The 57534-nt window shown below is 37.3% G+C and carries 63 protein-coding genes, 1 tRNA gene, 4 pseudogenes and 1 riboswitch (1 of these 69 only partly in view); of the genes and pseudogenes, 19 read left to right on the top strand and 49 right to left on the bottom strand.

Going from position 1 to position 57534, the window contains the following annotated elements; genetic code table 11:
* The 3 genes in view from queE to queC are tightly spaced (each overlapping or abutting the next) and all read right to left on the bottom strand, a layout consistent with a single transcriptional unit that may run on beyond the window.
* A protein-coding gene (queE, locus tag JCM9140_RS01720; RefSeq protein ID WP_034741490.1) for a 7-carboxy-7-deazaguanine synthase QueE crosses the window boundary here: on the bottom strand, positions 1-74 show its 5' portion. It extends 634 nt beyond the left edge of the window; the window shows 74 of its 708 coding nt (coding positions 1-74); its start codon is at positions 72-74; its stop codon lies off the left edge, out of view.
* Positions 71-496 (bottom strand): 6-carboxytetrahydropterin synthase QueD, encoded by a 426-nt coding sequence (gene queD / locus JCM9140_RS01715; protein ID WP_034741487.1) that lies wholly within the window; start codon positions 494-496, stop codon positions 71-73. Before queD ends, queE begins: the two co-directional genes overlap by 4 nt.
* On the bottom strand, positions 493-1161 hold the full coding sequence (gene queC / locus JCM9140_RS01710; protein WP_034741484.1) for a 7-cyano-7-deazaguanine synthase QueC: 669 nt from the start codon (positions 1159-1161) through the stop codon (positions 493-495). Before queC ends, queD begins: the two co-directional genes overlap by 4 nt.
* Before the next feature lie 212 nt (positions 1162-1373).
* Positions 1374-1417: riboswitch (PreQ1 riboswitch) on the bottom strand.
* Between the two features lie 119 nt (positions 1418-1536).
* Between queC and JCM9140_RS01705 the strand changes: the two are divergent.
* Positions 1537-2768 (top strand): annotated as a pseudogene (locus JCM9140_RS01705) (aminopeptidase).
* A 126-nt stretch (positions 2769-2894) separates the two neighbouring features.
* Positions 2895-3137 carry a hypothetical protein gene (locus JCM9140_RS01700; protein ID WP_034741482.1) on the top strand — a complete coding sequence of 81 codons (243 nt, stop codon included), beginning with the start codon at positions 2895-2897 and terminating at the stop codon, positions 3135-3137.
* A gap of 27 nt (positions 3138-3164) precedes the next feature.
* On the opposite strand, the gene JCM9140_RS01695 is transcribed toward JCM9140_RS01700, so the two are convergent.
* Positions 3165-4328: an alpha/beta hydrolase gene (locus tag JCM9140_RS01695; RefSeq protein ID WP_034741479.1), complete on the bottom strand. Its 1164-nt coding sequence runs from the start codon at positions 4326-4328 to the stop codon at positions 3165-3167.
* A 185-nt stretch (positions 4329-4513) separates the two neighbouring features.
* Positions 4514-5047: a peptide-methionine (S)-S-oxide reductase MsrA gene (gene msrA / locus JCM9140_RS01690; RefSeq protein ID WP_034741475.1), complete on the bottom strand. Its 534-nt coding sequence runs from the start codon at positions 5045-5047 to the stop codon at positions 4514-4516.
* Between the two features lie 180 nt (positions 5048-5227).
* On the opposite strand from msrA, the gene JCM9140_RS01685 reads away from it, so the two are divergent.
* Positions 5228-5482 (top strand): YuzF family protein, encoded by a 255-nt coding sequence (locus JCM9140_RS01685; protein WP_052001993.1) that lies wholly within the window; start codon positions 5228-5230, stop codon positions 5480-5482.
* Positions 5483-5569: 87 nt separating this feature from the next.
* On the opposite strand, the pseudogene JCM9140_RS01680 reads toward JCM9140_RS01685, so the two are convergent.
* The 5 genes and pseudogenes from JCM9140_RS01680 to JCM9140_RS01660 form a co-directional block, all read right to left on the bottom strand.
* Positions 5570-5869, bottom strand: a pseudogene (locus JCM9140_RS01680) (HesB/YadR/YfhF family protein).
* 311 nt (positions 5870-6180) lie between these two features.
* Complete coding sequence (locus tag JCM9140_RS01675) at positions 6181-7089, bottom strand: chemotaxis protein (RefSeq protein WP_034741472.1); 909 nt, start codon at positions 7087-7089, stop codon at positions 6181-6183.
* Positions 7090-7267: 178 nt separating this feature from the next.
* Positions 7268-7999, bottom strand: coding sequence for a SurA N-terminal domain-containing protein (locus JCM9140_RS01670; protein ID WP_034741469.1), 732 nt, complete (start codon positions 7997-7999; stop codon positions 7268-7270).
* A gap of 232 nt (positions 8000-8231) precedes the next feature.
* Positions 8232-8516 (bottom strand): iron-sulfur cluster assembly accessory protein, encoded by a 285-nt coding sequence (locus JCM9140_RS25365; RefSeq protein ID WP_439644255.1) that lies wholly within the window; start codon positions 8514-8516, stop codon positions 8232-8234.
* Positions 8517-8569: 53 nt separating this feature from the next.
* Positions 8570-9505, bottom strand: coding sequence for a dipeptidase (locus tag JCM9140_RS01660; protein WP_034741463.1), 936 nt, complete (start codon positions 9503-9505; stop codon positions 8570-8572).
* A 96-nt stretch (positions 9506-9601) separates the two neighbouring features.
* Between JCM9140_RS01660 and JCM9140_RS01655 the strand changes: the two genes are divergently transcribed.
* Together JCM9140_RS01655 and JCM9140_RS01650 are read left to right on the top strand one after the other, a co-directional pair.
* Complete coding sequence (locus JCM9140_RS01655) at positions 9602-10039, top strand: Hsp20/alpha crystallin family protein (RefSeq protein ID WP_034741461.1); 438 nt, start codon at positions 9602-9604, stop codon at positions 10037-10039.
* 47 nt (positions 10040-10086) lie between these two features.
* The gene (locus JCM9140_RS01650) at positions 10087-10455 is read left to right on the top strand and encodes a YppG family protein (RefSeq protein ID WP_034741457.1); all 369 of its coding nucleotides are present in this window, start codon (positions 10087-10089) and stop codon (positions 10453-10455) included.
* Between the two features lies 1 nt (position 10456).
* Here the strand turns inward: JCM9140_RS01650 and JCM9140_RS01645 are convergent, their stop codons facing one another.
* From JCM9140_RS01645 to metA, 5 genes are all read right to left on the bottom strand, one after another.
* Positions 10457-10660: a hypothetical protein gene (locus JCM9140_RS01645; protein ID WP_034741455.1), complete on the bottom strand. Its 204-nt coding sequence runs from the start codon at positions 10658-10660 to the stop codon at positions 10457-10459.
* Positions 10661-10843: 183 nt separating this feature from the next.
* Entirely contained in the window at positions 10844-11986 is a 1143-nt protein-coding gene (locus JCM9140_RS01640) for an MFS transporter (RefSeq protein ID WP_052001992.1), read from the bottom strand.
* A gap of 77 nt (positions 11987-12063) precedes the next feature.
* Positions 12064-12537, bottom strand: a complete 474-nt coding sequence (locus JCM9140_RS24270) for an EAL-associated domain-containing protein (RefSeq protein WP_235715247.1) — start codon at positions 12535-12537, stop codon at positions 12064-12066.
* Positions 12471-13280, bottom strand: a complete 810-nt coding sequence (locus JCM9140_RS01635; RefSeq protein ID WP_235715246.1) for an EAL domain-containing protein — start codon at positions 13278-13280, stop codon at positions 12471-12473. The genes JCM9140_RS24270 and JCM9140_RS01635 overlap by 67 nt, the downstream gene beginning before the upstream one ends.
* Positions 13281-13615: 335 nt before the next feature.
* Positions 13616-14536, bottom strand: a complete 921-nt coding sequence (gene metA / locus JCM9140_RS01630; protein WP_034741452.1) for a homoserine O-acetyltransferase MetA — start codon at positions 14534-14536, stop codon at positions 13616-13618.
* A gap of 177 nt (positions 14537-14713) precedes the next feature.
* On the opposite strand from metA, the gene JCM9140_RS01625 reads away from it, so the two are divergent.
* A complete protein-coding gene (locus JCM9140_RS01625) occupies positions 14714-15373 on the top strand; it encodes a reverse transcriptase-like protein (protein ID WP_034741450.1) in 660 nt (219 codons plus the stop codon).
* A 51-nt stretch (positions 15374-15424) separates the two neighbouring features.
* Here JCM9140_RS01625 and JCM9140_RS01620 read toward each other — a convergent pair whose 3' ends face one another.
* The 10 genes and pseudogenes from JCM9140_RS01620 to JCM9140_RS01575 all read right to left on the bottom strand — a co-directional run bounded on the left by JCM9140_RS01620 (position 15425) and on the right by JCM9140_RS01575 (position 24560).
* Positions 15425-16288 (bottom strand): PHP domain-containing protein, encoded by an 864-nt coding sequence (locus JCM9140_RS01620; RefSeq protein ID WP_034741447.1) that lies wholly within the window; start codon positions 16286-16288, stop codon positions 15425-15427.
* A 7-nt stretch (positions 16289-16295) separates the two neighbouring features.
* Entirely contained in the window at positions 16296-16760 is a 465-nt protein-coding gene (locus JCM9140_RS01615) for a DUF4352 domain-containing protein (RefSeq protein ID WP_034741444.1), read from the bottom strand.
* Between the two features lie 81 nt (positions 16761-16841).
* Positions 16842-17671: pseudogene (gene nadE / locus JCM9140_RS01610) on the bottom strand (NAD(+) synthase).
* Between the two features lie 46 nt (positions 17672-17717).
* On the bottom strand, positions 17718-18029 hold the full coding sequence (locus JCM9140_RS01605) for a hypothetical protein (RefSeq protein WP_034741720.1): 312 nt from the start codon (positions 18027-18029) through the stop codon (positions 17718-17720).
* Between the two features lie 205 nt (positions 18030-18234).
* Entirely contained in the window at positions 18235-18471 is a 237-nt protein-coding gene (gene tlp / locus JCM9140_RS01600) for a small acid-soluble spore protein Tlp (RefSeq protein ID WP_034741441.1), read from the bottom strand.
* 72 nt (positions 18472-18543) lie between these two features.
* Positions 18544-18963: an acyl-CoA thioesterase gene (locus tag JCM9140_RS01595; protein ID WP_034741438.1), complete on the bottom strand. Its 420-nt coding sequence runs from the start codon at positions 18961-18963 to the stop codon at positions 18544-18546.
* A 21-nt stretch (positions 18964-18984) separates the two neighbouring features.
* Complete coding sequence (locus JCM9140_RS01590; protein WP_235715245.1) at positions 18985-21309, bottom strand: AAA family ATPase; 2325 nt, start codon at positions 21307-21309, stop codon at positions 18985-18987.
* A 42-nt stretch (positions 21310-21351) separates the two neighbouring features.
* On the bottom strand, positions 21352-22281 hold the full coding sequence (locus tag JCM9140_RS01585) for a DMT family transporter (protein WP_052001990.1): 930 nt from the start codon (positions 22279-22281) through the stop codon (positions 21352-21354).
* 90 nt (positions 22282-22371) lie between these two features.
* Positions 22372-23973 (bottom strand): CopD family protein, encoded by a 1602-nt coding sequence (locus JCM9140_RS01580; RefSeq protein WP_034741434.1) that lies wholly within the window; start codon positions 23971-23973, stop codon positions 22372-22374.
* On the bottom strand, positions 23970-24560 hold the full coding sequence (locus tag JCM9140_RS01575; protein WP_034741431.1) for a copper resistance CopC family protein: 591 nt from the start codon (positions 24558-24560) through the stop codon (positions 23970-23972). Before JCM9140_RS01575 ends, JCM9140_RS01580 begins: the two co-directional genes overlap by 4 nt.
* Before the next feature lie 221 nt (positions 24561-24781).
* Here JCM9140_RS01575 and JCM9140_RS01570 point away from each other — a divergent pair, with 221 nt between their 5' ends.
* Entirely contained in the window at positions 24782-25411 is a 630-nt protein-coding gene (locus JCM9140_RS01570; protein WP_034741427.1) for a TVP38/TMEM64 family protein, read from the top strand.
* Positions 25412-25467: 56 nt separating this feature from the next.
* Here the strand turns inward: JCM9140_RS01570 and JCM9140_RS01565 are convergent, their stop codons facing one another.
* The 6 genes from JCM9140_RS01565 to acnA form a co-directional block, all read right to left on the bottom strand.
* Positions 25468-25926, bottom strand: a complete 459-nt coding sequence (locus JCM9140_RS01565; protein ID WP_034741424.1) for a VanZ family protein — start codon at positions 25924-25926, stop codon at positions 25468-25470.
* Between the two features lie 148 nt (positions 25927-26074).
* On the bottom strand, positions 26075-26215 hold the full coding sequence (locus tag JCM9140_RS01560; protein WP_034741420.1) for an acid-soluble spore protein N: 141 nt from the start codon (positions 26213-26215) through the stop codon (positions 26075-26077).
* A 50-nt stretch (positions 26216-26265) separates the two neighbouring features.
* The gene (locus JCM9140_RS22910; protein ID WP_081727525.1) at positions 26266-26406 is read right to left on the bottom strand and encodes an FbpB family small basic protein; all 141 of its coding nucleotides are present in this window, start codon (positions 26404-26406) and stop codon (positions 26266-26268) included.
* A 57-nt stretch (positions 26407-26463) separates the two neighbouring features.
* Positions 26464-27168: a DUF421 domain-containing protein gene (locus JCM9140_RS01555; protein ID WP_034741417.1), complete on the bottom strand. Its 705-nt coding sequence runs from the start codon at positions 27166-27168 to the stop codon at positions 26464-26466.
* Between the two features lie 142 nt (positions 27169-27310).
* A complete protein-coding gene (ypzF, locus tag JCM9140_RS23480; protein WP_166485443.1) occupies positions 27311-27454 on the bottom strand; it encodes a protein YpzF in 144 nt (47 codons plus the stop codon).
* Positions 27455-27619: 165 nt separating this feature from the next.
* Positions 27620-30334 (bottom strand): aconitate hydratase AcnA, encoded by a 2715-nt coding sequence (gene acnA, locus JCM9140_RS01550; RefSeq protein WP_034741414.1) that lies wholly within the window; start codon positions 30332-30334, stop codon positions 27620-27622.
* Between the two features lie 293 nt (positions 30335-30627).
* Between acnA and JCM9140_RS23475 the strand changes: the two genes are divergently transcribed.
* Complete coding sequence (locus JCM9140_RS23475; protein WP_156314713.1) at positions 30628-30762, top strand: small acid-soluble spore protein O; 135 nt, start codon at positions 30628-30630, stop codon at positions 30760-30762.
* Positions 30763-30824: 62 nt separating this feature from the next.
* Here JCM9140_RS23475 and JCM9140_RS24805 read toward each other — a convergent pair whose 3' ends face one another.
* A complete protein-coding gene (locus JCM9140_RS24805; RefSeq protein WP_268870546.1) occupies positions 30825-30953 on the bottom strand; it encodes a hypothetical protein in 129 nt (42 codons plus the stop codon).
* 108 nt (positions 30954-31061) lie between these two features.
* Between JCM9140_RS24805 and JCM9140_RS01545 the strand changes: the two genes are divergently transcribed.
* The gene (locus JCM9140_RS01545; protein WP_034741411.1) at positions 31062-31199 is read left to right on the top strand and encodes a small acid-soluble spore protein P; all 138 of its coding nucleotides are present in this window, start codon (positions 31062-31064) and stop codon (positions 31197-31199) included.
* 51 nt (positions 31200-31250) lie between these two features.
* Here JCM9140_RS01545 and JCM9140_RS01540 read toward each other — a convergent pair whose 3' ends face one another.
* The 3 genes and pseudogenes from JCM9140_RS01540 to JCM9140_RS01530 all read right to left on the bottom strand — a co-directional run.
* On the bottom strand, positions 31251-31748 hold the full coding sequence (locus JCM9140_RS01540) for an acyl-CoA thioesterase (RefSeq protein WP_034741408.1): 498 nt from the start codon (positions 31746-31748) through the stop codon (positions 31251-31253).
* Positions 31749-31765: 17 nt separating this feature from the next.
* The gene (gene selA, locus JCM9140_RS01535) at positions 31766-33157 is read right to left on the bottom strand and encodes an L-seryl-tRNA(Sec) selenium transferase (protein ID WP_034741405.1); all 1392 of its coding nucleotides are present in this window, start codon (positions 33155-33157) and stop codon (positions 31766-31768) included.
* A 119-nt stretch (positions 33158-33276) separates the two neighbouring features.
* Positions 33277-33465 (bottom strand): annotated as a pseudogene (locus JCM9140_RS01530) (Rdx family protein); the annotation flags it as partial.
* A gap of 176 nt (positions 33466-33641) precedes the next feature.
* Here JCM9140_RS01530 and selD point away from each other — a divergent pair.
* A complete protein-coding gene (gene selD / locus JCM9140_RS01525; protein ID WP_081727524.1) occupies positions 33642-34691 on the top strand; it encodes a selenide, water dikinase SelD in 1050 nt (349 codons plus the stop codon).
* 38 nt (positions 34692-34729) lie between these two features.
* Here selD and JCM9140_RS01520 read toward each other — a convergent pair whose 3' ends face one another.
* From JCM9140_RS01520 to selB, 6 genes are all read right to left on the bottom strand, one after another.
* The gene (locus tag JCM9140_RS01520) at positions 34730-35470 is read right to left on the bottom strand and encodes a hypothetical protein (protein WP_034741396.1); all 741 of its coding nucleotides are present in this window, start codon (positions 35468-35470) and stop codon (positions 34730-34732) included.
* A 141-nt stretch (positions 35471-35611) separates the two neighbouring features.
* Complete coding sequence (phnC, locus tag JCM9140_RS01515; RefSeq protein WP_034741393.1) at positions 35612-36346, bottom strand: phosphonate ABC transporter ATP-binding protein; 735 nt, start codon at positions 36344-36346, stop codon at positions 35612-35614.
* 180 nt (positions 36347-36526) lie between these two features.
* Positions 36527-37288, bottom strand: coding sequence for a phosphonate ABC transporter, permease protein PhnE (phnE, locus tag JCM9140_RS01510; protein WP_034741390.1), 762 nt, complete (start codon positions 37286-37288; stop codon positions 36527-36529).
* Between the two features lie 14 nt (positions 37289-37302).
* Positions 37303-38247, bottom strand: coding sequence for a phosphate/phosphite/phosphonate ABC transporter substrate-binding protein (phnD, locus tag JCM9140_RS01505; RefSeq protein ID WP_034741387.1), 945 nt, complete (start codon positions 38245-38247; stop codon positions 37303-37305).
* Positions 38248-38320: 73 nt separating this feature from the next.
* Entirely contained in the window at positions 38321-39370 is a 1050-nt protein-coding gene (locus JCM9140_RS01500; RefSeq protein ID WP_052001989.1) for a glycosyltransferase, read from the bottom strand.
* Complete coding sequence (gene selB, locus JCM9140_RS01495) at positions 39345-41255, bottom strand: selenocysteine-specific translation elongation factor (RefSeq protein ID WP_034741384.1); 1911 nt, start codon at positions 41253-41255, stop codon at positions 39345-39347. The genes JCM9140_RS01500 and selB overlap by 26 nt, the downstream gene beginning before the upstream one ends.
* A gap of 154 nt (positions 41256-41409) precedes the next feature.
* Between selB and JCM9140_RS01490 the strand changes: the two genes are divergently transcribed.
* Positions 41410-41736: a hypothetical protein gene (locus JCM9140_RS01490; RefSeq protein WP_034741381.1), complete on the top strand. Its 327-nt coding sequence runs from the start codon at positions 41410-41412 to the stop codon at positions 41734-41736.
* A gap of 42 nt (positions 41737-41778) precedes the next feature.
* Here JCM9140_RS01490 and JCM9140_RS23470 read toward each other — a convergent pair whose 3' ends face one another.
* Positions 41779-41931 carry a hypothetical protein gene (locus JCM9140_RS23470; RefSeq protein WP_166485442.1) on the bottom strand — a complete coding sequence of 51 codons (153 nt, stop codon included), beginning with the start codon at positions 41929-41931 and terminating at the stop codon, positions 41779-41781.
* Between the two features lie 217 nt (positions 41932-42148).
* On the opposite strand from JCM9140_RS23470, the gene JCM9140_RS23465 reads away from it, so the two are divergent.
* Positions 42149-42295: a hypothetical protein gene (locus JCM9140_RS23465; RefSeq protein ID WP_156314711.1), complete on the top strand. Its 147-nt coding sequence runs from the start codon at positions 42149-42151 to the stop codon at positions 42293-42295.
* Positions 42296-42374: 79 nt separating this feature from the next.
* On the opposite strand, the gene JCM9140_RS01485 is transcribed toward JCM9140_RS23465, so the two are convergent.
* Positions 42375-43094 (bottom strand): YebC/PmpR family DNA-binding transcriptional regulator, encoded by a 720-nt coding sequence (locus JCM9140_RS01485; RefSeq protein ID WP_034741378.1) that lies wholly within the window; start codon positions 43092-43094, stop codon positions 42375-42377.
* A gap of 258 nt (positions 43095-43352) precedes the next feature.
* On the opposite strand from JCM9140_RS01485, the gene JCM9140_RS01480 reads away from it, so the two are divergent.
* Both JCM9140_RS01480 and JCM9140_RS01475 read left to right on the top strand, forming a co-directional pair.
* Positions 43353-43673 carry a 2Fe-2S iron-sulfur cluster-binding protein gene (locus tag JCM9140_RS01480; RefSeq protein ID WP_034741376.1) on the top strand — a complete coding sequence of 107 codons (321 nt, stop codon included), beginning with the start codon at positions 43353-43355 and terminating at the stop codon, positions 43671-43673.
* 229 nt (positions 43674-43902) lie between these two features.
* Positions 43903-44097: a hypothetical protein gene (locus JCM9140_RS01475; RefSeq protein ID WP_034741372.1), complete on the top strand. Its 195-nt coding sequence runs from the start codon at positions 43903-43905 to the stop codon at positions 44095-44097.
* A gap of 148 nt (positions 44098-44245) precedes the next feature.
* Here the strand turns inward: JCM9140_RS01475 and JCM9140_RS01470 are convergent, their stop codons facing one another.
* Positions 44246-44779, bottom strand: a complete 534-nt coding sequence (locus tag JCM9140_RS01470; RefSeq protein WP_034741368.1) for a CBO0543 family protein — start codon at positions 44777-44779, stop codon at positions 44246-44248.
* Between the two features lie 296 nt (positions 44780-45075).
* On the opposite strand from JCM9140_RS01470, the gene JCM9140_RS23460 reads away from it, so the two are divergent.
* The 3 genes from JCM9140_RS23460 (at position 45076) to JCM9140_RS22230 (ending at position 47299) form a co-directional block, all read left to right on the top strand.
* A tRNA-Sec gene (locus JCM9140_RS23460) sits at positions 45076-45172 on the top strand.
* Positions 45173-45323: 151 nt separating this feature from the next.
* Entirely contained in the window at positions 45324-46307 is a 984-nt protein-coding gene (locus JCM9140_RS01465; protein WP_034741365.1) for a tyrosine-type recombinase/integrase, read from the top strand.
* A 77-nt stretch (positions 46308-46384) separates the two neighbouring features.
* Positions 46385-47299, top strand: a complete 915-nt coding sequence (locus JCM9140_RS22230; protein ID WP_052001988.1) for a PDDEXK family nuclease — start codon at positions 46385-46387, stop codon at positions 47297-47299.
* Here JCM9140_RS22230 and JCM9140_RS01455 read toward each other — a convergent pair.
* Positions 47296-47472, bottom strand: a complete 177-nt coding sequence (locus JCM9140_RS01455) for a hypothetical protein (protein ID WP_156314709.1) — start codon at positions 47470-47472, stop codon at positions 47296-47298. The two genes, JCM9140_RS22230 and JCM9140_RS01455, sit on opposite strands and share 4 nt — an antisense overlap.
* Positions 47473-47580: 108 nt before the next feature.
* Between JCM9140_RS01455 and JCM9140_RS01450 the strand changes: the two genes are divergently transcribed.
* A complete protein-coding gene (locus JCM9140_RS01450) occupies positions 47581-47997 on the top strand; it encodes a hypothetical protein (RefSeq protein WP_052001987.1) in 417 nt (138 codons plus the stop codon).
* A gap of 253 nt (positions 47998-48250) precedes the next feature.
* Here the strand turns inward: JCM9140_RS01450 and JCM9140_RS01445 are convergent, their stop codons facing one another.
* Both JCM9140_RS01445 and JCM9140_RS01440 read right to left on the bottom strand, forming a co-directional pair.
* Positions 48251-50131: a UvrD-helicase domain-containing protein gene (locus JCM9140_RS01445; protein ID WP_052001986.1), complete on the bottom strand. Its 1881-nt coding sequence runs from the start codon at positions 50129-50131 to the stop codon at positions 48251-48253.
* A gap of 18 nt (positions 50132-50149) precedes the next feature.
* Positions 50150-52210 (bottom strand): ATP-dependent nuclease, encoded by a 2061-nt coding sequence (locus tag JCM9140_RS01440; RefSeq protein ID WP_034741356.1) that lies wholly within the window; start codon positions 52208-52210, stop codon positions 50150-50152.
* Between the two features lie 965 nt (positions 52211-53175).
* Here JCM9140_RS01440 and JCM9140_RS01435 point away from each other — a divergent pair.
* On the top strand, positions 53176-55902 hold the full coding sequence (locus JCM9140_RS01435; protein WP_034741353.1) for a hypothetical protein: 2727 nt from the start codon (positions 53176-53178) through the stop codon (positions 55900-55902).
* An 86-nt stretch (positions 55903-55988) separates the two neighbouring features.
* Here the strand turns inward: JCM9140_RS01435 and JCM9140_RS01430 are convergent, their stop codons facing one another.
* Both JCM9140_RS01430 and JCM9140_RS22225 read right to left on the bottom strand, forming a co-directional pair.
* On the bottom strand, positions 55989-56276 hold the full coding sequence (locus tag JCM9140_RS01430; RefSeq protein ID WP_034741351.1) for a hypothetical protein: 288 nt from the start codon (positions 56274-56276) through the stop codon (positions 55989-55991).
* Between the two features lie 14 nt (positions 56277-56290).
* Positions 56291-56851: a DUF1643 domain-containing protein gene (locus tag JCM9140_RS22225; protein WP_052001985.1), complete on the bottom strand. Its 561-nt coding sequence runs from the start codon at positions 56849-56851 to the stop codon at positions 56291-56293.
* Positions 56852-57534: the final 683 nt, after the last annotated feature.

Genomic DNA, 57534 nt, shown 5'->3' with positions numbered 1-57534 from the left:
ATCGTCTTTTGGCCAATGACCATTCCCTCACCTTGAATCGTTGGGCCAAACACTTCCATTACCGGGATTTTCATGCTAACTCCTCCGGCTTTGGACGATAGACCACATAACTTGTCGGCGTTTCACGAACAACAACTTGTAGGCAGTTTGGCTTATTGACTTGAGTTTGCAACTCGGCTTGAACGGCTTGCCAAATTTGTTCTGCTACTCTTTCTGTTGTTGGGAAAACATCCTTATATTCTAAATGATCATTTAAGACAGAATGATCATAACGTTTATGAACGATCTCTTTTATACGTTTGAAATTAATCAGAAACCCTAACTCATCTAGCGTATCTCCACCAATTGTAATGTTTATAAAATACGTATGGCCATGCATGTTCTTACATTGACCGGCTGCATCATCTGGAATGAAATGAGCCGCTGCTAGATGCATATCTTTATTTAATTCATAGCGATACGAGTGCTGAACTTGCGGATAAAACTGCTGAATCATATCGTGCTACCTCCTTGCTTCTCTGTAAGGTAGTCGTCTAATCCTTTTTTTCGCAACTGGCATGCCGGGCATTCTCCGCATCCATCTCCGCGTACCCCATGATAACAGGTTAATGTTTTTGCTCTAATAAATTCAAGCGAACCTAACTGATCAGCTAACTTCCACGTCTCTGCTTTGTTTAACCACATAAGCGGTGTGTGAATGACAAATTGTTCATCCATCGCTAAATTCAACGTGACATTTAATGATTTGACAAAACTATCACGGCAGTCCGGATATCCACTAAAGTCTGTTTCACAGACGCCTGTAATAATATGGCGCGCTCCAATTGCTTGTGCGTAAACAGCTGCAAACGATAAAAACAAATGATTCCGACCTGGAACAAATGTCGAAGGAAGTTCACCGTTTTCACCAGCTTTCACCTCAATGTCCTTTCTTGTCAGGGCGTTGGCTGATAGTTGATTGATCAATGTCATATCAAGTACATGGAAAGATACACCTAATTCTTCAGCGATTTCTCGTGCGCATGTAATTTCTTCATGATGGCGTTGTCCGTAGTCAAACGTAACCGTCGCAACCTCTTTAAATTGCTTTAGTGCCCATAAGAGGCAAGTCGTACTATCTTGACCACCACTAAATACAACGACCGCTTTTTCATTTCTCATGTCTCATTTCTCCTTTTTATAAATTTCACTTTGACAATCGTCTGTGAAATTCTTATTGAGAAAGAGCATTCGATCACTCCAAACGGGTATATTCGTTCTTTTTCACACATATTGTATGATGTTAGGAAACAATAGTAGGGTTTCCATCATTATTGAGAACGGTTCTTGTCACTCAAAACGACAAGAAAACTGTACGTAATCCATGTACAGTCAACACCTTAGTTTTTTATAGAGGGAGTTTGCGAACCTCTTGTCTTTTTCCATGACTTATCATATCACAAAGTAGAAAAGGTCGCTATCCTTTTCACACGTAGACAAAATTGATAAAATAAATAGTGCATGTAAAATTATACATATAGAAATGAGGAATGGTTCATGACTAGCTTTCAAGATAAGTTAGAAAAATATGCTGAATTAGCCGTTAAAGTTGGAATCAATATACAGCCAGGACAAACGTTAGTTGTTCGCACTCCGTTAAATGCTGCCGATTACGTTCGCGCTGTTGCCAAAAAGGCATACGAAGCGGGAGCGAAGAATGTCCATGTCGAGTGGAGTGATGAGGAATTAACGAAAACGAAATATGAGCTAGCTCCAGATGAAGCGTTTCATGAATTTCCACAGTGGGTTGCAAAAGGATACGAGGAGATGGCTGAAAATGGTGCAGCCTTTTTAAGCATTACAGGTTCAAACCCGGATTTACTAAAAGATGCAGATCCTGAACGTGTTTCAAATGCAAACAAAGCAAGTGGAAAAGCAATGGAAGGCTTCCGCTCCTATATTATGTCAGATAAAATTAGTTGGTCTATTGTTGCTGTTCCTTCTGTTGGTTGGGCCAAAAAAGTATTTCCGAATGAGTCAGAAGAACACGCTGTCGAAAAACTATGGGAAGCTATTTTTGCAGCGACTCGTATTAACGAAGAAGATCCAGTATCAGCATGGCAAGAGCATTTAACAGCGCTTGATGACAAAATGAAAGCTTTAAATGATAAACACTACCATGCTCTTCATTATACATCGGAGGGGACAGATTTAGTGATTGAACTACCAGAAACCCATTTGTGGGTTAGCGGTGGCAGTGTCAATAAAGATGGAGTCTCATTTGTGGCAAATATGCCAACAGAAGAAGTATTTACGTCAGCTAAGAAAACGGGCGTGAACGGTACGGTATCTAGCACGAAGCCATTAAATTATGGTGGAACCCTCATTAACAATTTCTCACTTACATTTAAAGATGGAAAAGTGATTGATTTCAAAGCAGAGGAAGGCTACGAAACGTTAAAACGCCTTCTAGATACAGATGAAGGGGCTAGATATATTGGTGAAGTGGCACTTGTTCCTCATCAATCGCCAATTTCTGATACAAATATTCTCTTTTATAACACCCTGTTTGATGAGAATGCCTCCAATCACTTAGCGATTGGATCTGCCTAGCTTTTTGTATCGAAGGCGGAAAAGAAATGACAAAAGAAGAACTTGAGAAAAATGGTTTAAATACAAGTCTCACACATGTCGACTTTATGATTGGTTCGGCTGATATGAACATCGATGGTGTCTACGAAGACGGCAAGCGCGAGCCGATCTTCCGTGATGGGAACTGGGCATTTTAATGTACCGTCTAAATAGGGTTGTGCTTTAAAAGGCACAACCCTACTTTCATGATGATATCTTCCTTTATTTACCTCTCCTTTTTGTAAACTTGTTGGAAACACTAGGAGGAAAAGGAGGAATGAAAGATGTCAAATCCATATTTATGTCCAAATTGCAAAACGAACCGCTCTCGTTTTAATCTTATTCAACAAGTGGCAACACCTGTGAAAATGGATGCTAAAAACGGAGCTATCATTGAACAATATGAGGAAAACAATGCAGGTCCACTTCACATGACTTATCGAGGACCAGAACTACGTGTACAATGTGCAACATGTGGGTTAATTGAAGAAGAAAGAATGTTTATCAAAAGAGCCCAACAACAATAGGAGCCATCAAGTGTGGCTCCTACTTTTTCATTCAAATATTGATAACGCTTGTTTGCCTAATAAAAAGCTTCCGATTGCATAAGCTTCTGCTTGATCTCTTAATTTTGTCGATCGATTCGTTTCACCATCATACACGTGAAATTGATACGGCTGTTGAGTCGGAACATCCGCAAAAGCCGATCGTAAAAATCTAGACGTTTCATTTAATCCGTGATTGCCACGATACATGACTTCATAAAAAGAAATGAACCCATGCATGACGCCATTGTAGCGAATGGCCTTTACCGGAACACCATGTTCAGCAAGACGCTCCGCATATGCTTCTCCTTCATCTCGTAACGGATCAAATTCGGCCGTAATGACCATAGCAGGAGGAAGATCATACAAGTTCTCTGCATCTAGTGGCGATGTATACGCATGAATCCAGAGTGCTTCATCAGGTGTATACGTGTCTCTTGCTCGGAGCATTACACTCCTCGAAAGCAAGTAATAGCCACTATCATAAGCTAATCTTGAATCAAACTCAATATCTTGAAACGTCGTTAATGGGTAAAGGAGAGCTTGTGCTTTAATATCCGGACCACTTCGATCTCTAGCCATTAACGAAACGACAGTAGCTATGTTGCCTCCCGCGCTATCACCAACAACAGCTATATTCTCTCGGTCCCCGCCAATCTCTTCTGCTACCTCATTTGCCCAAACTAAAGCATCATAACTATCTTCAATTGCTGCTGGAAAAGGATAAGCCGGTGCTACACGATATCCAACTGCAATGACAATACTATTTGTCCTTGAGGCAAGAGCACGAACAATATTATCATGAGTGTGAATACTCCCATATCCTTCCATGAAGGCGCCACCATGATAATACATAATAATAGGATGTGGACCTTCTTCAATCGGGCGATACATTTTTCCTTCTATGACTGTACCATCAGAAACAGGTATCTCAATCCATTCATTTGTAAATCTCGGCGTACCGCCTCTACTTAAAAAACTAGGTGCTTTCATATCTGGTGTAACGAGATTATGATGAACAGCATGCAACAATACCGCTGTTTTAGGAGGAACCTTCCCTGCTTCTGTATGTGACCAATAGTGAACAAACAATATGACACAAAGCGAACTAACAATGAAACCAAGTGACGCAACCATCATCCAAATGCTGACTTTCTCGAGTGCTGTTTTCATAGCGTCACCCCCATTGAATTGTCTAACTTCTATAATTATTATATCAAAAAAAGAATTCTTCGATAAGAGAATTTTTCAGTTTTTTTGAGATTTTCACACAATCTTGCAATTATTTTTACATTTTTATTGAAATAGGGGGTGTCTCAAAGTGAACTTTGAGACACCCCCATCTACTGTTAGCTTTATTAACGTTGCCAATTTTCTTTAATAAATTCATCTCTTCCTGATTTCATTCGATCTTCCTTGTATTCTTTAGGGCTTTTCTTGTAAAAATGCTGATGACTTTCTTCAGCTGAGTAAAATTCAGTTGCCTTTATAACCTCTGTCACAATTGGTTTGCTAAATCTGTTTGTCTTAGAAAGGTCCTCTTTTGACTTGTTTGCCTCTTCTTTCTGGTTTTCATTATGATAGAAAATCGCAGTCCGGTATTGCGGACCTCTATCATGAAATTGTCCATCAGGATCTGTAGGATCAATTTGAGGCCAGTAAAGAGATAGAAGTTTCTCATAAGAAAAAACAAGAGGATCGAATGTTATTTGAACCACTTCGTAATGCCCACTTTCTCCCGACTTCACTTCCTCATATGTAGGTTGTTTTATATGCCCTCCCATAAACCCTGATTCCACTTTCACAATACCAGGCAGTTCATCAAAAGGTTGGACCATACACCAAAAGCATCCTCCTGCAAATGTTGCCTTTTCATATATATAATCTTTCATATCTCTTCTCCTTCTTTCGTACAATGTATTTCCATTTATTCAGCTGTTGATTTTTCTTTTTGTTTCAGATCCAAAGGACATCAACCCATTATTTCTGTTTACGGTCTGGGCTATTGTCTAGACACTGTGCGGGCTCCTGCATAAGATAACAGTGGATTTTAAATAAAAGGAGGACTTTTCATGCATTATCAAAACACAACAACAGAACAAAACCATCCTCAAATGGTCGCTGGTGTAGATCCATATATGATTCAAACATTCCAATCTCTTTTAAGCTCAAATGTTGTTATTCAAACGACAGAAGGACTTGTTCGAGGAATCGTTGCAGACGTTAAAGCAGACCATGTTGTCATTGATGTAAAAAACTGTCCATTCTTCGTACGTATTCAACAAATTGTTTGGGTGAAGCCTTCCGCTTATAGAGAAGAATCATAATTTACTTGCGTAGAAAAAAGGTGTCCAACAAAAGGCTTAAATCAACTCTTTTGTTGGACACCTCTTTTTTATCTTTGCCCAAAAACATTAAACCTGTTCCTCATAGACAAAGTCAATTTCATTCGTTTTTTCGGCTGTATTTCACCTTTAAATCAAGTCCTTTAAAATACCAAAGGTCCTTTTCCTCTATATAAAACGTTATTCCTTCTATTTCTTCCTTCGTCCCGATGATCGAGGAGCCTCCTGACTAATCCCTAAAGAAAAGCCACTTTGTATGGATCCACAACCGCCATATCTAGCAAAAAAACGGACAAACTCTCCTTCGCCCTTAAGATCAAGCTCTTCTTTGAACCATTGAAGTGCTGGTTTTGTAATGTGTATATTCATGCTCTCACTCCTAACTTTACACCATTCCTTCTATGCACACATCATATCAATATTTATGATACGTTGTCTATAAAACAGTATTATTTATTGCCATGTACACAAAGAGTTTCTTTCAGTCAACTTTTTTTGTGTAATGCATATCTTATTAAAAAAGGAGGAATAGATCATGAGTTTACAAAAACGAACTTTGTATTATGCGTATCTTTTTAATAAGATGGGATTGTTAACAGAAGAACAAAAAAAACAATTAGAGGCTTCCTTACAAAATAAAATAAGAACGTAAGATCAAGTCTTACGTTCTTATTTCACCATTATTTTCCGACTAATTCATCTAGCACTTCAACGAGTTGGACAATCTCAGGTTTGCTAATTTGCGCATTTGCCCCAACCTTCTCGCCTTTATGAAAAAGGTCCGTACTAATGAGAGAGGAGAAGACCACTACTGGTATGTGAGTAAGAATCGAACTCTCCTTCACTTTTAATGTTAAGTGATGACCATCCATTAAAGGCATCTCAATATCCGTAATAATGATATCGACGTTGCCTGGAATTTCATCTTTTGACAGAGCGTTCAAATAATCCCATGCACTTTTTCCATTTTCAAAAAACTGAAGATTTTCATAACCTGCTTCTGTAAGTGTTTCTTTTAACAACTTACGTAAGATAGCCGAGTCTTCTGCTATAACAATTTTCTTCGTTGACCGTTCTCTCATCCCTAACGCCTTCACTTTGTCCATGCTCAAGCCTGTATCTGGGTTAATATCAACAACAATCTTCTCAAAATCTAACAGCAAAGCCATCATATCTTCCATTTTTACAATGCCAATGGTATGACTTTGAGATCCTTGTGATAGTTCACTAGGCTTTTCAATTTGTTCCCATGAAATTCGATGGATTCTTGAAACACTATGAACATGAAAGGCAACTTTCATCTTATTTAGTTCAGATATAATAAATTTATCTTGTTCAGGTTGTTTTGATTCAGGTAAATTCAATACTTTTGCTAAATTTACAACTGGGATCACTTCTTGACGCAGCCTTATAACCCCTTCAACATGTTCATGACCGTTTGGAGTATCCGTGATAGGAAGTGGATTAATAATTTCCCTAACCTTTAATACATTAATCCCAAATGTACTTTGGCCAATTTGAAACATGACAATTTCTAGTTCATTTGTCCCACTTTCCAATAAGATTCCATTTTTACTTTCGTGATTCATGCGATTTCCCCCGTCTCTCGCTTTTGCTTCTACATGATGCGAATTACCTATATTTTATAAAACGTTGAGCCCATCTGCAAGAAAAACTTAACATTCATGTAAAGATCGTAAAGAAAAACAAAAAACGAACGAGTAATAGTTCTTTATTAGAACTAGTAAACGTTCGCTTTTTTTTAGATTAAACGTGAATAACAATGTCACTTTCTTCTCTTAATGAAGATAAAAGTGCTTCAACTTGTAATTGCTGCTCAATCTCCCCACGTACTTCTTCTAATGTCGGTAACTCAGCATCTGCTTCTGGAATGGCTGCAATTGCATCATCATAGAAAGCTTGAACTTCTTCTTCTGTAATCTCAATTTCTGCTACACGTTGCTCAATAAATTTATTGCTTTTCACATTTTCTGCAACATCTGAACGAAGCTCGTCCATTGAAACGCCTTGCGCCTGTAGCAACTCTTGTAAGTCCTCTTCAGATTCAAGGCCAAATTGAGCCATTAAATCTTGTACACCAGCGTCAATTTCTTCTTCTGTTGCTTCAATTCCTTCCTCAAGTGCAGCATGAGTAATTAAAGTCGAATTAATAATTCGATCTAACACTTGGTCTTTTACTTGTTCTAGGTAAGCTGCTCCTTCTTCACTATCTATATCAATCCCTTGCATGGCAAGTTGCATCGCTTCCTGCTCTAATGTACCAACATAGATTTCTTTATCAATATCTTCTCCATTTACAGTTGCAATGACATCCGGAATGTCACCTGTATCTATAAAGGATTCCATTTCTTGTTGTTGATCAACCTCTACTCCCTCTTCAGCAGGTTGCTCTTCAGTCGCCTCTTCTTCTCCACCACAAGCAGCTAGTCCAACTGCAAGTGCCATAATACCAAACCCCATAACTAATTTTTTCAACACAATCAATCTCCTTCCTTTTCTCAAAAACCTTTCGTTATTGTAACACAAATAAACGTGCTTTTCAGTGTATAACCTTTATCACCACATCCTCTTTCTTCTTGAAACTCCAATTATGAAAATGTATCAAAACCTAAATCGTGATCATCCATGCATTGTCAGGCAATAGAAGAAGGGTTTTTCATCACTTTTAAAAAACTATGTAAAAACAAAAAAAGAGGACACACGCCCTCTTTTAACAACAATCTTGCCCACCACCAAGCATTACTAATCCTGCTCCACTCTCAGATTCTTCATAATCAAGAGTTAAGTCTGCTACCTGGTCGACGATCGTATTTTCAATAGCCACATTAATGCCGTTAATTACTTCTTGTTGATCGGTTTCTACTGGTTCATCCAGAGCCAGCCCTAATTTAGGTCCACCTCAACCCATGCCTGCCATCACGACACGCACAGTAGAAAGACCGTGTTCATTCATCGTATCCACAAGAAATTCTTTAGCTCGATCTGTAATTTTCAAATGTGTTCACCTCATTTCACTTATCCTCATTATACTAGAATAAGACAAGCTTTTCACATGAAACGTTTTGTAAATCTTGCAAAATTGTCAATTAGGAACTGCTGTACTTGAGTAGCGGAATAATGCTTGCATAATTCATTTACGAGTGTTTGATAATTCCCGCTATGTTCAAGCCCTATCACATGGTCAGAAATGCCATCAAAGTCAGAACCAAACCCAATACAATTCTCAGCTCCTAAAGCGCACATATGATCAATATGCTTAAGAAGATCTTTTATCGTTGCACTTTGCTGAGTGGTAAGAAAGGTAGGATAAAAGACAAGACCTATATAGCCATCTTTTTGAACTAACGCCTGAATTTGGTCATTATATAAGTTTCTTGGATGATCACAAATTTGTCTAGCATTTGAATGCGAGGCAATAGGATAAGCAGCAAGGTCCATTACATCCCAAAACCCTTTTAAACTCAGGTGGGAAACATCGGTCAAGATTTGATGCTTATTATTAAATTCCACAACTTCTTTTCCTAATGAAGTGAGCCCAGCCCCTCTAGCTTCTCCAATTCCATCAGCACATAAATTGGCTTGATTCCACGTTAACCCGACTGACAACACTCCTAGTTCATGCAAAATAGCTAGCTTTGTTAGATCATCACCAATCGAGTCAACACCCTCAAGCGTCAACACAGCTCCTATTTCATCTTCTTTTAGGTGTTGCAAATCAGACCACTGTTTTATATGGCGCATTGCTGGATCTACCGTCAAAACCTTCTGATAAAAAAGCTCAACTTGCTCCATGACAACTTGAAATTTTTGGTCCTGCTTTATAAAAGGCTCTACAAATATAGCAAAAAATTGAACGGTCACATTACCTGCTTTCAATCTTTCAAAATTCGCATCAATTTCTTCTGATGACCGATAATCACGATTTTTGTTTTCCCATAGCTTTAGCAATGCATCACAATGAGAATCGACTATAGAAGACCTCATCTAACCCCTCCTATAAATTAGGCTCCTGTTTGCACCATTATTATTTTTTCATCATACCTATATACTAATAAACCACTTAAAAAGGGGTGACAGTAGATGTCAAAAGAACAACAGCCTTGGTCAAATAAATTGCCTCAACCATATCAAAATGTATTGAAATCGATTGATAGTTTTTTTCAAAACACGATGCAAAACATTCATGACAATCCGCTATTTTTAGCACCCATTCCAACAAATGTTTATGAAACGAATGATTCATTTATCATTGAAGCAGAACTTCCTGGTGTTAGCAAAAAACAAATTGGATTAGATGTCTATCGTCATGCTGTTCGAATACAGGTCACACAGGACGAACGCACTGAATATATAGATGATGAAAGCGGAATTACTGAGCGCGTTGGTCATAGACAAGTGCGACAGCGTGTGATCCCAGTTCCGTTTTTCATTGAAGAACATGAGGTAAAGGCAACATACAAAAACGGGTTATTACAAATCATCATCCCTAACAAACGTAAACAAATCCCTATTGAATGAGGAGGTATGACAAATGTTTCAACGTAACCGTAATCAACAGTACAATGATGCCTCAGCAACAACAGCCATTTCATAATCAGACACCATATCAGAACCAATTTGCTCCATTTCAACAGCAGCCGCCGGCAACGCATTACCCTCAGCAACAGCAAATGAATGGGTTTATGCACCCTATGCCACATCAAGGTCAACAAGGACGTCCTAGACCACAATTCCCGAATGCAGGAATGGGAATGGGTAACCAACCGCCAAGCTATAAACAAAACAAACCGTCTTTCTTTAAATCAGCCTTTACCAATGAAAGTGGTAGTTTTGATATGGGCAAAACAGTTAGCACCGTCGATCAAGTTGTAAAAACAGTCCATCAAGCATCACCAATTATGAAGTCAATTGGGAGCTTATTTATTAAAAAATAAATTATGAATCTTTTAATGAGAGAGCATAGGCTAGCGTTTGATTCGCATTGATCATCTTAAGCCCTTGAGAAGGGATATAATCAATTTTTACAAATGCTCCAATTTCTTCAATTGTTTTGTCATCATATACAAATAAAAGCTCTTCTTTACGTTCTCGTGAATCATCTAGCCTTGGCTCATCCAGAGCAAGGTCGTACGCAACCATCGTACTTCACTCAAACGTATCATAAGCTCTAACACGGATTGCTTTTTGTTTTATATCCATACCCAAAAAGAAGTCTTTTGCACGTTCCGTTAAGTAAATTTCCATTCTTCTCCCCCCTTTCATGATTGATGAGGGCAGGCCAAAGAGATCAAATATCTCTTTTGGCCCTCCACCCTATTCATATTAACGAACGATTTGTTTTCTTTGAAAGATTATCAGACCGATTGTTCCAATAAGAGCACTTCCGGCAATAACCATATAAAGAGTAGAAATGGACGTAACTTCTATTAAGATACCACCAAATAAAGATCCGATTATGCCTGCCAATCCGAATATAACCGTAATAAATAAAACATGACCTGTTGCTTGTAAATGTTCTGGAATTAACTTATTAATAATTTGAAAAGCAGCAATATAAAATACAGCAAATGTTAATCCATGAGTAAGTTGAATCGGTAAAAACAACCAAGGATTCTCAACAAAAGCCATTAATATCCACCTGATTGCGTAAAATCCCCCTGCTATAATGACAAATGTTAAAGGAGACCATTTTCGATACCAATAAGCAGTAGTAGCAAACACCAATGCCTCAGCAGTTACTCCAACAAACCAAGCCCAACCAATCATCGCTTCCGGTCCACCTAATTCGACTACATACAAACCAAGATAAATATCATTTGCTCGATGTGACACTGAAATAAACAACACAAGCAAAAGAAATAAAAGCAAGGAGCCATTTTTCGACAACTTTAATGCGTCAATAATTGTCACTGGCTTATTTGTGCCCGGAACATCTTTAATTGATAATGCAATAATTAACGCTCCTACTGCCATCGTTAACATAGGTAGCATGATATTAGCTATACCAATCCATGTTAACACATACCCGACAACTAGCGAAGTAATCGCAAATCCTAATGATCCCCATAAACGAATTCGACCAAAACTAACTCTCTTTTGAACCGATGTTTTCTGTGCAAGTGAATCACCTAGTGCTGTTGTTGGAGATACAAAGAAAAATAAGATAAACATAGCGACTAAATAACCAACATACGTATTCACAAACATGAAAGCAAATATCGTTACGCAAAGACCACTTAAAGCTAGTAAAATCATTTTTTTAATGCTCTTGTATTTATCACTTAAATAGCCCCACATCGGTTGAGCAACAATGGTAGCACAAGGTCCAATGGCCATAAGTATACCAACTTGAGAACCCGTTAACCCTTCGTATTGAAAAAATACTGGAAAATAACCATTAATGATAGTAATCGTTGAATGGGCAAAAAAGAGATACGCCATTAAACGGGATATCGAACGATCCATACATACCCTCCTAGTCTAGAACGCGACAAAGTCTGACCCAGTTTTTGGTAGACAAGCTAACTTGGTCAGACTAACTATTAAAGTAATCCCTCTTGTTCAAACAAGTAATTGTACGGGATATCAAGAAACAAAAATAAGTTATCCGTTATTGGGTACGAATATGTCCGAATTCTTTCGTCTCGCTCAATATCTGTATAAAGATCGGATAAAAACCCTCTTTTTTCAATATTCATTCGTACGATGTTTTCTAAAAAGTACGGACGCCAGCTCCAATTTTTGAATCGGCCTTCTTCAATAAGCACCCACTTATTGTCTTGGCTTTTTTCCGCATTCGATGATTGTTGAAAACCTTCCGCATCACAAACGTAAATTCGAAAAGCATATCGATCACAATCCGTTGCAACCTTTCTTATCATCTCATCAAACGTATCATCTGGACTTATGGTTTTCATCGTTTGTTTCAACTGCGTCGTTAACTCATTCGTTAACGTAAATTGAGACTCCATCTTTTTTCGCTCATACACGATAAAATGCTGAAACTCCTTTTGCATTTTCTTTCTACAACAATCTGACTCAACAAAAAATCGATGTGGCGAACGCAAGTAAGATCCTTGATAGTAACGACCACCATTCTCCAAGAATAGTTTAGTTGATTAAATGTTGAAATGCCCTCAAAAAGTAATGTAGCTCCGATCTTTCTAGAAAGCATGGAGAGAGACTGATGAACATCGGAGTATAAATGCGGAAATTCCTCATCTTCCATAAAGGCTACATCCACTTTAATAATATTCGGTTTTAGCATGGCAATTAAGTCTAAATTGCTCCCATTGTGACCAACATCATCAAGAGCGAGCCTAAAACCAAAACTTTGAATATAGTAAAAAAAATGTTTATTTTCATAAAAATAATCAGCAACATCTTCTTCTTTTAACTCCAATACAATATGCCCAAGGTTTAACCCTTTACTCTGATAGGATTCTAACCGCTTAATAAACGTCTCACCGTTGTCCCGTATTAAAAGTGAGGCATCATAGTTAAAAAACAAAATGGCACTCTGATCTGTTTGCATATATTCATCAAGAGCCAGCTTTTGAATATGATCGTCTAATTCCAACCTATATTCATCTGGAATATTCTTATCTTGAAAAAACCAATCTAAGCTTTTGTCGCCTTCTTCCGTATGTAGCCTTCCTAAAACTTCATAACCAACAACAAGTTGTTTATCTGCACTAAAGATCGGTTGATAATATGGAATAACATGCTCTTTGCTCATCATTACATCTAATGGATCCATCTTAAAACACACCTCCACTAAAAAGACTTGCTATCAATGATCGAAACACTCATTGACTAGCAATAACAAATCTCTAGATAGCCAAATTTTATTATATCATAGGTTCCCGAAATAAGTGAGAATAGACAACTTCGAATCATTCGAATATTCAAACAAAAAATGTTCTGATTCACATGAATCGAACTGTACTAGCAAGTAGCAAACGGCAAATGGCAAGCAATAAAATTTTTAGGGGGAGTTCAAAAAAGAACTTTCTCTATAGGGATAAGCTATTTGCTTAAACAAAGAGGATGTGACACAAAGTTTACATTAGACCTTGCGTCACACCCTCTATTTTATTCTTTATGATTGCCTAAATCATAAGGCGTTTCTTGATACACGTAGTAATTTAACCAATTTGAAAACAGTAAATTTGAATGAGCCCGCCAGCGAAGACGAGGAAGTTTTTGATCATTGTCATTGGGAAAGTAATTGTGTGGCAATTCAATTTCGAGACCTTTTCCTTTATCCCTTTCATATTCCTCTTGTAATGTACAAACATCATATTCTGAATGCCCCATAACAAATATTTGTTTTCCATTTCTTGACCCAACAATATAAACCCCAGCCTCTTCTGAAAGGCTAAGAATTTCCAAATCATTCACTTGTTCAATGTCTTCTTGGCGTACTTCCGTATGTCTAGAATGAGGTGCTAAGTACTCATCATCAAAACCACGAAGCAACTTAACATTTTGTTTTTCGATTGTGTGGTAAAAAACTCCGAATTTCTTTGCTTGTAATGGATATTTATGAATTCCATAATGGTGGTACAATCCAGCCTGTGCACCCCAACAAATATGCAACGTTGAAGTAACATTGTCAACGCTCCAGTTCATAATCTCTTTCAATTCCTCCCAATAATCAACTGCCTCAAAGTCAAGCATTTCAATAGGAGCCCCTGTAATAATCATTCCATCGAATTTCTTCGATTTAATTTCATCGAACGTTTTGTAAAACATCGATAAATGCTCATGGGATGTATTTTTTGACACATGTGTATTTGGATATAAAAAAGAAACTTCTACTTGTAAAGGACTGTTTCCTAGTAGGCGTAACAGCTGAGATTCAGTCGTTTCTTTAATAGGCATTAAATTAAGAATGACAATATGTAGTGGACGAATATCTTGGGAATAAGCCCTGCTCTCGTCCATCACAAATATGTTTTCTGCATTTAATATTTCTTTTGCAGGCAAATGATCAGGAATTTTAATAGGCATAATGATGATCTCCTTTGTAAAATACGTATAAGGCTTGTATGTAAATACGGTGTTGTCAACATACTAGTTTATGATAAGATCATAAAGCATGTGAAATAACGTAACATTTAGATAATTTAACTTATCATGAATCAAGAAATTCTGCAATTATCTTAGCCTATATAAGAGGTGATTTCATTGAAAATTAGACTTGAATGGTATTACGTACCCGCAAAAACAAAGCAATCATTTTTTATGAAGTCGGACTGGATGTCTGTCCAACAAGCCATCATGCTACATGATGATCTTGAAAAGACGGGTCGGTTAAAAAGCATTGAATTTTTAGATGATCATGATTCGTCTTGGACCAAAAAGGAGCTTATCAAGTTTATAAAACAATTCGAAACGGAACCTCATGATCTGGTTGCATACATAGATGGAGGCTATGATGTTGCTACAAGGCAAACAGGCATCGGACTTGCTGTCTACTTTCAACAAAATAATAAAAAATGGCGAGTTAGGTTGAATGATACATTTGATCTAATTGAAGACAATAACGAAGCGGAATATGCTGCCCTTTATCGGTTGCTTCGCCAATTAGAAGAAATGGACGTCCACCATCAAACCATTCACATTTATTCAGACTCAATGATTGTAGTCAATCAAGCATCGGGAGAATGGCCATGTTACGAAGAACATTATTCAAAATGGCTTGATCGAATTGAGGAGCTAGCAAGCAAACATGGATTATCCTTACAATTTGAGCTTATTGATCGGAGCTTAAATAAAGAGGCAGACCAATTAGCCACTCAAGCACTTGAGGGCACAAAAATAGAAAGTGTAATCGAAAAAATCTAATAATAAAAGGGTTGCTTCAAAGGTTCACTCCTTTGGCAACCCTTTATTCCATTATTTATAGCTAGGATCACGTTTAATCAGTGCCTGAGCCAAATGATTGGCCACCCTTGTTATCCCTAGAGGTTCAGGAACTCGTCCATACTCTTCATGATGGAAATCCGATCCGCCCGTTCGATATAATGTCGTTTTTAGTTCAGATTCGATGTTGTCGCAAATTTGTTCGTAACGCATCACGGCTTCAACGTCATGATCACGATGATACACTTCAATTCCGTCCAATCTCCACTCTTTCACCCAATGATATAGCTCTTCATCCAAATCGTAATAAACAGGATGGGCGACAATTGCCATTCCACCTGTTTGATGGATCCAATTAATAGCTTCTTTAACAGACATTTCTTTTGACTTTTCAACGTACCCGGGCTTGTCCTCTGCTAAATAAAGGTCAAATGCTTCCGCTACATCTTTCACATATCCAGCTTCAATGAGTGCTTTAGCGACATGCGGCCTACCAATACTACCGCCATCAACATGCTTTAATACATCATTTGGCAAAATGTGTACATCAACTGCTGCTAATCGTTTGATAATGGAATGAAGGCGTTCTTTACGCAATTGTTTTTGCTCTGCTAGCATTGCACATAGCTCCTCATTTTTCCAATCGAATTGATAGCCCAATATATGAACACTCTTTCCTTTATGCTTTGTAGAGAACTCAATTCCAGGAATAACGACCATTCCGAGTTCCGTTCCTACCCGTATTGCCTCATTGATTCCATCTACGCTATCATGGTCTGTCAATGAGACTATCTCTAAATTTTCTCGCTTGCATTTTTGCATTAATTCAGATGGTGAATATCCACCATCTGAAGCAGTTGAATGCATATGAAGATCACTATTTTTCAAATTACTCATTCCTTCTCTATCTTACTGGCCACGTAACTTGTCCTGTTCGCAAATGATCTGTGTAAACAAGTTCATATTGATTTGCTTTTGGAACGAAGAATGCTACTTCTCCTCTATTTGTTCGAGAAGGGTGTAACTGACCACCAAGAATTCCTTTCGTTTCAATTGAGGTTGTTACACTATGAGCGAAGTTCTCATCGTCTACTAATGTTATTTTAAAAGTTGACGCCTCATAAACGGTTTCACGATTGTTTTTGAATGTCAAATCAACGATAACATAATGAGAGTTAGAATCATTTGATTCTTCTGTACGTACTCCGTTTAGCGTAATTTCCAAATCACGAATTGCCTTTGTTTGCTCATCTTCTATAATTGTCTGCGCATTTGTCATTTCTTTGCTTGAATCAAAAACGTAGTACATCCCAACAAGTGACAGTAAACACGTACATAAACCAACTAACAAGATAACTTTCGTTTTCATCTTTCTCTCTCCTTAACCCTGTTCATTCTTAAACGTTTGAGATGTTCGAATTAAGGTATGATGAAAAGTGTTAATTTATGACTATGAATTCCACCATGTATCATAAATCGTAACCGGAAGTTGTCGTTTATGTTCTGTGTTGGAATAGCGTGTCTCTATTTTTTTCGCAATGTCAGATTCAACTTGCTTTCCTTCTAAATAATCATCTAAATTCTCATAAGTCATGCCAAGTGCTACTTCATCTGGAAGACCTGGCTTATCATCTTCTAAATCAGCTGTTGGAGCTTTTTTGTATAAATGTTCTGGTGCTCCTAATTCCATTAACAATGCCTTTCCTTGCCTTTTCGTCAGTCCAAACAATGGCGCTATATCACAAGCTCCGTCCCCATGTTTTGTGAAAAATCCAGTGACGGCTTCAGCTGCATGATCGGTACCAATGACAAGACAGCCAAAATGAGCGGCTAAATCATATTGAGATTTCATCCGTTCACGTGCTTTTGTATTTCCTTTATTGAAGTCAGATAACTCCTCTCCACCTGTTGCTTGTTTAAAGCTTCAACGGATGCATCAACGGCAGCCTTAATATTAACCGTAATCGCCTTTGTTGGTTCAATAAAACGAAGCGCATCTTGAGCATCTGCTTCATCTTTTTGCTCACCATATGGGAGTCTTACTGCATAAAACGAATATGTTTTTTCTTCTTGTTCTTCATTTAGTTCATGAATAGCCACCTGAGCTAACTTTCCAGCAAGTGTTGAATCTTGCCCTCCGGATATTCCAAGGACGTATCCATTTGCATTTGTATGTAGTAAGTAATCTTTTAAAAAGTCGACACGCTTACGAATTTGTTCTTTCGGAACAACCGATGATGTCGTTTGTAAATCGTCCATGATCTCTTTTTGTGTAACCATAATAAATCCTCCTATCGTGTTTACATTTTCCTCATTGAAGAAAACCCTATTGACGGATTGAATAACCTAAATTTATTAGCTGGCCTTCTAATCCTTCTTTTTTTAGTATTTCTCTTTGCATGTCACCAAGTAAGTCAAAATGAGGGTATTTGTCTCTGCGGTGAATCCATTCTGGTTTCAACCCATATTTTGCTCCCCATTTCTCAAGCTTACTTACATTAGAACAGCCAACTTTTGTTACAGACGTGCAGGTAGGAAATCGTTCATCCAACCAAAAGTGAGTTAAAAAAGCGATCTCACCTTGGCCTGCTAATTGTTTCCATTCTGTTAGTGCTTGTCTCGTAATTCCGAAAGCCATCTGATCACCTATCATGTTGTTTGGCTTGATTATATCATAGTTGTTAATTTGTTGATATTTATCCAATTTTATCACGATCGTAGTATATCCTTCTACCCTTCTTACATGGCTGAAAAAACAATATCAACTCGCTTGAGAAATTTGCCAACATGTTTATTCTTTTAAAACAATAAAACGCCTGGAATCATCCAGGCGTTTTCTAATTCTATTTTTCATCTTGGTAGCCGTTTTTTCGAGCTTGCATCTCATCCGCAATTTCAGCATCAAAGGCTTGGATGCTTTCTTTACGACGTTGGTTCTTTTCCTTTATGATGTGCTTCTGCTCTTCCTTCATATCCGTATGTGCAACAGATTCTTCTGCGGCTTCGATATTATGTTTAGTGTTTTCCTTCATTTGTTGAAGTTTTTCAACATTGTCATTACGATTATCAGGTTTAGCCATATTCATTACCCCTTTTGATGTTATACTTGCAAGCTTAGTATGGATAACGAAAAACGACTTATTCACCCTGATCTACTTTTTCTTTATTTCTTCATATTTTAGAAACCATTCAGGAAATGCCTTTTTAAACGCTGTCGGCTTAAAGGTCTCTTTTTTTACAATAATATGTGTCGTTGTACCCTCAACACATACATCCTCTCTCTCATTGACAATACGATACCCATAAACCGTTTTAATCCCATCATTGCGTTCTACCCATGTATAGACAAAAGCACGATCTCCATAGCGAATTGGTTTTTTGTACGTTGCTGTCACATCATATACAGGGGCAAAAAATCCTTGGTCTTCCATCTCTATATAGCTATATCCAACATCTTCGACCAATCCCCCGCGCCCTAGCTCAAAATATTTTAAATAATTTGCATGATATATAACACCCATCATATCCGTATCAGCGTATAATACCTGAATTTCTCTTTTTGATATAAACAAATTCCTCCCACCTTTCACTTCTTAGAACTGAACATTTTCTACATCTACTTTTTCAAGGATCGTTAACTGTTCTTCATTCACATCATTCTGATTAATTAATCGTAACGCTTGAGCTTGAACAATTCGGTCAAATAAATCCATTGCATAACGTCCATTACTCGGATGTCCCTGTTCTGCCAATTGCTCGCTCAATTGCTCCTTAGCTGCATTTGTAAAAAAATACCCTATTTTCTCACCACGTTTTTCCATCATTTGTACTAGTTCGTCTCTAGAATAGTCATCAAAATGAACATGCTTTTTAAATCTTGAACGAAGCCCAGGATTGCTGTTTAAAAGTTGATCCATCTCTTTGCTATAACCAGCCAAAACAACAACCAGATTTTCTTCATGCTCCGTCATTTCTTGAACCAATGTGTTAATGGCCTCTTTTCCAAACCCACCATGTCCATCAGTTAAAAGTGAGTACGCTTCATCAATAAATAAAACTCCACCTAGAGCATCTTTAATCTTTTCTTTTGTTTTCTCAGCTGTTTGGCCTACATAGCCTGCCACTAAATCGGCCCTTGACACAACAACCAAATGTCCTCTTTTTAAGAGCCCCATTTCATTAAGTGCTTTGGCATACAATTTAGCAACAGTTGTTTTCCCTGTTCCAGGATTACCTGTAAAGACAGCGTGAACTTGTAAAGGTAACGCCTGTAAACCTTTTTCTCTTCTAAGCTGCTGAATTTCTACAAAAGACGTAAGATGAATGATTTCCTTCTTGACTTTTTCTAGCCCAATTAACTGTTCTAGTTCGTATTTGGCACGTTGTGATTCCTTTGAATCAACCTTAGACTCAAAGTTTTCCGCTTGAAGGAATACAAAGTCCTCGGCTTCTGTCTGTTCCAACTTGATCGTCGAACCTTTATGAAATATTGCATCTAATACAATGTTTTTTACCGTTCTCGCATTGCCAAATGATTCATCAACTTGTGCTTTCTCAATTCGCTGTCTACAAGCTTGTTTCGCTCGCGTTGATAAAACATAATCATTATCTATAGCAACTTTTTCACCTATTTCCAGAAGTTCTTCTATTGAATAGTTGCTAATTTCAATTTGATTTTGCTCAGGAAAACGGCTTCGAAGACCTGGATTAGAACGAAGAAAGCGTCTCATTTCATTTGGGTAGCCAGCTAGTATTACAGCAAATGTGCCCGCATACTTTCCACTAGTCATGGAAGAGACCAGTGTATCAATCGCTGTTTGTCCATAGTCATTTCCCGCCGCACCTTCTCGTTTCAAACTATAAGCTTCATCAATAAACAAAACTCCACCTGCTGCACGTTCAATTGCTTTTGTTGTGTTTTCCTCCGTTTGTCCTACATATGCACCAACCAACTGACTACGGTCCACTTCATACACTTCATCTCGCTCTAGTAAACCAAGCTCATAATATATCTTAGCAATCAACCTGGCCAAATGGGTCTTCCCTGTTCCTGGGTTACCCGTTAAAATCATATGTAAATTAATACCATCCACAGAATGAAAACCTTGACGTATACGCTCTTTTTGATAGTTCAAATATTGATAAAGTCGCTTCACCCGATTTTTCACATCGGTTAGGCCAACCATTTCATGTAATTCTTCAAGAGCTGTTTTACGCTGCTGTGTTGTCCATTTTTCAGATAGCAATTCAATCCATGTTTCACGGATGGACGTGATCTTTCTCGTTGCTGTCACAATTTCATTAAATTGAGAAGCGGAATAATATACACTCGATACGGAATCAATATATTGACCAGCTGTAGTCAAGATTAACTGAAACTGCTCTTTTAGCTCCTCAATCAATTGAACCAGCTGTTTCAAGTTCTTCACTAGCTCTTGGTCCTCCACAAACTCCAATGACTCTAAAGCAGCAAGATAGCGCTCCTCTAATGAATGAATGTATTCAAAAAAAGACGTTGCTTGTTCATAATACTCCGTAGCAGCCTTTTTCTTTGCAGCACTATGATCCGTTTCTCGAATAGGGGAGAATTTAGAGGGAATCGGAACATTCGATAAGTATGTAAAAAACGCCTCCACCTTCAACCGATGAGAAAAGACATTTGTCGGATCTCCCTTTAAAGCTTCTTTTACCCAACGTTCTACTAACGGATCCATTTGCTCGGTCCGTTGAAAACGAGTATAAGCGAGCATAGCAAACAACTTTGCCCGATACGTTACAACAAACTCTTGATCGTCTCTTCCTTCAATTTGTTCTAATAACTCCCAAGCTTTCCCTTCATGAAACGCCGCAATATCCTGCTCCCATTTTTCAATACATGCTGTTATTTCTTCCTTGTTCAAACGATCTTGTAACATCATTACACCACTTTCCTAAAAACACATTGCCCTATTTTATCATCATTAACCTGTTTTTGCATGAGCTAGAGCTTCTGTCTTCTTGCGTTTTACTGACGTTCCAACATATACACCACAAAGAACAAATAGCGCACCAATAACGGTGGCAAATGTTAAAACCTCTCCTAGAAAAACAGTCGCCATCATAACAGCTGAAACAGGCATAACATTAATGAAGATCGATGCCTTAGCAGCACCAATTTTCTGAATGCCGTAATAATATAATATAAAACCGATAACTGTAACAAAAACACTCATATGAGCAATAGCTAACCAAGCTGACCAACTAGCTGTTGCCACATGCTCCCACGGGCTCTCTAGTAAGCTCACGGGAAGTAAAAATAAAGTTCCAAATCCAACTGCATAAGTCGTTGATACGATTGAGCTATATTTTCGCAAAACAATTCGTCCAAGAACACTATACAAGGCCCATGTAATGACAGCTCCTAATAAGACGAAATCAATCAGTTCAAATTGAAAACGAAGAAGCATCATAATATTTCCTTCTGTAATGATCGTAACAACTCCGGCAAATGCCAACAAAAGCCCAATTACGTTTCTTTTTGAAATGGCCTCTTTTAAAAAGATTCCAGACAAGAGCATGATTAACATCGGATTTGCAGCAATAAAGAGTGAGCTTTTGATTACTGGTGCATGTTTACTCGCTAAGAAGAAACAAATGTTGTATATTGCAATCCCTGTTAAACCTAGTAAAGCAAACAAACCCCAATCTTTTTTCGTCGGCTTTGGAATGTCCCTTTCCATTATCCACATAATTGGAAACAATAGCAAAGCTGCTCCAAAAAAACGCAAAAAAGATATCGTAGCAGGTTCAAAGCTCTCAATGGCTATTTTCCCTGCAATAAACGCACTTCCCCAAGTACTCGTAGCAAATGTTAGCATTCCATATATTAACCACTGCTTTTTTCGGTCCATGTCTCTTTCCCCTTTTTATTTTTCATTCTACTCTCTTCTTTCGGTAAACGAAATAGTTATTTATAAAAAATTGGAAGGAGTTTACAACCACTAATGGCAGTAAACTCCTTCCTCCATTACATTACGGGCATACGTTTCTATTACTTGCCCATTATCTTTTAGAAAATCAATCGGATGTCTGTCATCCCAATTCTCGTTACTTGAAACAACGTGTAAAAATGTCTGTCTGTCTAGTTCTGAAATGTAAGAACCACCTTCATAATGAATTTGCACTCTCGCAACCTCATTCGGTTCTTGAATCATTCCAAATGTGACATACGTGTATTCATAATGCTCATCATGCCAGTTTCCACTTTGGACGCGAAACGTTCGAATTTTTTGTTTTTCTTCGGCAACAGCCGTTCCTCCTATTGTTAACATGGCAGCAGGTAAGCGTTGATAACCTTCTTCAACCTGTATCACCTTTTCAGCGACTAATTCATGTTGATTTACTGTATATACAACATGAATTTCTTCTTCATGTTGCTCTGTAACTAAAATGTCGATCTTAGCACTTGGTTCATACGTTTGGGACACAGCGTCACTAATTGATTCATATACTGTCTCGTCCATATCATATCCGTTACCTCCCACACTTAACATCAGCGCTAGATAAAATAGGAAAATACTAGCACCCAAAGCTGCGGTTGATTTCTGCAATAGAAACGACCTTATTAAGATTCTTGCAGCATAGCCAAATAGAAATACACCGATAACACCTAAAGTGACCGGGACAAGTGAGAATGACATTTTGATCGAGCCAATGCTTATAGGATCAGAGAGGAAGAACTGCATAACCCAAGATACAGATTCGGTTTGAAGAGTCTGGGCCACTTCGTGAGGCGGAGTTTGTTCAGTCATAAAAGCAGATAATGTAAATATTACTAACGCCATCACCGATTCAATCTGAAAAGACTTTGAGATCTTCTCCTTGTTGCTTTGCTCCTTACGCACTCCAAGTAACAAATGATGAAAACCAAAAACAAGTAAAGGCAAGAATAGGATATGTTTTAGTAGTAATAGCTGTCCATATGATAGCATCCAGGATTGTACATATTGAGGAACAATTGCCGACATTAACATGAACCCAGATACAATAATCACAGCGACAGCTCCAACAGCAACGAAGGAGAACCAGCGAGTAAACAATCGTAAATTTTGATTATTCAAACTAAACCATCCAACAACAGCAAGGATTCCAATCCAGATTGCAACAGCAACTAGATGAAGAGTATTTCCTACGAATCCGAATATTCCAGCGACTGCAGCACCGTGACTCGACCAACTAGCCAAAACAATAAGAAGGAAGACAAGTATGACTGAGTACCAACTTCCTTTCAAAACAGGAAAGCTCCCTAGAAAAATGATCGAAATAATTATAGCAAGGACAAATGCCTGCCCAGTTGAATAATCTAATACAACGGTAGTAATAGCTTCGAATAGTGGTACAGAAAACTGTTGAACAAGCGTTATAACTACTCTTATGACCGGGACAAGTAAAAGTAGCGGCACGAGAATGAGTAAAATCTTGAGGAAACGATCAGCTTCTTTTAATGCTGGGCGCACGTTAGCCGATAGCGCATATAGAAAAAAGTATCCCATTAAAAAAGAAAAGCAAATGTAAAGCAAAACATTTGCTAGCGAATCAATCATTTACGTAACCTCTTTAGTCCGAAACGTAAAATAACGAATAAACCAATTATACCCGTAATCACAATAGGTAAGAGAAACCGCCCCATTGAGGATTCTACTGCCTCATTTTCTTTAACTACATTGGACTCTTCTTCCATACTACCTGTTTCAGCTTCCTCTATTACTTCTTCGCCATTCTCTTCCACTAATTCTTCTTCCACGATTTCTTCGTCCTCAACCACTTCTACTTCATATTCTAAAACTTCAAATGAAATACTTCCTTCTGTCTGATGAGTATCCTCTCCCAATGCCTTCCATTCTACTACATACTCACCAGGTAAAAGACGTTCTGTTAAAAAGACCGTTAAATCGGGGCTTTCAACTTCAATACGCTCCACATCGATCTCTTCACCATGTTCATTATAAACAGATGCCGTCGATACACGCTCAATTCCCGCATTAAAATAAAGATTAATTTCCTCAACTGCATAATCTACTTCTTCCCCATCATTTGGGATTGATTCTGTTACATAAGAATGCGCTCCTGCCTTTATCGGAAAAACAAGCAATGTTGCGCATAACAATAATAGCCATTTCATCCTTTGCATTTTTTCACCCTTTCCTAGTAAACCTCTTTGTTTTTCCCATTTTAGCAGATAAAGTTCATATCGAAAAGGGAAACCACTAATTAGATATCCCCACTCTTTCCTTACATTTTATAAAATTTTAATTCCGTACAATTTTATTAAAGTTTCAATAAAGTGACAAAAAGAAAACGAGACAAGCACACGAACAATATGAGAAAATAAACGAGGAAAGGAAGGTTACAATGAAAAAAGCGCTCGTCTTCTTCGGCTATTTATTAGTTGCTGTCTTTATGTATCTCTTCGGAGAGTCGTTACTTCAGTGGATTCGTCAAGGCGGTACTGAATATATGCTTATTACTTCAATACTTGCTACATTTTTTGCACTGTTCCCGATCATTCCATATCCACTAATCGGGGGTGTACTTGGGGCTGCTTATGGTCCAGTTTTTGGTAGTATCATTACTTGGATAGGCTCATCGCTTGCTTCGATTGTCATGTTCGCTTTTGTTCGATACGGCTATCAAGACTGGGGAAAGAAATGGCTTCACCGCTATGATCGCTTATCGAAAGTAACAGATTTGTTTGAACGAAATGCGTTTATGACCATTTTTATCACGAGGCTTATCCCTGTCATACCATCCATTGTTGTTAACATTTACTCTGCGCTAAGTCGTGTTTCTTTTATACGCTATAGCATCGCCTCCTCTTTAGGAAAAGTACCATCTATGATTTTATTCGCAACGGTTGGGAATACTCTTGTAACCAATCCTAGTGATTTGCTTTATATAACCCTCTTTTATGGAACTTTTTTAGCAATCGTCTATATCCTCTTTCGGTTGTTTAACCGATACACTCCACAAACTAAAGAGTAGCCTATCAAATAAGGCGGCCAAATGATCCTGTACTCACAGATCTAGTGGCCGCCCTTTTATGTAGGAATATACACAATCTTTTTTTTCATCCAATTTATTATTCCGAATAGACCTAGACCGATTATGGCACCTAACGTATTTAAAATGACATCATCTACATTGGCTACCCTATGAGTAAATAAAAATTGACTAACCTCAATAAATAGTGAAACAAAAAAACCAATCCCCAAAACAACTCCAAACCGACGCGCTTTTCGCCAAATTGCAGGCAACAGGAAACCTAACGGAAGAAATAAGACCACATTCCCAAGCAAAATTCGAATAGGATCTGCTATTTGAGGGCTAAAAACAGCAATACGATAAATGCTTCGAAATGGTATGAGATTATAATTCCTTCCCCCAGGTCCAGCCGGTCCTAATGAGGCACCATAATTCCAAGCAAATAAGGTTACATAAAACAAAGCACACACATAACAGAGAAAGAGTCCAGCTAAAATCCATTTGCGATGTCTCATGTCATCCACTCCTCTCATGTTAACATCCTACTTCTCCATTATTTCTCTATTGATATTGTATGACAAGCATTTTCCATCGACAACTTTTTTATTATGATAAAACATAAAAAATTCCCCGAAGTAAACCTACTCCGGGGAATTTGCAAATCTATCCTTTAGGAGGAACATAGTTGGGTTGCTCATTACTTTTTTGAGCCATCTTTTTCCCGTTATTCGCCCTTGACTTTACAGGCTGTGTTCCTAAATGGTCTGGTCGAAATTGAGCAAAATGAGACTTTGTACTTTTCATAAGTAACCCCTCCCTCAACATTTAGATTGCCTCACAAACGATGCTCTTATTCACATTTCCACTTGATTTAAAGAGGAACGTCTACGCTCCCACTTTTCTTCTAAACGATCAAGCGCCTCTTTATCCTTCAATAATTTCTCTTTATTTTCTCTAACTAATTCCTCAAATGATAATTTTCTGACTCTTCTCATGCGAAAACACTCCTTTGCTTTTTACCATTATGGAAAAACAGGAGTGTTTTTATACATTTATGACTTAGGGCTCGTATAAATTTGCCCTGTTTCATCGATTGTCATGACGAATATTTCTTTTGGATTTTTATATCCGTGCTTGTGCACTTGTTCTCTAAGCCAGTCCAAAGAACCAAACTTTTTGACATTGGCATCTATTATATTCCCATCTTCAATTAATACGGAAGAATATCCTTTAGAGGAAACATCCATTTGCAAGTCTTTAGGAGTTACACTCTCATATTGCGACTTCTTAATCACACTAATTGAACCATTCATTTCAAGAATTGCGTAATCGACTTCTGTCAGATCATTTGCATCTTTAAGACGTAAATCCATTAAAAAAGCCTCTAACGTGATTTTGGCTTTTCTTAATTGTTTATGAAGAATAACACCATGTTTCATTAAGATTATTGGCTCGTCTTCAATAATCCTACGAAAACGAGGAGCTTTTAGAGCGAATAAAGACAACGACAAGTGTAAACCCGCTGTCATCGCAGCTGCACCAACAGGGCCTGCAAGAGGGAGTTCTCCATCTGTTAATGGTTCACCCAATATATCCCCTATAACAACACCGAAAATAAAGTCAAGTGCATCAATGGAACTCATTGAACGTTGCCCTAGAACTTTGACGATAAGAAAAATATAAAAGTACACGATCGTTGCTCGGATCATATAACCGTAAACTGGTAATCCTTCTGCTCCTTGCCAAAAGTCAAACAATCTAGACTCCTCCGTTCTTACCTTTGCATTTTCTTATAAATAAAAGGAAAATAGGGTTGTTCATCGCAAATCTGAATTTCCTTCTCTAATATCCGCAGAAGCTTATCAGTTTGAACAACCCTATCCTCATACATATCCTTTTTTATAAATCGTTATCGCGATTCATCTTACTTGCTTCTCTTTCCGCGTACGATTCATATTCGGTTTCAGGATGATTTTGTTTTCCATATTTTTTAGCATTATTATTACGCTGAGCATTTGCATTTCCTTTTTTCTGTCTACCCATAATGGATCAACCTCACTTTCCTTATTTATCATTTTTATGATGTACAAATTTGCTTTCTATATTAGTGCGGTTAAAATTGGATTTCAGAATTAGAAAAATGGACCAAAACAAAAAAAACCTATTCTTTACAAAATATTGTAAGAATAGGTTTTTTTGTTATTAGTATTATTGAGCAAGCTTGTTACGAAGTACCATTTGTAAGATACCACCATGACGGTAGTAATCCAACTCAACTTCACTATCGAAGCGAACTAGTACGTCAAATTCCGTTTTCTTGCCATCTTTATTCGTAGCAACGACTTTTACCATTTCACGTGGTTTTACGTCGTTCGTAATTTGAACATCGAATGACTCTTCACCTGTTAACCCTAAAGATTCTGCACTATCTCCGTCTTTAAATTGAAGTGGAAGAACACCCATAAGAACAAGGTTACTACGGTGGATACGCTCATAGCTCTCAGCAATAACTGTCTTAATACCAAGTAGGTTTGTACCTTTGGCAGCCCAGTCACGAGAACTTCCCATACCGTAATCTTTACCAGCCAAAATAGCTAAGCCAGTACCTTCTTCTTTGTATTTCATTGCTGCATCATAAATAGATGTCACTTCGCCAGTAGGCCAGTAAGTTGTGTAACCACCTTCTGTACCAGGAGCGATTTGGTTACGGATACGGATGTTAGCAAAAGTACCTCTCATCATAACTTCGTGGTTACCACGACGTGAACCGTAAGAGTTGAAATCTTTAGGCTGAACACCTTTAGAAATTAAGTATTTACCTGCAGGTGTATCTTTACCAATTGCACCAGCTGGTGAAATGTGGTCGGTTGTTACTGTATCACCAAATTTACCGATGACACGTAGGCTTGATAATGGCTTAATATCTTCTGGATCTGGAGACAGATTTTCGAAGAACGTAGGGTTAGCAATGTATGTTGATTCCTCATCCCACTTATAAAGAGCATCATCAGTTGTCTCAATTTCGTTCCAACGAGGATTGCTGCTAAATACATTCTCGTATTCACGACGGAACAACTCAGGTGTAACTGTTTCAGAAACCACTTTAGAGATTTCATCTGAAGTAGGCCAAATATCTGCAAAGAATACATCTTTTCCGTTCTTATCTTGACCAATTGGGTCATTTTGAAGATCGATATCCACTGTTCCCGCAAGAGAATAAGCAACTACAAGCGGCGGAGATGCAAGATAGTTGGCTTTCACTAATGGATGGATACGCCCTTCGAAGTTACGGTTACCTGATAGCACTGAAGTTACAGTTAAATCACTGTTAGCGATTGCTTCTTCAATCTCATCCTCAAGAGGACCAGAGTTTCCGATACAAGTCGTACAGCCGTACCCAACTAGGTTATAACCTAATTTTTCTAAGTATGGAAGAAGTCCTGAATCAGTTAAATAACCTGTAACAACTTTTGAACCCGGTGCTAATGAAGTTTTTACAAATTCAGGGACTTCAAGACCTAACTCAACAGCTTTTTTGGCAACAAGACCTGCTCCAATTAGTACATAAGGATTTGAAGTGTTCGTACAGCTTGTAATCGCCGCGATCGCAATTGAACCCGTTTCCATAACCGTTTCGCGACCATCTTTGAATTTGACTGGAACCTTTTTATCAAATTCTGCTTCTGTTTGTCCTAAACCTTGAGTTCCTTGTGGTGCAACTACTGCATCACGGAAAGATTTTTGCATATCAGACAAACGAACAAGATCTTGTGGACGCTTTGGACCAGAAAGGTTAGCTTCAATTTCAGAAAGATCAACCTCTACAACACTTGTATACGTAGGGTCAGGCGTTTCTCCTGGAACATAGAACAAGTCATTTGCTTTTGAGTACTCTTCTACAAGCTTGATTTGCTCTTCTGAACGGCCAGTTAAACGCATGTAGTTTAGTGCTTCTACATCAACTGGGAAGAAACCACAAGTTGCACCGTATTCTGGAGCCATGTTCGAGATCGTTGCACGGTCAGCTAGTGGCATCTCGGCTAAACCAGGACCGAAGAACTCAACAAACTTACCTACAACTTTTTTCTCACGTAACACTTGTGTTACTTTTAAAGCTACATCTGTAGCAGTTGTTCCACTTGGAAGAGAGCCGGTAAATTTCACCCCAATAACTTCCGGTACAGGGAAGTAAGACGGTTGTCCTAGCATTCCAGCTTCAGCTTCGATACCACCTACACCCCAACCAAGAACACCGATACCGTTAATCATAGTTGTATGTGAGTCTGTACCGACAAGCGTATCAGGGAAAGCAAGTGTTTCACCATCTTGTTCAACAGCATGAACAACATTTGCAATGTGCTCAAGGTTAACTTGGTGAACGATACCTGTAGCTGGAGGAACAGCGCGATAGTTATCAAACGCTTTCTTCGCCCAACTTAAAAACTGATAACGCTCTTCATTACGTTGAAATTCTAAATTCATATTAAAATCTAAAGAATCCATTGTACCAGCTTTATCAACTTGAACTGAGTGGTCAATGACTAAGTCAACTGGAATTTCAGGATTAATTTGATCTGGGTTCCCGCCGAGGTCAGCCATTGCTTTACGTAAGGAAGCAAGGTCTACAACTGCTGGCACACCTGTAAAATCTTGAAGAATAACACGAGATGGTTTAAAAGGTACGTCGATATCTTTTAATTCGCTCGTTCCCCATTTCGCTAAATTTTCAACATGCTCTTCTTTAATAACATAACCATCGTATTGACGAAGAACTGATTCTAGTAAAACCTTAACTGAATATGGTAGTTTTGAAACATTACCTAACCCAGCATCCTCTAGTGCTTTTAAAGAGTAATAATTAATTGTCTTTCCATCCAAAGAAAAGGATGTTTTTGCATTGAATACATCTTTTTTCGTTGACATATGTATACCCTCCCTTTACAAGACTATCATACCGTAAACTGTCATAATTGTCTAAGCCAGAGACTGACTAGTCTATTTATTCCATAAATAGAAAGCGCTTAACTGATTCGACAAAACAGTCCCTCTCTAGAATATCAAAACTTTTGTGAAGAATAAATGCTTTTTTTAAATTCTTTTAAAAAGTAAGTCATTATTTACGGAAAAGTCTAGAGATCGTTACTCATATATAGAGGATAATCTTGTATAAATAGGCCAGAGATCACAAATCCTACGACTTGTGGAGGTGTAATTTCATGGCTAAACAACAACCAGACGAACAAGACAAAAGAGTATTAGAGCATAATGCAGCACACCGTGAAAAACCAGCAAATGAGCCTTTAACCGAAATGGAACGTCAACACAACAAAAAAACAAAAAAGCGTCAGTAACAAAAAAGGTAGAGGGGCCATAAAACAGGATTCCTCTACCTTCTTTAACATGGTGACAACCTTTATGCTTTTTTATTTAATTGGGCTTTCCTATCGCCTTCATGTGCATTTATGTTCCCAACCGCTTTTTGAGCTTTCAAAACAGCTTGACGACCAGCCTCAACAGTACGTTGTTTACTGGAATGTAGCATGTTATTCCCCCTTGAATGAGCTCGGTATTAGGGTGTGGCAAACGTAGATGATTATTCGTATACTTAGGCGATTGCCAGAGATACTACAATCGAGGAGGGATGACAATTATGACTGAGCACAATACACATAAAGACCAACGAAGAAATCAGCCTAAAGGAGCTCACTCCGGACAACCAGTACCATTAAGTGGCTCAAAAAAGGTCAAAAAACGAAATCAAGTTAGTCAAAGCAACGGCGAAGGGTAATGAATAGCAAGAAGGGGGGAGTCCAACGACCGTGGAAAGCCCCCCTTCTTCTTATTGAGTATCTTTCTTTTGTCTTTCCTTTCGTACTTCTCTTCGTTTGCTTCGTTGTTGAAAGCGCTCGGCTGCGCCTTCCCAATGCCACTTTTCTTCTTCTGTTTCAGGTATGACGGGTGGAACAGTTTTCGGCTTGCCATCACCATCCAGAGCAACAAATGTCAAATACGAAGTAGCTGTCAGTCGACGTTCACCTTTTAGCAAATCTTCCGCCTCCACTTTGACGAAAACTTCCATTGACGTGTTACGAGTGTAGGTGATAAAGCCCTCTAAACAAATCGCCTCCCCCGTCTTAATGGGAGCTATAAAATCTAAGCTATCACTTGAAGCCGTTACAACCATAGCTCGAGAATGCCTCATCGCAACAATGCTCGCTACTTTATCTATATACGCCATTACATTTCCACCGAAAATCGTTCCATGATAATTCGTATCTGGTGGTAAAACTAAATCGGTCAAAACTGTTTTGGATTCTGAAGCTTTTTTTCCTTCCATACCCGGTCTCCTCATCTTTATTCGAATTCTTTTAAACGTTTATGCAACTCTTCAAATTCATGTTCTTCAATTGTACGAAAGTCTAGTGCAATTTGGTCGTAAACGATTCGGGAAACAACTGCGGGCGTTCCCTTCCTTAACTCGTCATGAATAAATTGCGCTTTGTGTTTTTTAGTAGACAACAATAACAATTCTGTCTCAAGTTCAACTTCAGGCATCGTTCCACCACCAACTTGTGAGACATCTGACTTTATAACCATATTCCAAATTGGAGACAACTGAGCAGAAAATGCTTGAATACGTGCTGAAATCTCTTCCTTTTTCAAGCGAATAGCTCGTAGTGTTGGCAATGATTTCGTAACATTATCTTCATTTGCATAAGCTTTTAATGTGGCTTCAAGTGCCGCAAGGGTCATCTTATCAACACGCAAAACTCGGGCAAGCTGATGTTTCTTTAAAATATCGATCCACTTTTTCTTTCCTGCTATAATACCTGCTTGCGGCCCTCCTAGGAGCTTGTCTCCACTAAATGTAACCAAATCAGCTCCATTTTCAAGCGCTTCTGTTACGGTTGGTTCACTACCGATTTTATCTTGTTTCAAATCATAAATTGCACCGCTACCTAAATCTTCGTACAATATGATATCATGTGCTTTTGCAACTGATTTTAATTCTGAAATAGAGACCTCTTTTGTGAAGCCAATCACTTTAAAATTACTCGTATGTACTTTCATCACCATAGCTGTATCGTCGGTAATCGCACCTTCATAATCATATAGATGCGTTTTGTTTGTTGTCCCAACTTCCACAAGGCTAGCTCCGCTTTCCTCCATAATAGAAGATACACGAAAAGACCCTCCTATCTCAACTAACTCCCCTCTTGAAACAATTACTTCTTGTCCTTTCGCTAACGCTTTTAGGACTAAGTAAACAGCTGCGGCATTATTATTAACAACCATCGCTGCTTCTGCACCTGTTGTTTCTTTCACGAGGTCCTCAATAAGGTCATGACGTGAACCTCGTTTGCCTAACGAAAGGTTATACTCTAAGTTCGAATAGGAATAGGCGGTTTCAGTGACTTGTTGGATCGCTTCCTCACTCAGCCTGGCTCTACCTAAATTGGTATGAAGTACCGTACCCGTCCCGTTAATAACACGCCTTATTCTATAGGTTGAATGATCACTAAGACGCTCTGATACACGAGCAAAGACCATTTCAGTGAATTCAACCACATTATCTTCATCTTTCCATTCACCGGCTAAAATTTCTTTTCGAATATCAGAAACCGCCTCTTGCAGCCATTCTGTCAGCTTTGCTTTTGAAGCTTGCTTTGTTTTTATTAATTCAAGAAACAACCGACTTTGCTGCAATTCATGAATTGCTGGGATTTGCCGCAGTAATTGATACATGTATGGTCTTCCTTTCTAAAAAAAGGTGACTTAAACCGTTCTCACCTGGCACGATAGATAGCTACTTCTTTATTCTAGCGTCTTCCAACTAAGTGAGAACATTTAGTCACCCCATTCATTTAACCCATCTTTTCAATTGTTTCAATTAATTGTTTTGCATCAGGAAAAACTCCTGTTTCCTTTTTTGAGTAAATTAATTGGTTGTTCACAGTAACTTCAAATACGCCACCGCCACTTGTAAGCAAGGTAACCTCTTTCACTTTACTACGAAAATGGTTAAGAATTTCATCCGTGACACTCACGGCTTTTGGTGCATAATTTCACATCATACAAAATTCAACCGTTACTTTGAATTCCATGCAAAATCAAACTCCTTTACTTTGGTTTCATCTATATTGTAGGATAATATGATAAATGATGCAAAATATTTCATTCTAATCGCACACTATAAGTGTTTGAACGAACCGTTAGGGAGGGGTTACTTGTGACGAAACATGAACAAATTCGTTTAACTTCATTTTCAACTAAAGCTGGTTGAGGATGCAAAATTGGTCCAGAGGACCTGGCGCAAGTTTTGCGTCATTTACCTAAACAAACTGACGATCCCAATTTACTAGTTGGGCTTGATACATCTGATGATGCCGGAGCTTATCGGTTAACAGATGACTTAGCGATGATTCAAACGGTTGATTATTTTACACCAGTCGTAGATGATGCATATATGTTTGGTCAAATAGCAGCAGCAAATGCTTTGAGCGATGTATATGCAATGGGTGGAAAACCAACGACTGTTATGAATATTGTAGGTTTTCCGATCACTAAACTTCCCCCAGAAGTACTTGCTGACATATTAAGAGGTGCAGCAGATAAAACAAAAGAAGCTGGTGCGATCATTGTTGGAGGACACTCCATTGATGATCAAGAACCAAAATTTGGACTTTCTGTAACTGGACTAGCTCATCCAGACCGGATCTTTAAAAATGTTGGTGCAAAACCTGGGGATTCTCTTGTTTTAACAAAGCCAATCGGGGTTGGAATCTTAACAACAGGGATTAAACGTGAAGCTGTTACAAAAGAACAAGAAGAAGCCGTTACAGAAATGATGGCTCTTTTAAACAAAAAAGCAGCCGAGAACCTTGACGGCCTACATCCAAATTCTGTAACAGATGTAACTGGTTTTGGCCTACTTGGACACAGTTATGAAATGGCTAATGGCAGTCAAGTAACGTTTGAGCTCAGCATGAAAGCCATTCCCATGCTTGATGGAACAAGAGAACTCGCCGAAAAAGGGATTATCCCAGGCGGTTCGAAAGCAAACGAACGCTGGTTAGATGGGTGCGTTGAATATACTTCCTCTATTTCAAATGTCGAAAAGAGTATCTTATGTGATGCCATCACATCAGGTGGATTGTTAATTAGTTTGCCTAGTGAGGAAGCCGTAAAATATGTACAAAGCATGCATCAAGCAAATGCTCATGCGACTATCATCGGTAAAGTGATAGAAAAGCAAGAAAAGCCGATCATCGTATCATAATGAAAAAACCGCTCCAAGTGGAGCGGTTTTTCTTTTGCCTATTCTTTATCAACCATTTTCATTAATGATTTGTAACCAGATCGAGTCAGATTATGATCTTCATCAATATAGTTATTCTTTTTCAAGCTTAATACAACCTCTTCTGTTAACATTGGAATAATCGTATGAATTTCTTCGTTTAGAGTGGCTATGGAAGTGCCTTGGACATGTTCTTTATCAATAGCCGCCGCTACTTCTTTCATTGGGTCTTCTTTAACAAAATATTTTTTTGTCCCCAGAATAGCTTGGTGCAACCTTCCTTTCACAACTAACAAATCTTCCATTGTATGAGTACGTTCTGATTCTTTTTGTTTAATCTTTTCACGATACGATTGCTTTTCCAGGTCATTCAAATCCGCTTTTGAGAATAATTCTTCAAGCAATTGTGTGCGATCTAAATCAATTTTTTCTAGTTGCTCTTCTTTCTCTATTAATACTTTTTCGAAAATTTGCGTTTCCTGATCAACGGCAGGAGTATCAATTTCCAGCTCGGGTTGTGCTTCTTTTATGTTGTTGCTAATCAACTCTTTCAGCTGCGTCAATTTCTTATTCACTACATAAGCAAAACCAATTAAGAACATGAAAACAAACGCTCGATATACTAACTCGTATTGAATAATTGAAAAAATAATGATTGCCCCAACCATAAAACCAATTATTTTCAGGACTAATGTAAGAGTCGATTTCGTTTGTACGTAAGACTTTATTTTGTTGTTCAACTGTTTATTCTTTTGTCTCATCCTTTTACTCCTCTGTTCAGATCTGTAATCCAGAACATATTTTAACACAAACCTTATAAGAGGATAGATCTATTTATCAAATACAAAAAAAGAAAAACATGAATTTCTTTATGACTAAAGCACTATAAAAACACTAACCTTTTACTGGTAAATCTCTGCAAAAATTTTGTCATTGACTTCATCCGGTTTCCCATCAAACATTAATTCACCTTCTCGAAAAGCGATGATCCTCGTGGCAAACTCCTTAGCCAAATGAACATCATGAATGTTTACAATCGATAAAAGTTGTCGTTCTTCATGAATTCTTTTTAATATTTCAAATATCGTCCTTGACGTAGTAGGATCTAAACTTGCAACCGGTTCATCCCCTAGTAATATTTGGGGGTCTTGAAGCAGTGCTCTAGCAATCCCAACGCGTTGCTTTTGTCCACCACTAAGGAGCTCTACACGTTTATCCATATGATTTTCCAGACCAACTTCCTTTAATGCTTCAATGCCACGTGTTCTTTCTTCCTCAGAAAAAATACCTAACATGTTTTTATAAGGTGGCCTCTGTCCAAAAGACCCTGTTAATGTATTTTGGAAAACCGTCATTCTAGGAATTAAGTTGAAATGTTGAAAAATCATGACCATATCTGAACGAACCTTTCTCATTTTCGTTTCAGAAAGGCTCGTAAGGTCTAAGTCATCCCATATAATTTTACCAGATGAAGGAACTTGCAAACGATTAATCGTGCGAATGAATGTTGATTTCCCTGCTCCACTTTTCCCAAGCACACAAATAAATTCACCTTTGTTCATCGTTACATTCACTTTATTAAGAGCATTTTCTTTTGCTTTAGGATAACGAACGATTAAATCTTTAATGGTTAGCATACGTTCCCTCCTTACTATGAATTGCAGAATCCATTCAAAAAGGAAAACCGCCTTTTTGAAGGCAAGGGCTCACTCGCTGCACGTCACTAAGAAAACCACTTAGTCGACTAAAAACTGGCAGCGGCTCCGCTCCTTGCGACGATTCGATTCAAAAAGGAAAACCGCCTTTTTGAATCGAATCTATATTACCCGGGCTCTGATTTGGCCCCCGATGAAGTCTACTAGGATGACCATAATCATGATAAGGACAATATCAAGTGCAACGGCTGTGTAATAGAAGCTTTGAAAGTGATTAAATAATTGTTGTCCGATTCCACCACCACCAATGAAACCGAGGATAAGTGATGTCCGTATGGCTACTTCGAACCGATAAAAGTAGTGCGATAATACATTCGGCCAAATTTGGGGCAAGATCGAAAACAGGTGACCCACCCACCTTGTTGCACCGACCGACCGCATCGCCTCCTGTGGTCCATTATCAGCTGCTTCAACTAATTCTGAGATAAGTTTGCCTAGCACTCCAATATTATGGAGGATAATAGCTAAAACGGCTGCAAAAGGCCCTAACCCAAAAGCTGTTACAAAAATTAACCCAAACACAATCTCAGGTACGGACCTTAGAGCACTTAGCCCACCTCGTACCGAACTATACATCGCCATCGACCCACTTGTATTTTTGGCTGCCAAAAAGCTAAGTGGCAACGCAACGATTAGGGCTAGAAAGGTACCTAAAAAGGCAATGGCTAGTGTTACAAGACTGTGGTACGCCATTCTCGGAAAAAGAGACCACTCAATAGGGAAGAAACGAGTGGTCACCATGTGATATATATTTCCGATTTGCGTAAGCTTTCTCCATTCAAAACCTGTCATATCCATACTCCACCATAAAGCTATAATGATTAGGACAATGTAAATGATGTATCGCCTACGAAACCATACCATTTAAAACAATCCCTCTACTCTAATGTTAGCATTTCAAATTCGCGGGCAGCTTCTAGTACATCAGCGTACTGACTATCATCCGCCTCCACAAATCGAGTTGCCCCACCGAAAATCCGTAATATTTCTTCATCCGTGATTTCAAAAAATGCTTCTTGAACTTCTGCAATCAACTCGTCACTCATCCCAGCAGGTACAACCCATGGATATTGATACAATTCCTCAGACTGCCAAATCACTTTAATGTCTTCTCGTAAAGTCCCGCCATTTTGGTCGTCTTCTTTCATAAGAGCTTCCAAAATAGCACTATCAACAGCACCAGCATCCACTGTTTTATCTCTTACAAGCGTCGTCACAATATCATGTGAACCAGCAAATTGAATTTGATTAAACTCGTGTTCATTTTCACTTTCATAATATCCGAGTTGACGTAAATGTAATCCAGGAATTAGATGTCCTGATGTAGATGAAATGCTAGCAAAGGCAAAATCAGCATCAGCAGATTCCTCTAACAGATCCTCAAGATTATCCCACTCGCTATCATGATGTGTAATAATGTTAGAGAAATAGAAAGGACTTCCATTTACCTCTTGAGTTATAATGGCTTGAGCCCCGCTTTGTTCATGAGCAATCAAATAAGTCAATGGACCTAAAAATGCCAAATCAATATGGTTATAATTAATGGCTTCGACTACCGCATTATAATTAGGGTACTGTTCGACCACTACTTCTCGCCCTAAACGTTCTGTTAAATGAGCTTCTAAATTATCTAATCCTGTTTGCATTTCCCCCATTGATTGAGAAGGAATCACCGCAATTTCAAAAACACTATTGTCGTTGCTTTCAACAGCTTCTTCCCCTGGTTCATCAACTGTAGGGGATTCTACAACCTCATCTGGCTCGTCTGTCCCACAGGCTGTTAAAGCAACTGACAAACTAAGAATCATTACCCATTTCTTCATAAACTCTCCACCTTTTTAGAAACTAATGTAGAAAAATCTACCACTTATTTTCTTTCTTGTAAAGAAATAACCATTACACATACGCCTTTGCTAAACAATGTTCATATACCTGAAGAAATTGTCTTATTTCTCTCTCAACAGAATGATGTTCCTCAACATACTTTTTTGCAAGCTGTACCATCTCTTGCTCTCTTTCTTGCCAAGCGAACAATTCGTTTACTTTCTCGTGGAACTCTTCTGGTGTCTGAAACAACATGCCTGTTAATTTATCAACAATTATGCTTTCATTACCTGGTATTTTACGGGCAAGAACTGGTTTTTCTAACTTCATCGCTTCAAGTAATGCAGAGGGTTGCCCCTCAGAAATCGATGTATTTAAGACATAATCGGCCGCTTCATATACAGTTGGCATCTCTTCAAATTCTATTTCCCTTTGGTACCGAAACCAACTGTGTTCTTTTTCAAGATTTTCAACTTTTTTATAGACGGCTTCATCTAGAACCGGTCCAATAATGGTAAACGTTAAATTCGGCCAAGTTTTTCTCATTTTCAATAGTTCATCAAACAAGAAAAGTACGTCTTTCACAGGTCGAAGTCCAGCAGGCAATAAAAAGTGAGGACTTCCAACCAACGTACCAATAGACGATTTCACTTTTTTCTTTTTCATTTCAACACTTTGAGCAATCACATAGATACGCTCTGCAAGATGAGGATAAGCTTGGACAATTTTATCCTTTCCATCTTTGCTAAAAACGGTAATGGCACATGATTCGTCTGCAACAGAAACCATCAACTTTACAGCTTCTGGATTTTTCAAGTCCTCATTAATATCCGTACCACCAGAAGTCAGGATATACGGCTTGTTTAGTTGAACATCTTTATGGCGTTTCATCCAGTGAGAAAAACGTTTTAGGTGGATAATATGAATGAGATCGACCTCTTGAAACAAACGCTCTGCCTCCTCATCCCATACCCGTTCCTCATAGGCAAAAACATGAACAGTTATTCCTTTTTCTCTTAACCCTTTTACTAAACGTTTGGCTGTCGTCGAATTTCCTCGACTTTGTCTGAAATATGGAGTAAATAACATCACTTTATCATTTGTTTGTGAGCCATTGTTCAACTTCTGTATCCCTCCATTTCCTCTCTTGTTCCTGGCGAACGGTCAATCCTAGCTTATCTAGTTTTTCTAAAAAAGGAACTAAATATTTCCGTGACAAGTTAGTCGATTCTTTCGCCTTTTTCAAACTAAAGTTCGAATTTGTATCGTTTCGCAATTTTTTCACAGCGTGTTGAAATGAATCTCTGTGGATCGAATATTTCTCATCAATTTGATATAACACATGCTGATGATGAAAGTAATATATAACTTCTTCATGAATCGCCTGTGGAAGTTGTTGTGCTTGTAGGTGCTCATTAAGCGCAGAAACTTGTAAGCCTTCCTTTTTAAGACTAAGCAAAAGCTGTTCTATTCGCTTCTTCCATTGCTCAGGCGGATGTGGACGATGATTAGGTAAGGCTGCAAAAGGACCAACAGCAATGATCCACCCTTCTTTAGAACCTTCATCAAACACCCATTCTATTAGTCGTTTCGGGTATGTATATGAATAGGTTTGAACCATTTCCGCCTTCTTTATCCCTTCACGCATTGGAAAATTATGATGGTAACGTTCCAGTTCAACCTGTATCGCTTCTTTTAGAGAAAGGATGACCTTCTCTGTTGTTATTTCCTTTGAAGGTAACAGATGAAATTGTTGTTCGCTTTCTAACAACTTCAACACATCGTCTGTTGTCATCGTTAATGTTTTTGACGCATCAGAAAGCGCAATCGCTTTTTGTTCAAGGATTAATTGCTTCAATCTTTCTGATGGCGATGCAACCATTTTCTCTTTCAGCATTCGGATTGTTTCGTCACTGAATTTATATTTATCACCGTGTGCATCGATCACTTTCCCCCCACCGATTGTTTCGGTTGGTGTCGGTCTTCTAACGATAAATCGATCTCCTCTTCTCGTAACAACTGGCTCATCTAATCGTAATTGACAAACGATTTGCTCATTGCCTTCAACCAACTCATTACGATCAAAAAAAACGATTTTCCCGTAAACTTCTGCCGTTCCAATATGTACTTTAATGGCTCCTCTTTGTTTAACTGGAAACGAAATCTTCTCAACAGTTGTAAGAGCAACATCAATCGTTTGAGTTGTCTCATAATGTCCAGTGGCTACGAGCGTGTTTCCTCGAGTAATGTCATTTTTGGAGACACCTCCGACATTAATCGCAACGCGTTGACCTGCTCGCCCACTTTCTCTGGCTTGATGATGTACTTGAATTTGCCTTGCTCGAACTGGGATTCGTTGTGGCAATAAATCAAGAACATCTCCTTCCTTCACACTTCCTTCATAAACGGTTCCTCTAACAACGGTCCCCTGCCCATGTATCGTAAACACTTGGTCAATAGGCAACCGAAAAGCTCCAGTAGCATCACGACCTTGCCTTCCAGAAAGTTCCGTTTCGATTCCTTTTTTTACATCGTCCATTCCAATCTGGTGAAGACTATCCACAAAAAACAATTGGCTTTGTTCTAAAAAAGTTCCTTCAATTGCTTCTCTTATATCTAACTCAACAATTTCTTTTATCTCATCGTCAACACGGTCCATTTTCGTTACAATGATGATGCCCTTATCAATTCCGAGCAATTGTAAAATATCGATATGTTCCTTTGTTTGAGGCATAACCCCTTCATCAGCTGCAACTACAAGCATGACTAAGTCAATTCCAGCAACTCCTGCTATCATTTGTCTAATAAAACGTTCATGTCCTGGTACATCAATAAGAGATACTTCCATCTCATCATTTATTTTAAATGGAGCATATCCTAATTCAATCGATATGCTGCGCTCTTTTTCTTCCTTTAACCGGTCTGTATCTACATTGGTAAGCGCTTTCGTCAGTGTTGTTTTACCATGATCAATATGACCTGCCATTCCAATTGTATAATGATTCATGAATTCAAATCCCTCTTTCAAGTAACCAAATTGTTTAAGTGTCTATAATCATACTATAAGGAATATCTGAAAAACAAAGAAAAAGCGATGTGAATGGTCTATATTGATTTCGCACAGGCTACTATTAATTCAAATAAAAGGGGGAATCACCTTTATGAAAAAAATAGAAATATTAGAGAAAATTGAGTTGCTTACAACAAAATCTGATCGTTATGAAGTGTTTGTTCTTCCTAGACCACCGGAAGAGTTTGGGGATGGAGTGAAACTTTATTTTGATAAAGCTGATAAAACCTATACAGCTGAAGTTTTCGACCCTGATACGAAAGAAGTTTTTACCGAAAAAACATTTACAGACATTCATAGTACATACACCTTTATCACCAATGTCCTTGAACCGAAAGTGGATAAACAAAATAAACAAAGCGATTATATTGACCTTGATATAGGTGAATCAACGTTAAGCAATGATCATGATTGTTAACTAATTAACATGGGTCTGCCTAAAAATCCGGCAGCCCACTTTTTAAGAAATAATTATCCTTTTTATCCCCTCTAGCCAATTTTTGTAGCATTCTTGGCAAAGAGCCTTATCTACGTGTTCATTTTGGTGAATAAAGACTCCATGACTAAATCGTTCCTCAACTTCATCATGACAATAAAAACAATGTTCTTCCATATTTCATTCCTCCTGAAGTTCGTTCATTTTAGCTTAACCAATTGCTCCAGATAGTAGATCACATAATTTTTTGTCTTTACACCATTACATTCAAGGAAATGAAACAGCTGGAAAATTTCTGATCACCTACAGTCATAGTCCAGGCCGAAAACGACATATGCATGTTCATAGTTGCGCTTAACCCCGTTTTACAATTTAGAAAGGAGGACATCTGTAAATGTTCAATGACGACTCCCGAAAGAAAGAATTAAAAATCCTGTTAAGGAAAAAAAAGAAGCGTGAGCAACGTGACTGGAGATTAACGATGAAACGACTTAGGAAATTTCAGAGTGATGTGTTAAATCACAAAGCGAACCGTGAGTAAACGGTTATCTTACGAACTTGCAAATAAAAAGGAGTGAGCCAAATGGAATTTCCTTGGCTCACCCCAAAACAATCCTATTTTATTGATTTAGATCTACATTATGATACACTTGCTGAACATCTTCTAAATCTTCTAGTGCATCAATTAATTTTTCAAATTGAGTTTGTGCCTCTTCTGGAAGGGCCATGTCATTTTGAGCAAGCATCGTTAATTCTGCTACTGTGAATTCTGAAACGCCTGCATTTTTACAAGCTTCTTGGACTTCGTGGAATTGCTCAGGTTCTGCATAAACAATAATCGCATCCCCTTCACTTATGATATCCCGAACATCGACATCAGCTTCTAATAATAATTCAAGAACTTCTTCTTCCGATTTTCCTTCAAGTCCAATAACTGCAGTCGCATCAAACATAAAGGAAACCGAACCACTTACCCCCATGTTCCCCCCATTTTTCTTAAAAGCAGATCGAACTTCAGCGGCTGTGCGGTTCACATTATTGGTTAACGCATCTACGATGACCATTGATCCATTTGGACCAAAACCTTCATAACGTAATTCATCGTAATTTTCTTCTGATCCGCCTTTAGCTTTTTCTAACGCACGATCAATAATGGCTTTGGGTACACTATATGTTTTTGCACGTTCAAGTACAACTTTTAATGCTCGGTTAGATTCAGGATCTGGCTCCCCTTGTTTAGCGACGACGTAAATTTCACGACCGAACTTAGCATAAATTCGACTCGTATTCGCATCCTTTGAAGCTTTTTTCTCCTTAATGTTATTCCACTTACGACCCATACTGAACACTCACTTTCGACTCTAATTGTTTCTATCAGCATTACTCTAACTAATTCCTTTTTTGCCTCTTATATTATACTATAGTTCCTTCCTTCTTTTCGAATTCTATTCAAAATAATGTGTTATTAATTTTTAAATATGAGGTGCCGTAACCCGAAACCTGTAAATGAACGACAAACTATTTATAATATAGTAGACTAGTTAGTAAGAAACTGGTTTAAACTAACACATAAACCATTATAAAGGAGATGTATTCTTTTGCCTACGATACACGTTGAAGGAAAATCGTTTCAAGTTGAAGAAGGAAAAAAACTCGTACTCGCTCTTGAGGACAATCAAGTCGATATTTTGCATCGTTGCGGAGGGAATGCAAGATGTACAACCTGTCGCATTGAAGTGATTGAAGGAAACCCTGGTCCAATCCAAGATGCAGAAGCAGCCATACTAGATGCAAAAGGATACCGTGAGGAGAACATAAGACTTTCATGCCAAATTCGAGTTCAATCTGATTTAACCATAAAACCTATTATGACAGCTTCAGAATCTGGTATGGAAGCGGGTAAGCGCCCACAAGATTAAACAAACCGATGAAATGCGCAGCTTTACTTGCTGTGCATTTTTTTGTTGTGATACATGTGAAAGCTAAGAAAATTACATATATGACAAAAACCTCCCCTTTCCCACTCACTTTTTGTTCCCTTTTGCGATAACGTAGGGAGAAATGTGGAGAAGTTTATGCAGGAGATTCTTATTTTTCGAGAAATTAGTTAAGAAGAAGAATAAACAAAACGAAAGGTGGTCGCTGTTTGTGAACCGAGACTTAAGCTTACAACAAATCGCTGAAGCTATGACAAAATCATTATTAAATGCATCAGAAAAAGATTTAGAAGGGTTCCAAAAAATTGTAGATGCGACAGTTGAACTAAGGGAAGCGCACAAAGACTTACAAAAAATGGTCCAACAATATTCGTCTTCTTCAATAAGAAACATTACTTCCTCATAGTGAGATAGAGTTGGAATCCTGAGGGTATATTTATACCCTCTTGGGTTACGACTTATATACCCGTTCTTAGGTAAAGTTGAATCAAGGATGAGCTCGCTAATCGATTTCCTACATTCTCTCTTTTATGAAGCCCGCCTGTTGCTTTTCATTATGATCTATAATTTGGTCTATCCTCAACAGGTAGATGTACAGGAACATCAAACAACCAAAGGAACCCAACACAGACTAATGCAAACAGTACATAGGTTAACAAAGGTTTTTTAACATGCAACCTTAGTAAAGGAAACATGAAGAATAGAGCTACGATCGACCATCCAAGCGTCCATCCATATGCATATTCAATATGTCCAGTCAAAGTAAAAACGAATTCCCAAATGCCATAAATAGCAATCCATTGTAAAGTATGAAGAAGTTGTTTTACTACTCCTTTTTCAGGGTAGTTACCTAAAAAAAGTAAACCCGTTGCTGGAAACACGATAAAACTATAAAGCAGTTCCGTCAAAGTATGGTTAGAAATAAAGTCAGCATCCATACGCCACAAAAAGTAATTTGCCGTTAGAAAATTATAAACCAAGTTCCCCAGAGCAAAAAACAACAATGTAGAATGGTACTTTTTCCAATCACTCCATTTTCCCCAAATAAATACAGAAATGATACTAATGATAGCAGTAAGTACGTGCACAAATTTTCATCCTTTGATCCATAGTAATTATTCGTATAGTTAGTATGTGCTCGTAAAGCGAATTTATCTAAGTAATAAAAGGTAAAAAAATGTAACGTAATCTTTTTAAACTGTGTCATCTTCATTTGTTTGAATAGTGTTTCGTACAAATTCATCATGACTAATGCGTATCGGAAAACAGGTGTTCATCTACAATCCAAAAAGTACCGAGTGATTATGGTTGAATTGTAAGGAGAGTTTCCGTATAATAAACCGTGTTAAAAAGAACGAAGAAACATTGACTGAATAAAGATTATGGGGCTGGCTGTGACACTGGTGTTCGCCACGGTCTTCAAAACCGCTTGGGAGGCGCGTGCCGTCTCCGGTAGGTTCGATTCCTACACAGTCCCGCCAAACTAAGGTTTTTCATTGATCTTACATATAACGGGTACCACGGTTTCAACGTCGGTTTTGAGGGTGACCTCGGCAGACCGATTAGCGAGACCGTTATGGGAAAACGTCGTCTTTAGCCTTCTACTAACAAATAAGTAGGAGGTTATTTTTTATGTCCAAAAAACCTGATATGAGAAAGTTCCGTCGTTCTTCCACAAGTCGCAGTACTATTAAAAAAAATGATATGACATTATCGCTCTCTGAAATGTTTGAGAGATTTATGTTATTCAAAGAAACTGAGGGTCTTACTAAACGAACACTTGATGATTACTACACTCACTACAACTATCTAATGGATTATATAGGTGAGGACCTAGTCGCAGAGCAGCTAAATCTAGACCTATTCAGGGGGTATATAGGCTTTATGCTCCACGACAAGGAATCATCCCCAGTAACCGCTAACGTTCGAATTAGGACCATCCGTGCATTCCTACGCTATTGTTTTATTGAAGGGTGGATTGAAGATCCCATACATGAACGTTTTAAGCCTGTGAGAACAAAAGAAGATACATTGGAATCCTTTACTCCTAATGAAATAAAGTTACTACTTAACGCGATTGATGATACAACATACAAAGGTTTTCGAGACAAGGTAATTGTTTATGTCTTACTAGATACGATGGTTCGTTGTTCTGAATTAATTAAAATCAAACGAGAGAACGTTGATTTAAAGGCTGGTACGATTCAATTAGAACCTCACGAAACCAAGTCAAAACGAGCTCGTATTGTCCCTCTGTCATCCAAAACACTGCGTCTATTAAAAGAATATATAGGAATCACTGAGGCATTTGAAGCTGAGCATCTTTTCTTAACATTTGAAGGAACTCAACTATCTGATAGAACCATAAGATGTAATTTACGTGACTGGGGTGACCTTGCTGGTATTAGTAATAAAAGAGTCTCTCCTCATACTTTCAGACATACTGGAGCTCTCTTCTATATATTAAACGGTGGCGATCCATTCTCTCTTCAAAAGATTCTTGGTCACTCTGATATGTCTATGGTTCGTAAATACATTCAAATGACGGATACGGATGTGAAGCGGCAGCATAACGTGTTTTCACCTATTAGTAGAGTGTTCAGCAAAGTGAACTGATCTAGTGTCCTATGTAAGTAGATCGGTACTCCATCTTACATGAGAATAGAATGACTAATATGAGCGGAGGGTTCAATTTGAAAAAAATATTGATTTGTGTTCAATGTGGTAGCCCATTTACAGCTACCAATTACGAGGTGCGAACAGGCAGAAAATATTGCAGCCGTGATTGTAGTCATAAGTCCAGAGATAAAAAAGTGACAATTAACTGTGTTCAATGTGGAGAAGAAAAGAAGTATTCTCCTATCTATATAAAGCGCGGATCTAAATATTGTAGTTCCAAATGTAGAAATGAGGCTATGCAAATCACTTTGGCATGCGAGGTTTGTAAAAAGCATTATACACTCGGAAAACGTTTCAAAGACTCGAAATATTGCTCACAGGAATGTACACACGAGGCACAGAAAGACCAAGTGGAAATTACCTGCCCGAATTGTAACGAGTCTAGGATGGTTCAGAGAGCTCACTCTGAGCGTAAATACTGCAACCGCGAGTGCATGCACGAACATTACAGGCGCTTTCGAGTTTTTAAGGAATGTGAGTGCTGCGGTGAAGAATTCGAAATAGTCCCAAGTAGAAAAGATGAGGCCCACTACTGTTCACAAAATTGCGCAGCTGCCATGAATATGCAGAAAGGTAAAATTGGACTATGGGGATTTGCTAAACAACATAAGCGTCAAGACTTAGGTGTGAGATTTCGAAGTTCTTGGGAAGCTAATTATGCACGGATCTTAAACGCTCAAGACATCCCATGGGAGTTTGAACCGACTCGTTTCAAGCTATCTGATGGCTCCATCTATATACCCGATTTCTATTTAGGTAATAATCACTATGTCGAAGTTAAAGGTTGGTGGACTGAATTATCACAAGCAAAAGTAGCCCTATTTCTTAAGGATTACCCTGAAATTCACTTGGAGATCATAGACAAAGATAAATATAAAATATTGGAGAATAGTTGGAAAGAAAAGATAGAATTTTGGGAGAGTTATTAAAAAATGATGAGGTCAGCCTGTTTTTCGGGCTGACCTTTTTTATTAGTAATCACATTAACCTCAATTTGTTGAGCAAGGTTAGATAAATCATATACCGATTCATAATTGTATTTACTCGTAAAAGGGATTGCTACACAAGCTCTCCCTACTGTACATTTATATATAAATTTCATTTCCTCTTGCTGGATAGAATTTAGATATATCCACTTCCAAATTTTTATAATGGACAACTTCTAATGAACTGCTTAGCTTTGAAAAAACGTTCATTAGGAGGAAGAAAAATGGCATATGAGCATGGTTTGTCAAATACACGATTACACAGTATATGGAGAAAAATGAAACATCGCTGCAGTAATCCTAATAGCTCTAGATATAGTAGCTATGGTGGCCGAGGAATTAGCTTAAGTCCTGAATGGGAAAATGATTTCATGGCGTTTTACACTTGGGCTATCCAAAACGGATATGAGGATCACCTTACCATCGAAAGAATCAATGTAAATGGTAATTACGATCGTTCTAACTGTAGTTGGATTACAATGAAAGACCAAGGTAGGAATAAGCAGAATACCTTATATGTTGAATTTAACGGTTATAAGAAGCCTTTAATTGAATGGGCCGAAGACTTTAATATCCCTTACAAGACATTAACTACTAGATACTATCGTGGCTGGCGGGATGAAAGACTATTTAAAAGGTAAGTTGAAAAGGTGTAAATTATTATCAATTAATCCTAAGTCAAAAGACAGATCAACCTTTGTTGCGATTGATGTTAAACTGTATAGTATTAAATTGAATTTAAACCTGCTTACTGTTGTTATCTCTATTTCATAATTAATTAAATTATAACCCCAAAAAGCTTGGATTTTATATGGCCGCAAGCTTTTTTGGGTTAATTACAAGGATACATTAATAGTGCCTAATATATTACAGCATGATATACCTTCAACATTATTAAATTATTTTAATTTCCCATCCAAATTTAGAGGATTTATCAACAATATATTTTAAATTATCACCTAATATTTTTCCTTCCACCGCAACACATACTAAATGAGTAGGTCTACTTAGAGCAACATACGATATTTTCAAAGCTTTTTTTGTAGCTTGTTGTAGACCTCTATCAAAGCCTGTTGACATATAATCAATATGATCCCCAGTTAAATATTCAAAAATTAGATCTACTAAATTATAAGTAACCTCATCTGGTGTGAATTTAAATTCTGTAATACTTGAATCAATTAACAATGTAGCCTTATGAGTTTCTCCTTTTACAGCATGGACTGTTCCAAAAAACAATTCCTCATTACTAATTAATTCTTTCTTACTAGATTCACTTGATGTATATGTTTGAAAAGTAGATTGTGATTCTTTAGTAACTAATGCGACCATATCTGCATAATTTAATTCTACGGTTTCTGTCGGACAAAAATGTTTTATAACCTCGTTAAAAACAGCAATTAGTAATTCCGTATTCACGTCGGAATAGACTCCATTATTGTTAATTACTTCTTTCAATATAAGAGCTATATTCGATTTAAGTTCTATTAACTCTGAACTTAATAATGCCTTTAAATCTTTTAAAGAAATCTGTTGTGTTAATCTATTAGATTTCAAGCTAGAGTAGAAACCCTTTACGATTATATTATATAGAAGCCTAATTATACTTTCTGTTCTAATCTTAACATTTTGGGGCTTATCATAACTTTGTTTATACTGCTTTAGATGAGCATGCTCTGATCCAACAACAGCAATTTTTCTTTTACTCCTCTTAAAACTTTCGTTTCTAGAATACAATTCATTTACTAATGACAAATAGGTTGGAATAACATCGCTTTTATCATTATAAATTAATAAATGTGGCTTAAAGGAATTCACCTCTGGATTACCATTAAAACTACTATATTCCTCTATACAAGTTGTCTTTAGTATCTTTGCAATAGAATTACCAAACCTAGTGCTATTTGATAATTCTATTGAATCAAACATACCTTTCTCTTCATACGGAACCCATGCATCTATGGAGTTGTGATCATACATATTATACAGAGATTGATAAGGATCCCCATATCTTTGAAAATTAATTTCATTTAGGTTAATAATTTGATTTAACAGATCAAATTGAATGATAGATGTATCTTGTGCCTCATCTAAAATAACCCAAGCAAATCTTGAACTAAAAGCTAATCTGATTTGTTCTATGTGTTTTTCAATATACCACTTAGCCAACGATAAGGTATCATTATGTCTAATCTCTCCATTTGAAATTATATCTACTAAACTATTTAGAACAATTCTTTCATTGCTATAATGGCAGTCTGACATAAGAGTAATTTTATTATCTTGTGTAAAAACTAGATAACTGCTTTTCATTTTAGAAATAGGTGCTCTTCCCCGATAATTATCTGTTCTATAGTGTTCAAATTTAATTTTAAACCTTTCTGTATAGTCATCTTCTTCTAATAATGCGGGAGTTTTCTCTGTAAAAAGTGCTTGATAAGCCTTGTATGAAAAGAAATAATTGAAAAATTCATGTATAGTACCAATAAAATGAGGGTAAACTATATTATTGATTCCAACTCTCTTAAGCTGAGTCCTTATCTCATCAACCGCAACATTAGTATGAGTTATTATACATATACCCCTGCCTGTAGTGACTACTTGAAGAAGATAAGCAAACTTTGCAATTAATACAGTTGTTTTTCCACTTCCAGGTCCAGCAATTATATTCGCACTCCCTTCTGAAAAAATAACTTGCTTTTGTTCTTCTGTAAACGAACTTCCCTTCGGCAAAAGCTGCCGTTCTATGTACTCTATAAACTTCTGTTCTTCCAAAATATTAATCCTCCCCTGTTACCTAGGTTCAGTTACATTATATATTGCATCAACTATATATTTTAAAAAGGGGTCACTGCTAATAGTTTGTCCAAGAGCTTCCTTCTCATTATATATTAGTGAAGCTAGTTCTTGCGCTACTAGTGCTTTAGAAACTACCTTTTCGTTTAAAGGTTTAAATATTAAATAACCAACTTTCTTTTGCTCCACTTCCTTGTCGGATATTAATCCCACTATACTATCAAGCTTTTGTTTATTAGTAGTATTGTAAGGGTGCTTATATCTGCTCTCATGAATAGCTGTTGCTAGATGTTTTTTTAACGAACTTAGTGCCAACATAAATTCTAACGTCCAATGTTGAGCTACAAAGACTTTTAAATTAGCATCGTTTTCATATTTTTCTTTCAAAGATTTAATTCGATCTTCTTCCAATTGAGTAATATATTCTGCCTTAATTTGTTTTTTAGTACTCTTTTCTAAGACATTATCAATTATAGATGCTTCATCTAAATCAAAAGCTTCATGTAATGCCTTTTTCAAATCAGAGACTTTCTGAAAACTTGTTATATTTAAATCTTCATAACTAAATTTATCATCAATTCCACACTCATTTAGTATTTCAAGCAAGTGATCCTGACTTTCTATCAAATATTCGAAAAAATCCTTATTTTCTTCAGAATAATATTCAAACGGCTTAATATCTGAGTCTGTTATTAATGATACTGGTAGATTTAACGATGGAAATCCTAAATCATACCAATTTTGAGATCTAGAAAATATCTTCGAATACCTTTTAAAAGCCGTACTCCCAAGATTAACAATTGATACACCATACTTGTGCAATGGCCTTCCGATTGCTTCAGCAATAGCAGGTATCAATAAGTTTTCAGCATCCCCCTCAACTAAAATTACACCTTTTGCAAAGAATAAATTACTTTTTGTTACGTCAAGAAACCTCTCTAAAAACCTATAATCATCTATATCAAGTTTAGTGTGTTCTTCTGATAATGGATAAGCAAAACCATTATGCATCAATATTAAATGCTTAAGAGATACTGATGCAGCTAAGCTTGTGCTATGTGTCGTTAAAATAAATTGACCATTCGAATGCTCTTTTAATAGAGTTTCTTGTAGATATTTAACCAACCTAAGTTGTGCTTGCGGGTGCAGATGTGCTTCTATTTCCTCTATTAGCGTTAATGACGGTCCGAGAGTTTCTCTATTGTTTAACAATAGCAATTCTGCAGCTATAAATAGTAAATTTAAACTGCCTAAACCAGATATATTTTCCTCTAATGTTAAAGCCAATTTTCTAAGTATAGTATTTAACTTTGCAGGTGATACTTCAAAACTTGGATTATGTGAATCTTGCGTTTTAGGGAAGAATTCATTTAGATATGAAATAAGCTCTTCTCGAATACTTTCTTCCTGATGAGATGTTTTCGAGTCAAAATATTCTTCTATCTGCTTATTGGCACCACTCAATATATCTTCAAGTACATGAAGTTCACCTTCATTAACCTTAAACGCTGAATGCCCTTGTAAAATCTGGGCTAATCGTGATTTTAGACCTGGACGTAACTCACTTTCAGCATCTCTCAAAGGTTTTAAATAGGTTGTCTTAAGAAGTTCTCTTGCTGTGCCATCCAAATTTAAATCAGCATTCTTAGGACCTGCCTTAATACTTCTTTCAAATCTATTTGCGATATATCCATTTTTAACTTTTCTTACATCTAACCTTACTTGCAGTTCGTATTCTCCACAACCATTAAAAGATAACCATTCCAAATAAACTCCTGCTTCTTGAGCACTGAGATCTGTAAAAAGACATTCAATCCTAAAATAATCTACTGAACTCTGTTGATCACTATAGAAGTCTTCTTCAGAAATCCGAGGATTATCCATACTCATTGTTCCTAAAGTTAAACGAATAGCATCAATTATTGCAGTTTTTCCCGAATCATTTTCACCAATAATCAAATTGAAATTTTTGTTGAATTTAATAAGTAACCCAGGATCACCATTTTCTTTTTCCTTAAACTTCCTAAAATTATAAATCTCTAATTCTTTTAAGAACATATGTGCCTCCACTCAGAAAATAAAATCTATATATAATTGTATTATAACTTACAAATTTTCAATAAAAACGAAATCCAAGCAGTTTTTTCTACAATTTATGCCTCTAACCAATGGTTAAACTAAGTTCAATACAAAACAAATTTATAAAATAATAACAATTGAAAGGCGCTGAAAATTGAAAATATCGCCTCTTGAAGTAAACGTCGGGTGGGTTGGTGACTTGTAAGTTTAGTATATTTATTGCTGGGACTAGCTAGAAACGATGTATTATCAAGGAAAAGATTGTGTTTTTTCGAAGCGGAGAATTGTGAAGATAGCAGTGACAAATCAAAGCTATGTTATGCACTTACGCATATTTATGTAATTATTTTAACAACTCAAATGTCTTCTGCTGATGGAAAACAACATATCTCCCTAATAGTTAAGTAACACAGTAATGTTAGGGGGTTTTCTCAATTCATTAAAAAACAATAATGCGGGTGAGGGTAATACTACTTTTTAACGTATTATCAACATTCGCGTTACATAAGCTAACATTTAGAAAAATTACCCCTCTACTATATAATATAGGTACTTTTTACATTCTTCGGTATGATACTAAAAAATAGTTATGGTAATTTCTGTTGTGAATATTTCTACTAATTAATTTCCATCTTCAAACTTCCTAAATTCTCATTCTAATTTAATTGTAACTCGTGTAGGTGCTCTTCTCTTTACTTAATGTACAACTTGACCTTATTACCCAGATAGGCCGTTTGACTACTGTGAGGCTTTTAATGCTTCTCCCAGTAGCGCTTGAAAACCGTTAGTGATAGGTGCCCATCCCTCTACTTTTTTAATTACTCAACAATTTCCCATCGCATATATAGATCTGGTAAACATCCCCTATTGAATTTCTTTTGTTAAATGGTTGTTTTTGTATCGGCAATTAAACGCCACAAAAAAACCATTACGGAGGAATAACAATGACCACTATAAAATGTTCTATAGACAAGATAAATTCTTTCAACCAAAAGCCTGAACGCAACATGATACCCAAGATACAGGAATCTATTTTAAATGGACAATCTGAATATACAGTCATTGAGTTAGCCAACTACATTGAACGTGGACATTCATTTTGCCCAAGTGTATTTAAGGAATTAAACGGGAAAATCAGTAGAAAAAATGAGAACTGGGCAGGGACGCAAATCATTGCGCTTGATTTTGATGGTGGTTTATCACTTGAAGACTTTAAGAGTATTTGTAAGGAGTTCAGTATAGACCCCACATTTATCTATTACACGTTTAGCCATCACCATAGTGAAAAAGATAAGTTTCGTGCGGTATATGTTCTAAATGCATTTATCGAAGACATGCGAATCTTTAATTTTATTCAAAAAGCCTTAAGTGTGGTATTTGATAACAATCAAGATGCTGCTGCTAAAGACCCAGCACGTCTTTTTTATGGTGCTAGTTCACTTGCAAGTGACATTGATTTAAACAAGTTGCTGCATATTGAGGATTTACCACAAATGGTCTACGCTAAATTAAAGAGGAAATGCCCAAGCCAATTTAGTAGGGAAATGAAGACATTCTGTCAAGAAACTGCATTGAATCAAGTTAATAACACACCAGCAGTTTTTGTCGAAAACGCACTTACCTCTATATATAATACTAAAGAGATGAGCACGAATTCGACAAATATGGGACCTATTAAGATCACTACTTTAAATAGGTCCAACATCTATTTTCATTTCTCAGTACCCGAAGACAAACTTTGTCTCGGAATAGGTAAAAAGAAATCTAAAAAATATAAAGTGGAGAACCAAAAAGTCAAATTTGCTTCCGAACAACGTGTAAAGCTAAATGAACTGGCTAATAAATGTCAACTAGTTCAATCGCTTGAAGAAGGTGCATGGTTATATCATGATGAGATTACACACTTAGGAATGAACTTTGTACATGCTCGAGGTGGCAAGAAAAAATTGATTGATTCTCTTTACTTAAATGAGAATCATATCGCTTCTGACAAACCTGAGTCGTTTAAAATCTATTGTCAATTCTTCACCAATAGTAACTACCAACCTTCTCGCTGCAAACCAAGAGGAATAGGTAATACAGGATGTAGATTCTTCAATTCTTGTGATCGTAGTGGTGTAAATATCCTTCAACAATTAGATGTGAAAAAAGGAAAAATTAAACGAGTGAAAAATGAAGTTAAAATCCCTCTAATTGAAGGTGAGACGAAGCTTGTTTCTGCTTTTTCGGAAGCCATCGCAGCACCTATTGATGGAACGATTCATGTAATAAAGGGGCCTACAGGTATCGGAAAATCGAGACTGTATTCAACTAACTCTTTGGAGAATTGTGCCATCGCTGTACCGAATCATAGGTTAGCAAATGAGATCTATAAGACCATTAAATCGGCACAACCTGATTTAAACCTCATCTACGTTCCTGAAAAACCCCAAACTACTCCTGAACTTGATAATCAAATTAATAGTTTGTATCAATTAGGGCTCTACAATAAAGCAAGTCAATTATTCAGTAACTACGCAAGACTTATCAAAACTGGTAAAAAAGAACCTCTATCAAAAGACCACCGAGTGGCTATTGAGGAGTACGAACGTATTACTGGTAATTTATGCACCGCTTCCACAATTATCGTCACTCATGAACGCCTTATGCTCCTCAAAGATTTGAGAAATATCGAGACAGTAATTATTGATGAAGATATTATTCAGACAGTCGTGAGAACAAAGACAATCACTAGTGGTGATCTTAACTTCGTGTATGATTTATGTCTAGAAAAGAATACCGATCAATCATCAATGAAAGCCTTTTTTGATTCAGTCAAATTATCGCCATTCGAACAATATAGAGATACACCAAGTAACACTGATATTATTAAGACTCTTGCTAATAAAATAAGTAAACTTGGGGGGGCGAAACTCAAATCAAATATCATTGATTTCCTAAGTTCTACTCATTTTATCAAACACAAAGATGGAAGCATAACGTATGTTTGCAATAGGAGCAATTTCCCTCTTAATAAAAGGTATATCATGCTTTCTGCAACAACTTCACAAGACATGATCAATTCAATATGGAAGAATAGAGTTTCCTTCCATGATATAGGTTCTATAAAAACAGAAGGAAGAGTCATCCTACACCACAATCGAAGTTATTCCCGTTCGTCATTGGAGACACTTAACTTCCGGGAATTCAGTAAACAACTTGAATTAAACCATACAGATGATTTAAAAGTAATAACATTTAAAAAATACGCACACCAATTCCAGAGCTCAGGATTTGAAATAGCAACTACCTTTGGTTCTACTACAGGATTAAATCAATTCGAAGGTGAGGATTTAATCATTGTTGGTACCCCGCATTTCCCTCCTTGCAAATATATTCTAACAGCTCTCACTCTTAATCTTGTCTCTCTAGAAAACAGTAACAATGATCAGTTTTTACAAACTATTAAGGTGGACAGAAACGAATTCCAATTTCAATTCTGTACTTTCGAAAATAGTGAAACACTAAGAAACATTCAGTTCTATTTTATAGAAAGCGAATTAGTTCAAGCAATTGGTCGATCACGGTTGCTTCGAAATAACGCAACAGTCCATTTATACAGCAACTATCCTGTACCTGGATGTATTCTCTTAGGTGAAATCACACCAAACAACACTTTAATAGCATCTTAGTTACTACACTCGTTAATGTACGAGTGTTTTTTTATTACCCAAATGTTTATGGCAGACTAAATACGAGGATGAGGACACTGACAACATCAGTATATTTTTCCATCTGGTTTACCTTCGCCTTTTAAAAGGCTCTCCATAATGCAATCCTGGCAGCTTAGTTCATCTTTAGTAGGTAGTTTTTTGCCACATTCTTCACATGTTTGATCTTCATTGTAAATAATTAACTCATCAGAAACATGCTGTTTAGTATCTTCCTCCATTACGTCTTTATGTAGCCAATAATCAGATCCTGTAGCTGGATCGATTCCTTCTCGACCCGTTCTTGCTGGGCGAACTGTTCTAATAAGCTTTCTAGGTTTCTTATCATCCCTCATAAAATCCTCCTTTTTTAACTACTACTCTTCATATACGCAAAAACGTTGCAATCTTCTATTCTAGAAACAGACCATTGATCCCTCCATAACAATCCGTGTCTTGGATAGCCATCTTTGGTTAAATCACCCACTACTCTAATTTGACCACAGGATTTCATAACGAGTTGGTGAACTTCTCGAGACCTTTTATTGTAGTATGCTTTTTTAATATTACTAGGATTCCCCCATCCAATTATCACTGTATCACTTAGGTTAAGTTCATTGGTAATGACGTAATTATTCTTTTCTCCAACTATTTCATCATATCGATAATTGTTCAATTCCTCTGGATCTGTTGCACGGAATGCAAAAAGGTTTAAATAACTTACAATTGTAAATCCTTTTTCTCTTGCCCAGTTTTCAACCCTTCGGACTGTTGCATCGGTTGTATATTCATCTGCTGTAGATGGATTCTTTTGTAACACTACGAGCTTCTTAGCTCCTGTTACTTCAGGTGCAATCCTAACTTCAAGAACATATCGGTAGCGAGCATCTGTACTTATGTCACAACGTATTACATTTCTTATCTTTTTCAAGAATGATCACCTCGATTGGATCTTATATTTTACAAATATATGCTCATACAACCATCACTAGTACCTTAAGCGTCTAAGGGTATTAGCGTGTTATTAACATTCGATTCTGATTCGAGTTATCCTTTATTTGGCTACTAATATATCCACGCCATTTACGCCACATTGACCATCTACATTTGAACAAGCTACAATTTATCTAGAAAGAGGTGTTTCAGCTTTACGTACGGCAAACAACTATAGATTATGACCTTGAATACAACTCTGATAAAAAGGATGTATCTATCCGTTGAATGGTTAATGGTGTGCAAGTGACTGTTCCATATGGAATAAATGAGGAACAATTGCAACAGATCCTACATAGAAAAGCTGCATGGATTCTTAATAAATGGAATGCTTTTAATGAAATCATAGACAGGCTGTAAACCCATGTCACATTCTTAACTTAGAAATAATTTGATAGTATAGTAAGAGAAACAGTTTGCCCTATGTTACGAATACTAATCAAAAAAACAAAATTGTTACTGGATTAGATAATTCATAAAATTGGTTACTTCTTTTAACATATAGGGGGTTTTTCAAAACGACAAAAAAGACAGCTCTCTCTGAGGGAAACGCCGTCTTTTAGCTATTTATTAATAGTTTTTATAAATTAGTTGAGTGGAAAAAAATATCATCCTATTATT

Source organism: Halalkalibacter wakoensis JCM 9140 (assembly GCF_000513095.1).
Classification (GTDB): Bacteria; Bacillota; Bacilli; order Bacillales; family Bacillaceae_D; genus Halalkalibacter; species Halalkalibacter wakoensis.
Note: the sequence above shows the minus strand (reverse complement) of the source record. Positions and strands in the feature narration are given on the sequence as shown.

Bases quoted from the DNA above. Each gene is read 5' to 3' on its own strand.
- queD (WP_034741487.1), bottom strand. From the start codon at position 496: ATGATTCAGCAGTTTTATCCGCAAGTTCAGCACTCGTATCGCTATGAA.
- JCM9140_RS23465 (WP_156314711.1), top strand. From the start codon at position 42,149: ATGTTCAATGACGACTCCCGAAAGAAAGAATTAAAAATCCTGTTAAGG.
- phnD (WP_034741387.1), bottom strand. From the start codon at position 38,247: ATGAAGAAATGGGTAATGATTCTTAGTTTGTCAGTTGCTTTAACAGCC.
- JCM9140_RS01575 (WP_034741431.1), bottom strand. From the start codon at position 24,560: ATGCAAAGGATGAAATGGCTATTATTGTTATGCGCAACATTGCTTGTT.
- acnA (WP_034741414.1), bottom strand. From the start codon at position 30,334: ATGTCAACGAAAAAAGATGTATTCAATGCAAAAACATCCTTTTCTTTG.
- metA (WP_034741452.1), bottom strand. From the start codon at position 14,536: ATGCCTATTAAAATTCCTGATCATTTGCCTGCAAAAGAAATATTAAAT.
- JCM9140_RS01440 (WP_034741356.1), bottom strand. From the start codon at position 52,210: ATGTTCTTAAAAGAATTAGAGATTTATAATTTTAGGAAGTTTAAGGAA.
- JCM9140_RS01435 (WP_034741353.1), top strand. From the start codon at position 53,176: ATGACCACTATAAAATGTTCTATAGACAAGATAAATTCTTTCAACCAA.
- JCM9140_RS01645 (WP_034741455.1), bottom strand. From the start codon at position 10,660: ATGGTTGCGTACGACCTTGCTCTGGATGAGCCAAGGCTAGATGATTCA.
- JCM9140_RS01465 (WP_034741365.1), top strand. From the start codon at position 45,324: ATGTCCAAAAAACCTGATATGAGAAAGTTCCGTCGTTCTTCCACAAGT.
- JCM9140_RS01570 (WP_034741427.1), top strand. From the start codon at position 24,782: ATGAAAAAAGCGCTCGTCTTCTTCGGCTATTTATTAGTTGCTGTCTTT.
- JCM9140_RS01620 (WP_034741447.1), bottom strand. From the start codon at position 16,288: ATGAGTAATTTGAAAAATAGTGATCTTCATATGCATTCAACTGCTTCA.
- JCM9140_RS24805 (WP_268870546.1), bottom strand. From the start codon at position 30,953: ATGCTACATTCCAGTAAACAACGTACTGTTGAGGCTGGTCGTCAAGCT.
- JCM9140_RS01490 (WP_034741381.1), top strand. From the start codon at position 41,410: ATGAAAAAAATAGAAATATTAGAGAAAATTGAGTTGCTTACAACAAAA.
- JCM9140_RS01430 (WP_034741351.1), bottom strand. From the start codon at position 56,276: ATGAGGGATGATAAGAAACCTAGAAAGCTTATTAGAACAGTTCGCCCA.
- JCM9140_RS01615 (WP_034741444.1), bottom strand. From the start codon at position 16,760: ATGAAAACGAAAGTTATCTTGTTAGTTGGTTTATGTACGTGTTTACTG.
- JCM9140_RS01695 (WP_034741479.1), bottom strand. From the start codon at position 4,328: ATGAAAACAGCACTCGAGAAAGTCAGCATTTGGATGATGGTTGCGTCA.
- JCM9140_RS01560 (WP_034741420.1), bottom strand. From the start codon at position 26,215: ATGAAAAGTACAAAGTCTCATTTTGCTCAATTTCGACCAGACCATTTA.
- JCM9140_RS01640 (WP_052001992.1), bottom strand. From the start codon at position 11,986: ATGGATCGTTCGATATCCCGTTTAATGGCGTATCTCTTTTTTGCCCAT.
- JCM9140_RS01580 (WP_034741434.1), bottom strand. From the start codon at position 23,973: ATGATTGATTCGCTAGCAAATGTTTTGCTTTACATTTGCTTTTCTTTT.
- JCM9140_RS01660 (WP_034741463.1), bottom strand. From the start codon at position 9,505: ATGAGGTCTTCTATAGTCGATTCTCATTGTGATGCATTGCTAAAGCTA.
- phnE (WP_034741390.1), bottom strand. From the start codon at position 37,288: ATGGTATGGTTTCGTAGGCGATACATCATTTACATTGTCCTAATCATT.
- selB (WP_034741384.1), bottom strand. From the start codon at position 41,255: ATGAATCATTATACAATTGGAATGGCAGGTCATATTGATCATGGTAAA.
- JCM9140_RS01565 (WP_034741424.1), bottom strand. From the start codon at position 25,926: ATGAGACATCGCAAATGGATTTTAGCTGGACTCTTTCTCTGTTATGTG.
- JCM9140_RS01685 (WP_052001993.1), top strand. From the start codon at position 5,228: ATGCATTATCAAAACACAACAACAGAACAAAACCATCCTCAAATGGTC.
- JCM9140_RS01545 (WP_034741411.1), top strand. From the start codon at position 31,062: ATGACTGAGCACAATACACATAAAGACCAACGAAGAAATCAGCCTAAA.
- JCM9140_RS01635 (WP_235715246.1), bottom strand. From the start codon at position 13,280: ATGGATCCATTAGATGTAATGATGAGCAAAGAGCATGTTATTCCATAT.
- JCM9140_RS01655 (WP_034741461.1), top strand. From the start codon at position 9,602: ATGTCAAAAGAACAACAGCCTTGGTCAAATAAATTGCCTCAACCATAT.
- selA (WP_034741405.1), bottom strand. From the start codon at position 33,157: ATGTATCAATTACTGCGGCAAATCCCAGCAATTCATGAATTGCAGCAA.
- JCM9140_RS01455 (WP_156314709.1), bottom strand. From the start codon at position 47,472: ATGAAATTTATATATAAATGTACAGTAGGGAGAGCTTGTGTAGCAATC.
- phnC (WP_034741393.1), bottom strand. From the start codon at position 36,346: ATGCTAACCATTAAAGATTTAATCGTTCGTTATCCTAAAGCAAAAGAA.
- JCM9140_RS01540 (WP_034741408.1), bottom strand. From the start codon at position 31,748: ATGGAAGGAAAAAAAGCTTCAGAATCCAAAACAGTTTTGACCGATTTA.
- tlp (WP_034741441.1), bottom strand. From the start codon at position 18,471: ATGGCTAAACCTGATAATCGTAATGACAATGTTGAAAAACTTCAACAA.
- JCM9140_RS23475 (WP_156314713.1), top strand. From the start codon at position 30,628: ATGGCTAAACAACAACCAGACGAACAAGACAAAAGAGTATTAGAGCAT.
- queC (WP_034741484.1), bottom strand. From the start codon at position 1,161: ATGAGAAATGAAAAAGCGGTCGTTGTATTTAGTGGTGGTCAAGATAGT.
- msrA (WP_034741475.1), bottom strand. From the start codon at position 5,047: ATGAAAGATTATATATATGAAAAGGCAACATTTGCAGGAGGATGCTTT.
- JCM9140_RS01650 (WP_034741457.1), top strand. From the start codon at position 10,087: ATGCCTCAGCAACAACAGCCATTTCATAATCAGACACCATATCAGAAC.
- JCM9140_RS22910 (WP_081727525.1), bottom strand. From the start codon at position 26,406: ATGAGAAGAGTCAGAAAATTATCATTTGAGGAATTAGTTAGAGAAAAT.
- JCM9140_RS23470 (WP_166485442.1), bottom strand. From the start codon at position 41,931: ATGGAAGAACATTGTTTTTATTGTCATGATGAAGTTGAGGAACGATTT.
- ypzF (WP_166485443.1), bottom strand. From the start codon at position 27,454: ATGGGTAGACAGAAAAAAGGAAATGCAAATGCTCAGCGTAATAATAAT.
- JCM9140_RS01675 (WP_034741472.1), bottom strand. From the start codon at position 7,089: ATGAATCACGAAAGTAAAAATGGAATCTTATTGGAAAGTGGGACAAAT.
- JCM9140_RS01450 (WP_052001987.1), top strand. From the start codon at position 47,581: ATGGCATATGAGCATGGTTTGTCAAATACACGATTACACAGTATATGG.
- JCM9140_RS01700 (WP_034741482.1), top strand. From the start codon at position 2,895: ATGTCAAATCCATATTTATGTCCAAATTGCAAAACGAACCGCTCTCGT.
- JCM9140_RS01485 (WP_034741378.1), bottom strand. From the start codon at position 43,094: ATGGGTCGTAAGTGGAATAACATTAAGGAGAAAAAAGCTTCAAAGGAT.
- JCM9140_RS01520 (WP_034741396.1), bottom strand. From the start codon at position 35,470: ATGAGACAAAAGAATAAACAGTTGAACAACAAAATAAAGTCTTACGTA.
- JCM9140_RS01590 (WP_235715245.1), bottom strand. From the start codon at position 21,309: ATGATGTTACAAGATCGTTTGAACAAGGAAGAAATAACAGCATGTATT.
- JCM9140_RS01585 (WP_052001990.1), bottom strand. From the start codon at position 22,281: ATGGACCGAAAAAAGCAGTGGTTAATATATGGAATGCTAACATTTGCT.
- JCM9140_RS01605 (WP_034741720.1), bottom strand. From the start codon at position 18,029: ATGGCTTTCGGAATTACGAGACAAGCACTAACAGAATGGAAACAATTA.
- JCM9140_RS24270 (WP_235715247.1), bottom strand. From the start codon at position 12,537: ATGCAAAAGGAGTTTCAGCATTTTATCGTGTATGAGCGAAAAAAGATG.